Below are 42059 nucleotides of genomic sequence, written 5' to 3' on the forward strand. Positions count from 1 at the left end.
CGGGATCGTCTTCGACGCGAGCAGCGAGGTGACGACGGCGCTGGCCACGGCGCTGCCGACGGACCGGGAGATGGAGTTGATGCCGTTGGCGATGCCGGTCTGGTGGTGCGGGACACCGGCCACGATCAGGGCGGGCATCGCCGCGTAGCCGAAGCTGATGGCCACGCCGACGACCATGCCCGCGAGGATGACGGCGGCGGAGCTGTCGTGCCCGAGGGTCAGCCAGGCGAAGCCCGCGACGCCGAACACGGCGCCCACGGTGAGCGTGTGCCGCGCTCCGATCCGGCTCACCAGCACTCCGCCGAACTGGGCGGCGACGAGCGAGACCAGCGTGGCGGGCAGCAGGTACTCCACGGAGGCGCGGAGCACGGAGGCCCCGAAGCCGTATCCGGTGAGCGTGTCGGGCATCTGTGCGAGGTACGAGACGCCGATGAACTGCGAGAACATCGCGAAGCCCAGCAGCAGTCCGGCGAGGTTGGTGTAGAGGACCGGCCGGTGGACGAACATCTTCATGTCCACCATGGGCTCGCCGACCTTGCGCTCGACCAGGACCCACAGCACGGCGCTCACGACGGAGGCGGCGAAGAGTCCGAGCGTACGGGCGGAGGTCCAGCCCCACTCGTGCCCCTGCGAGATGGGCAGCAGCAGGAGGACGAGCATCGCGGCGAGGGTGGCGGCGCCGAGCCAGTCGGTACGGCCGCCGGTCTTGTGGCGGGACGCCGGTACGACGAGGAGGACGGCCACCAGCGCGAGGACGGCGAGGCCGAAGGCCAGCCAGAACACCCGGTGGTAGTCGGGGTGCGCGCCCTGCGTCAGCAGTCCCGCGCCGACCAGCGCCAGGCCGCTGCCGAACGCCAGCGTGCCGCTGACCAGGGCCATCGCGGTGTGCAGCCGGGCGGGCGGGATCTCCTCGCGGAGCACGGACAGCGCAAGCGGGAAGATCGCGGTGGCCGCGCCCTGCATCACGCGCGCCACGATCAGCCAGAGCAGCGAGTGGGTCGTAGCGGCGAGGACGGAGCCGGCGGCCATCAGGACCAGCACCCCGACCAGGGTCGGCTTCTTGCCGTGCTGGTCGCCGAAGCGGCCGAGCAGGGGGGTGAAGACGGCGGCGGAGAGAAGGGTTGCCGTGGTGACCCAGCTGACGTTGGAGGGGGTGGTCCCGAGGTCGTTCTGGATGATGCCGAGGATCGGCACGACCAGCGTCTGCATCATCGAGACGATCATGGCGGCGAGCCCGAGGACCAGGACGAGTCCGAATCCGCCGGTTCCGGCGGCGGGGCGTGCGGGCGCCTGGTGCGGTGTGGAAGTCACGGGGTTCCCATAGCTGGAGTGGCTGACGTGGCGGAGACCGGTGTGCGAAGCGCTGCGAACGCCTGGCACTCCGGCGCGCGAAGCGCCCGAAGGGCCGGGCACTCGGCGCGCGAAGCCCGGATGCTTGATGGCTTCGACACTTGAGGTCTCACATACTTGAGAACATCAAGCAAGTGGATGCCCCGACCGTAACCCTCGATAATTGAGATAGTCAAGCTTCAAGGAGTACTGTGGCGGCATGCCGCCCGCCGCACCTGACTCCGCACCCGCCCTCGTGCCCCCCACGAAGAGGCAGCTCATCGAGCTGCTCGCGCACACTCTCAGCGCGCACTACGCCGACTTCACGACGGCGGCCACCGCGGCGGGTCTCACCGCCAGCCAGGCCAAGACGCTGAGCGTGCTGCGCCGCTGCCCTGCGTCGATGCGCTCCCTCGCCACCACGCTGGCGTGCGACGCGTCCAACATCACGGGCATCGTGGACCGCCTGGAGAAGCGCGAGCTCGTACGGCGCGAGGTGAGCCCCACCGACCGGCGGGTGAAGAACGTCGTCCTCACCGACGAGGGCGAGCGGGCCATCGACGACATCCGCGAGACGATGCACAGCACGCACAACGCCCTGGACAAGCTCTCCGACGAGGAGCGCACGGAGCTGTTCCGCCTGCTGAGCCTGGTATTCCCCGAGCAATGAGTCCGGGGCCCGTGGGTGCGTGAGGCCGGGAACCCCCGGGGCATGCGTTCCGGGGCTTCCGCGCGCATGAGGCCGGGAACCCCTGGGGCATGAGGCCGGGGCTCCCGGAGCGAGGGGCCGGCACACCACGGGGTCGGTGGGAGCGGCAGCCCACGAGCGGCCGGGCGGCCCTCGGGCCGGACAGGAGAGGTACCGGGCCGGACAGGGCGGACCTCGGACCGGACGGTGCGGTACCGGGCTGGACAGGGGTCCCGCGCGGGACCGGAGCCGTGCTCCTCCTCGTCACGGGAACGCCGAAGGCCCGACAGGCGAACCTGCCGGGCCTTCCGACGGACGATTCCGCGCCGGCCCCCTACCTCGCGGTGCCGAAGTCCTGCGTCCAGTAGTGACCGGGCTCGGCGAGGGAGATGCCGGTCTCCTTGAACGAGCAGTCGAGGATGTTGCGCTTGTGGCCGGCACTGGCCATCCAGGCCTGCACCACGCTGTCCGGCGTGGCGTACCCGTACGCGACGTTCTCGCCGTAGGCGCTCCAGTTGTAGCCGGCCTTCGTGATCCGCTGACCCGGGTCGGACCCGTCGGAACCGGAGTGCGACATGTTCTGGTGGGCCGCCATGTCCTTGCTGTGCGCCTCGGCGGCCTTGGTGAGCTTGTCGTTGATGGTCAGCGCCGAACAACCGGCCTTGCTGCGCTCACTGTTGACGAGCTTCAGAACGGCCTTGGCGGCATCGGAGGCGGAGGCGTCGCTCCCGGAGCCGCTCGGAGAGCCGGCGCCTTCGGGCGCGCTCGGGGCGCCCTGGCCGCCGGAGCCGCCGGGGGCGGTGGGCGCACTCGGGGCGCTCGGGGCGCCGGCGCCACCGGGCGTCGCGGCACCTTCCGGTGCACCGCCACCCGGCGCGGCGGGCATACCCATCGGGGCGCCACCGGGGAGCGAGCCGGGCTGGGACCCTCCACCGGGCAGCTGCATCCCCATCGGCGCACCCGGAGCCGTGAGCTGACCGCCCGGCTGCCCGGGTACGGGCTGGCCTCCCGTACCGCCGCCCGGACCGCCGCAGGCCATGGCCGCTGAGGGCACGGCCACGGCCGCCATGGCAACGGCGGCGACGGTTATCTTCCGGTAGTGGGTCGTCCTGCGGTGCTTGCTCATGCGTGCCCTCGCTTGATGATCAGGAAGCGCCCCGATCCCCCCGACTCCGCGCAGAACTGCGCCTGAGCTGCGGTGACGCCGTACGAGCCGACATTGTTAAAAGCCCGGCAAGGTCGGGGCAACGGCCGCATCTACTACCCGGCGTCGTAGCCCGGGACCCCCCTTGAAACGACCTTGCAGGCGTGCAAAGCGGGCATCCCACCCCACAAAACCCTCTGTCGCTCCGTCAGATCCCCACGCCCGCCTCCCGAACGGCTCTCACCGCCGACCCCACCGCCCACCGCCACACCCGCCGCCAGACAGGACGCCACCAAGATGGACATATGTCGCTATGTCGCCGCGTCGGCATCTACTAGTCGGCGCCCTAAGTACCAAAAGTCCCTGTGTCGGATGTCACGAGACGGCGACGCAACCGTGGAGACGGTGGGGTTGATACGCCCCTGAATGGCTGTTATGTCGGATAAGGCGACGCGAATGCCCCTCCCACCCGCCCGGGGCCGGACCCTTGCGCGGTTCCCTGTGGCCGGAGGCCCTGGATCCAGGAGCCTCCGCTCACGACCCCGCCGATCGGGAATCGTGGTTCACGAGCCCGTCCGACGGTCGGGGCGACGACGTCTGGAGCGACCGACGGGGACGGACCCTGCCCGCTCGACCCACTCGGCCGTTTCTGTATGTCCGCCACCGCCGCAACTCTTTGGGCCCTACAGTTTTCTGTGTGCTGCTCGTCACATCGTGTCGGGCAGCGGGAAAGCAGGGGTGGGAACTTCTTTGCACGCACGGTGCAACGTTGGGGGGCTTTGTGCACGAAATGATCAAGGGGTCGAATGTGACTCTGTCGGCCCTGAGTGAGGACGCCGGTTCGGTGATCGTCGGTCTGAGCTGGGCCAGTCCGAGCGGCGAGGGGGACGCGGATGTGTCCGTCCTCTTGCTGGATGCGAACGGCAAGGTGCGCAGCGACGCCGACTTCTACTTCTACAACCACCCGGTTGCCGCCGACGGCAGCGTGCAACTGCTGGGCAAGACGCCGACGGCGGACGGCAACGAGGACCGGATCAGCTTCGACCTGACCGCGGTCCGGCCCGACGTCGACCGCATAGTTGTGGCCGCCAGTCGGTACGAGGGAGCTCGCTTCGGGGAACTGGACGACGTGAAGTTGTCGTTGGCCGACGGGGCCGGCGAGGAACTCCTGCGCTTCCCGATCGATGACGCCGATTCGGTGAGCGCCATCATCTTCGGGGAGCTCTACCGCCGCGGGGAGGAGTGGAAGTTCCGTGCCGTCGGTCAGGGCTACGACAGCGGTCTGGCGGGTCTGGCAACGGACTTCGGGGTCGACATCGAGGACGACGCCGCCGCCACGGAAGCAGCGCAGGACGGCGCCGAGGACGACGAGCCGACCGGGATGACGGTCCCGGCTCCGGCCGACGGGCCGAACCTGCGGGAGGCGCAGGAGCCACGAGAACCGCTGGGAGCCGTCCCGGCTACCCGGCATTCCGACGACGAGGCCGGGCCGAGGAAGCCGACCACACGTCCCCGCACCGCGAAGAAGAAGATCACCCTGCCCAAGGCGGCCAGGAAGTCCCTGGCGGAGAACGAATCCTGGAGGGAGGCCAGGCTCTTCCCGGTTTCGGCGCTCAAGAGCGACCGGGACCGCGAAATGCGCGCCACCTCGGTATTGCTGTCGGTGATGGCGCAGGTGCCGGAATTCGGCAGGCGACTCACTGCGGGCTTCGGGGCGCCGGCCGGCCGTATGGAGACGTTCACCGAGGTGACCCTGCCGCACGGCGATGCGCCGCGGCGCCCCGACGGCGTGATCCGGGTCGAGCGGGCCGGCAAGTTGTGGACGGCGCTGGTCGAGACGAAGACCAACGGGAACCCCCTCAAGGCCGATCAGGTGCAGGCGTACATGGACATTGCCGCCCGCCGCGGCTACGAGGCCGTGATCACGCTGTCGAACGACGTCGCGTTGGAGGGCAGCCCGCTCGTCGACGTCAAGATCGACGGCCGGCGCAAGCACAAGGTGGCGCTCTGGCACCTCTCCTGGGCCGAGGTCGCCCATCAGGCACAGCTACTGATCCGGCACGAGGGCGTCGGCAACAGGGCGCACGCCTGGCTGCTCCAGGAACTGCTGCACTACCTGCAGAGCGACAACTCCGGCTGCCACGGCTTCCAGAACATGGGCCCGGCATGGGTGCCCGTACGCAACGGAATCGACGACGAGACGCTGTGCCAGGGGGACCCGCGCGCCCTGGAAGTCGTCGAGAGCTGGGAGCGGCTCATCCGGCAGGTCTGCCTGGCACTCGGCGGTGAGCTCGGCCAGAAGGTGCTTCCCGTCCAGCGCGCCAAACGGGGAACGAACCCCGACGCCCGCCGGAGCAGCCTGGCCGACCAGCTCTGTCTCGACGGAAGACTGCAGGCGGAGCTGCGCCTCGAGGGAACACCGGGCGTCCTCGCCATCAGCGCGGACCTGCGGACGGGCAAGCTGCGCACTTCCATCGAGATCCCCGCACCCGAGCAGGGCTACCCCCTGTCCTGGGCAAAACGGCTCGTCCGGCGCCTGGCCGAGGCGCCCGCGGATCTCCACATCGAAACCCTTGTGGACAGTGACACAGGCGGCCCACGGGGAACCCTGGAACGGCTCCGTCCCGAGCCGGGAGACCTGCTCCCCAAGGACAACGGCACCCAGATCACCGGTTTCCGCCTGTCCCTCTTCAAGGGCATGGGCAGCAGCCGCGGCAACGCCGAGTCCGGCTTCATTCGCAGCGTCGACGACGCCGTGCACCGCTTCTACACCACCGTGGTGGTCCGTCTGGACCATCCGGCACCTCGCCGAGCACCGTCCAGGGAACGCACGCCGACGGGATGAGACTCGGGGCGACAGCCGCCCCATGACGCCGGCTCGCCCATGGCGCGACCACTCCTGCGGAGCTCCCGGGCCCATCGTCCGGGTCTCTGCAGGAGTGGCGCCGCCGACCGTCGATCCAACAGGGCGCCGCCGGCCCGGAAGCCGGGCCGGGCTGGTCCGGGCCATGGGTCATTGGGCCGGCGAGAAAAGCGCCTACGACGTACCGAAAATGGCCGGCCCGGGCCGGGTGCGGTCCGCCGATACGGAGCCGACCCGGGCGGCATCCCCAATACCACTCAATACAACGGGACTTGCTGCGGAATCCCTGATCCCGAGGAACGCCGCTTACCTGAGGTCAAGCGCAATCGAGACGGAACTCGGGCTGTCCCTCAACCTGTAGCAGCCACTGTCCCGGGTGGAATCTAGCCCGCCCTGCGTTGAGGCTCTCCCATGCCGGCGACGGAGGCTGCCGCGTCCTCGAACAGGAAGGCCTCGTCCTCCCCGAAGTCCGGGGCCTGGAAGGGGTTTGTCGTCGGAGGCGGCAATGCTGCAGTGGCGCAGCGGGGTGCCCCTTCCACAGCGGAGAACAGCGAGGTCAGATCGATGAGGGGCTCCCATTGATTACAGGCCCCGGAAGGGACCTGGCGTGCCGAGACCGGGCACAGCGGTCCTACAGCTTGCTCATCTTGGCGTAGGGACTCAAGATCCGCTCTTGGGTCGAACCGAAATCCACAAGCGCCGCGATCCCGTCCTCGATGCCGATCACCCGGCCGAGGCCGTACGTGTCGTGTGTGACCTGGTCGCCCACCGCGAAGTGCTTGGGAGGCAACGCGACCGGAGCCTTGAAGGGGCTCGTGGGCAAATGGCGCTTTGGTGCAGCTGGCTTTGTCATTGCCACCAGTATGCCTGCGCGCACCGTTCTCCGCGGCCCCCCGCAGCCAGGAAGTCTTCTCGGGCATCCCCTACCGAGACGCGCCGGGAAGGCCGCGAGCGGTTGGCTGCCCATCTTTTCCTCACGGCGGAGAACACCCGTGTTTCCCTGCCCCGGCAAGATCCACGCGTTGGCGCCGAGACCGGCCTTTCCCCCGACACCGGAGTTCCGGAACACCGGCGCCAGGACCGACACCGCCCGGGGGCCACCCCGTTCCCCGAGGCTCACCTGCGGCGATGCCCAAGATCCCGTCCACGGGCCCGGCATATCGCTTCACGCGACACCCGCCTGCGGATACGCGAAGACCCCGGCGCGGACCGGTGAGGGATGCCACAAACGGGTTCGCCCAGTGGCGCACGAACGTCGAGGGGGCTACCGTCGGCAGGTAGAACGACCGGTCTTCCTACCTCTTGCGGAAGAGCCCTCGGTCTTCCGGGCCGGACTGCCTCCATGCAGAGAACTACTGGTCGGCCCCGGTGCACGTCGAGAAGAGATCAAAAAGTCCTATGAAAGCAAACCGCGCCCCGGCCCGGCCGGGGCACCGCAGAGGGCCACTGTCCCGCGCGGCCCTGCTGGGGTCAGCCATCCGATCGGATGAGCCGGACCGCGTTCAGCAGGGTCTTGTGGGCGGCCGTCGAGTCGTCCAAGTAGCCGGCGGCCATCGCGCCGTCGTACAGCATCAGCAGCGCACCGGCGGCCGACTCCGGGTCGGCGTGGCCGAGCCGGGTGAGCAGATCCTCAAAGAGGGTGCGGATCCAGTCCCGGTGGGACGTCACCAGGCCGCGGACAGGATGCTCGGCGTCCGGGTACTCGGCGGCCGCGTTCATGAACGGCGATCCGCGAAAGCCGCGCTCGCGAGCGTGCTCGGCGATGGCCTCGAAGATCAGGTCGATCGCTTCCGCGGGCGGGTGCCCCGCGGCCAGCGGCTCGGCCACCTCCCGGTAGTAGGCGTCTTTGGTCAGCAGGTAGGCCACGACCAAGTCGTCCTTGGAAGCGAAGTGCCGGTAGAAGGTCGCCTTCGTCACGCCGGCCTCGGCGATCAGCCGCTCCACGCCGATCGCGCGGACGCCCTCGTAATAGAACAGCCGCGACGCCGCCCGGACCAGGCGTTCGCGAGGCGGTAGTTCTCCCTCGATCTTGGTCCCTCGACGCGTGCCGTCGGTGCTCTTCTGCCCAGTGCTGCTCACTTCCCCATTGTGCCCTCGGCCCTGTCCTGTGCGGCCTCCACCCCTTACGGCCCCCACCCAACAGCGCCGCCGTTCATCGAAAGGCTTGAACCCATGAAGCGTCGTCTTGAAGGAACCGTCGCTCTGGTGACCGGAGCCTCCAGCGGTATCGGCCACGCCACCGCGTTGGAGCTTGCCCGCGAGGGCGCCTCCGTGGCCCTGGTCGGCCGGCGAGAGGACCGGCTCACCGACCTCGGTGCCGAAATCTCCGGCGCCGGTGGAAGGGCCTTGGTCGTGCCCGCCGACATCACCACCGCCCAGGCCGCCGCGGAAGCGGTCGAGCGGACCGTCGAGGGCCTGGGCCGCCTGGACACGCTGGTCAACAACGCCGGTCTCATGCTGCTCGGGCCCGCGCCCAGTGCGGACCTGAACGACTGGCGGCGCATGATCGACATCAACCTCATGGGCCTGATGTACACCACCCACGCGGCCGTCCCCCACTTGGTCAAGGCCGCCGCCGAGGAGCCGCGTCAGGTCGCCGACATCGTCAACATCGGCTCGCTCGCCGGCCGCAACGCCTACGCCATGTCCGCCGTGTACAGCGCCACCAAGTTCGGCGTCGGCGCCTTCAGCGAGGCACTGCGTCAGGAACTGGCCCGCCAGCACGTCCGCGTGTCCGTTGTCGAGCCGGGCAGCGTCGACACCGAACTGCGTACGCACAACCCGGCAGCCATCCAGCAGCACATCGTCGCCGCCCTGGGCGACATCGAGCGGCTGCAGAGCCAGGACATCGCCGACACCGTCGGCTACATCGTCACCCGCCCCCGGCACGTGGCCGTCGCCGAGCTGCTCGTACGCCCCACCGAGCAGGCCTGAGCCTGAACACCAGGCCCGTGGCCAACTCCGCGGCAAGCAAGGAGTCGTGATGGCGACAAGACGGATCCTCGCCGTGGTGACCAACCAGGCGACCTACGGGACGAGCCCCCATCGGACCGGACTGTGGATCGGAGAGCTGGTTCACTTCCACGCCGGGGTCCGCCGGGCCGGCTTCGAGGTCGACATTGTCAGTCCGGCAGGGGGACCGGTGCCGCTGGATCCGCGCAGCACCAGATGGGCCGACAAGGCGGTGCGCGAGTACACGAACGATCACGCGTTCATGTCGAGCCTGGACCACACCACCAAGGCGGCCGACATCGACCCGGCCCGGTATGCCGCGATCTTCTACACCGGCGGGCACGGCGTCATGTGGGACTTCCCCTCCAACGCCGCGCTCCAGCAGGTCGCACGGGAGATCTACGAGAACGGCGGCGTGGTCTCGTCGGTCTGCCATGGTGCCTGCGGACTGCTGAACATCACGCTTTCCGACGGCTCCCTGCTTGTCGACGGCCGCACGGTCACCGGGTTCTCCACCGCGGAGGAGCGAGTCGCCTTGGCGAAGAAACGGGTGCCGTTCCTGCTGGAGGACGAACTCCGCAAGCGAGGCGCGCACTATGTCAGGAGCACCATCCCCATGACCCCCTTCGCCACCGCTGACGGCCGGCTCGCGACGGGACAGGACCCCTACTCCACCAAGGCCGTCACTGCAAAGATCATCGAAACGCTGCCCCGCCTCTGACTGGTCAAGGCAGCCGCGGTGCGAGCGACTTGGCGCACGCTCCCCCAGCTCGTGGGCGGCTGCCGTCAAACCCTGCCCTCAACGCAAAGCCGGAGGCCCCGGATCTCTCCGGGGCCTCCGGTCTGTGTGCACTCGGCAGGATTCGAACCTGCAGCCTTCCGATCCGTAGCTCCATGCGGATCGGTCGGTGAGGGCCATACCGGTCGCGCTACGGCCTTGTAGCAATCCGGCATAGGGGCAGGTGTTGCCCGCCCGCGCCGTCTCACCGCCCCAACCGTCGCATCGAGGAGCCCGCTGCGCCGAGTACGAGTGACGAGCGTGGCCGTGTCCGAGGCCCCTGGCGCTCTGTCCAGGGGCTCACCTGCGGAGATGTCTCAAGATCCCGTCCACACCTCGTCCACGGGCCCTGCATACGGCCACTCCGGGCGGCACCCGCCTGCACATACGCGAAGACCCCGGCCTCAGCGTTTCCGCTGGTGACGGGGTCTTTGGGCACCTCATACAGGGTGCCCCCGGCAGGATTCGAACCTGCGCACACGGCTCCGGAGGCCGTTGCTCTATCCCCTGAGCTACGGGGGCGCTGTCGCCTCGCTCGGCGACGGGAAGAACACTACCAGCTCTCGAGGGGTGGCCGTGAACAGGTATTTCCGGGGGGTCGGGGCCGGGCGGGGCGGAAGTGGGGAAACGCCGGACGCGGTGGCCGGTGCGGACCTACTCTCGAGTTGTGCCAGGCGCGTCGGGCCGGGTGCTTGTTGTGGACGACAACAAGGTCATCCGGCAACTGATCAGGGTCAATCTCGAACTTGAGGGCTTCGAGGTCGTGACCGCGGCCGATGGTGCCGAGTGTCTGGACGTCGTCCATCGGGTGCGGCCGGACGTGGTGACCCTCGATGTCGTGATGCCGCGGCTCGACGGGCTGCGGACCGCCGCGCGACTGCGGTCCGACCCGGTGACCCGGGATCTGCCGGTCGTGATCGTGAGCGCCTGTACGCAGTACGAGGTCGAGAGCGGCCTCGACGTCGGCGTGGACGCGTTCGTCCCGAAGCCCTTCGAGCCCGCCGAACTGGTCGGGGTGATCAGGGAGTTGGCCCGGCAGAGCGGGAGCGACGGCCGTACGGCGGTGGAGGCCACCGGGCAAGGGGCCGGGGAGGCCGAGACCGCGGGCCACACCGGCGGGTGAGGGGGACGGGGGCGGCGGTGCCGCCCGGCCCCGCGTCGGCCGTCAGGCCGAGGCGCGCTTGCGGGCAGTGGTCTTCTTCGCCGTCGTTGTCTCCTTCTTCGCCGCCGCCGTCTTCTTCGTCGTCGACTTCCCACTCGTCGATTTCGCGGTCGCCGACTTCGCCGTCGTCGACTTCGCGGTGGTCGACTTCGCAGTCGTCGACTTCGCTGTCGCCGTCTTCTTCGCCGCGCTCTTCTTCGCCGTCGTCGACTTCTTGCCGCCGACCTCCTTCGGGGTCGCACGCGAGGACGCCGGTGTCTTGCGGGACGGGGCCTTGCCGCGGCTGAGCGGGGTCACCTCGGCCTCCTGCGCCGGCTGCTCCTCGCCGCGGGCCGCCTGGGCCGCCCGGACCGAGTTCTCCAGGGCCGACATCAGGTCGATCACCTCGCCGCCGCGCTCCGCCGCCGGAGCCGGAGCCATGGGCTCGCCCGCCGCCTTCGACGTGATCAGCTCCTCGACCGCCTCCCGGTAGTCGTCGTGCAGTTCGTCGAGGTCCACCTCGCCCAGCGTGTTCATCAGCGCGTCCGCCAGGTCCAGCTCCGCGTCCCGCACCGTGACCGGGTTGTCCGGGGCCACACCCACCGGTTCCCGCACCTCGTCCGGCCACAGCAGGCCGTGCATCGCGATCGCGTCGCCGACCACCCGCAGCATGCCCAGCCGTTCCCTGCCCCGGAGCGCGTACTTGGCGATCGCCACCTTGCGGCTGCGCTTCAGCGCCTCGCGGAGCAGGGTGTACGGCTTCGCCGCCGGTGCGCCGCTCGCCGCCAGGTAGTACGCAGCGTCCATCTGGAGCGGGTCGATCCGGTCCGCCGGGACGAACGCCACGATCTCGATCGTCCGTGCCGTCGGGATCGGGAGCGCGGCCAGTTCGTCGTCCGTGATCGGGATGAGCGCTCCGTCGGGCTGCTCGTACGCCTTGCCGATCTCGTCCTGGGTCACCTCGCGGTCCTCCAGCTCGCACACCTTGCGGTAGCGGATCCGTCCGCTGTCCTCCGTGTGGATCTGGCGGAAGGAGATCGAGTGGCTCTCGGTCGCGTTCACGAGCTTGATGGGGATGGTCACCAGACCGAAGGAGATGGCGCCGTTCCAGATGGATCGCACGTTCTGCCCCTGGGTGCTTGAGTACGGGAGTTCGAGGCGTGAGCACGGGAGTACGGAGTACGGGGGTACGGAGGTCCGGGCGGGTCGTGGCCACGCGGCGGCGGCGTGGAGGGTGCCCCGCGCGCCTCCGGTGGGTGGTGCGGGTGACGCCCGCGCCCCTCCGGTGGGTGGTGCGCGTGCTTCAGGTGGGTGTGCGGCCGTTTCGTGGGATTCTCATCGTATGACGCCTCTCACAGAGGTGGAGGGGCGACGGCTGGCGCTCAGCAACCTGGAGAAGGTCATCTACCCCGCCACCGGCTTCACCAAGGGCGAGCTGCTGCACTACTACGCGACCAATTCCGGGCCGCTGCTCGCGCATCTCCACAACCGGCCCGTGTCCTTCCTGCGCTTTCCGGACGGTCCCGACGGCCAGCTCTTCTTCGCCAAGAACCCTCCGCCCGGTACGCCCGACTGGGTGACGCTCGCCGACGTTCCGCATTCCGCCGGGCCCTCGCGGATGGTCGTGATCCAGGACCTGCCGTCGCTGGTGTGGGCGGCCAACCTGGTGACCGAGTTCCACACGCCGCAGTGGCGGGTGGATGCACCGGGGCTCGCCGACCGGCTCGTCCTCGATCTCGACCCGGGGCCACCGGCGGGCGTCGTCGAATGCTGTGCCGTCGCACTCTGGCTGCGGGAGCGGCTGGCCGCCGACGGGATCGAGGCGTACGTCAAGACGTCCGGCTCCAAGGGGCTGCATCTGCTTGCCGCACTGGAGCCCACGCCCTCGAAGAACGTCACCGAGTACGCGAAGCGGCTCGCCGTCGAGGCGTCGCGGGAGATGCCCTCGCGGGTCGTGCATCAGATGACCCGCAGCCTGCGGCCGGGCAAGGTCTTCGTCGACTTCAGCCAGAACGCCGCCGCGAAGACGACCGCCACGCCTTACACCCTGCGCGCGCGGGCCGAGCCGACCGTGTCGGCGCCGGTGACCTGGGACGAGGTCGCCTCGTGCCGGGCTCCGCAGGAGCTGGTGGTGCGGGCGGGGGATGTTGCGGGGCGGCTGGAGCGGTACGGGGATCTTCTGGCGCCCTTGTTCGACGGGGGGCGGGGCGCGGTTCCCTAGCCGCGCCGCCGGGGGGTTGAGGAACGCGGTTCCGTAGCCGCGCCCACGGCTACAGACGCAGCCACGTCCTTCTGTCGCGGGCCATCGCATGGAGGGCCTCCACGTCGGCCGGCTTCAGTACGACGCCCTGCCGGGACAGTGCGTGCACGTCGGAGTCCTCGATGACCCTGACCTCCCTCGGCGGTACCGAGATCTCGACCTGCGACGGGCCCACGAGGGCCAGTACGGGGCGGACCTCGGCCGTCAGTGCGAACGACGCGCGGTGGGCCTCGGCGCGCAGGGCCCGGAGCAGGGGCTCCGCCGTGGCCCTGGCCACGCCGACCAGCGGATCGGCGATCCGGACGCGCTGTTTGCGGGCGTAGAGCGAGCGCACGGCGTACAGGCCGCCGGGGCCGATCACCAGGTGGTGGATGCGGTCCCCGCCGGGGAGCGGAACGGAGTGCAGGGTCAGCCACCCGGCCCCGTCGAGGTCGTCCAGCGCCGCGCCGATCGTCTGTTCGGCGATCAGCGCGCGGCGACGCGCGTCGGGGCGCAGGCGCCTGACGTGGCCGGGCTCCCGGTCCAGGGCGACCTGAAGGGCTTCTCCGGGGCGGTTCGGGGCCAGGTCGTCGTCGGGGTGCAGGGTGAGCCTGGCCAGTTCCGCGGGGGTGGGGACGGGGGGCGGGCCCACGCTCACGGGGCCCGTCAGAAAGGGGCCCAGGACCTGGAGCACCGCCTCTTTGCGCTCGTCGCTCAGCAGGTTCACGCGGGCCGCCTCGCGGTCGTACCAGGCGACGTTCCTGCCGTCCGCGAGGCAAACGTAGAGCCGTTCCTGACCATGGCGCCAGGTCGGTATGACGCGCAGTCCGCTCATGCACCATCACCCCATGACCATGGGAACAGCCCGACTGCCGCAGGGCAAGAACCCGTCCTCCCGGAGACACCGCCTTCCGGTAGGCGGGATGAAAGGGAATTGCAGGTAAATAAGGTGTACCGAGTGACAAAAAGGTGTACGGAGGAAGGAACAGTTCCAGTAGGAGTGCAGTGATCCACAGGAGAGCCCACGGGAGCCGTGGAGCCCATACGAGCCCGAGCCCGCAGGAGCCCAGGAGCCCACACGAGGCCACGGGAGTGCCGTGGCCCGGAGGGGTGCGGTGATCCCGCGGTGATCCGTCGTCGTCCCGCACCCCGCCGCGGGCTTCGTCCGCCGTGGCGTTCCGGTCGGCATTCCGGCCGCGGGCTCTGCCGCCTTCCGAAGCACCTGCCCGGCCGCCGCACCGGCGTTCGCCCCTCCCGCCGCACCGGTCGTCGTCTCGTCGGGGCGGTGCTCGCCGTGCCCGTCGCCCTGCTGCTCGCCGGGTGCGGGGACGACGGCGGGCTGGTGAGTGCCGGTACGACCCCCACGGCGGTGGGACCCGCACGGCTGTGGCCGGAGCTGCCGCCGGCCGCCACACCGGCCCTGGACTACGGCGAGGCCGTCACGGAGACGGTCGAGGGGATCACGGCGCCGGGCGACGACATCCGCAAGGTCGATCCGGTGGCCGTGGTCCGCGCCGAGGTCGCCCAGCACCCGAACACGTACTCGGGGCCGATGGCGCTCACCAAGGAGACCGTGGACGCGCTGCGCGCCTGCGGGAAGAGCGGCGAGAAGCCGCCGATGGACGGCCGGCTCAGCGCCTGCCCGGTGCTGTCGGCGTACTACCGGGATCTGACGGGGGACGGCAGGGACGACATGATCGTGGGCATCAGGCTGCCGCAGCGGCAGCTCGCCCTGCGCGTGTACACGTTCGAGGGCCACAAGCTGGTCCAGGTGATGGGAACCTCCGACGCCGTCTCCAGTGTGGAGATCGCGGGCCGGCAACTGATCGTCAGGTCCCCGTCCACCATCCCCGGGTACGAGTACCGGACCGCCTGGTCCTGGGACCCCCATCAGCACGCCATGCTGCCGGCCCTGGACGAGATCCTGCGGACCGGGAAGACGCCGGCGAGCACCGCGCGCCCACGCGTCCCGACAGCATCGCCGTCGCCCGTGCTCCCGGTGCCCGGCACGCCGTCCTCCGCGGCTCCGGCGCCGCCCGCCCCCTCGTCCGCCGTACCGGCCCCGCCGGCCCCCTCCCCCATGAGCACCCCATGACCCGGCACCCCGAGCGGACACCGCACCCCGACGACGCCCCGCCCCCCGACGGCGGCCCGCGTCAGGACCGCCCTCAGCAGCCCGCCCGGAACCGCCGCCCCACCTGGAGCGCGACGCTGACCTGGAAGGCCGCCGCGTTCATCACCGTGATGTGCTGTGCGCTCGCCGCGCTGCTCGGCATGCTGGTGCACGTCTCGGTGACCGACCAGACCGCCGGGCAGGCCCGCCGTACCGCCCTGGCCCAGCTGGACTACGCCGCCCGCGCGTACCAGGCGGGGGGCAAACAGGCGCCGGGGGCGGGGCTCGACCCGCCGGGGATGCCGCCCGCGTTGCGGGAGCTCGCGCTGAAGGGGAAGCGCGGCACGATGGTCGCCGATCTCGGCGGGCGGCCGACGATGTGGGCGGCGGGGCCCGCCGACGGGGAGCGGACGCTCGCCGTCGCAGTGGACTACTCGCAGGGCGCCCGGACCATCGACGGGCTCGACCGCGCGATCCTGGGCTCGTCGGCGCTGGCGATCGGGGCGACGCTGCTGGTGGGCGCCTTCGCGGTGACACGGGTGACCCGGCGACTGCACGCCACGGCCCAGGTGGCCCGGCGGATCAGCGGCGGCGACCTGGACGCGCGCGTCGACGATCCGCGGGCGAAGGACCCCGCGGGGCCCCGGGACGAGGTCGCTGCGGTGGCGGGCGCGCTGGACTCGATGGCGGAGTCGCTGCAGAGCAAGCTGCTGAGCGAGCAGCGGTTCACGGCGGACGTCGCCCATGAGCTGCGGACCCCGCTCACGGGGCTGCATGCGGCGGCCGAGCTGCTGCCGCCGGGCCGCCCGACCGAGCTCGTACGGGACCGGGTCTCCGCGCTGCGGACGCTGACCGAGGACCTGCTGGAGATCTCGCGGCTGGATGCGCGGAGCGAGCGCGTCGAGCTGGGCGCGGTCCGGCTGGGGGCGCTGGCCGAGCGGGTGGTGCGGGCGTCCGGTGCGGAGACGGAGATCCGGGTGGTGCGCGACGTCTGTGTGGAGACCGACGGGCGGCGCCTGGAGCGGGTGCTCGGCAATCTGGTGGCGAACGCCCACCGGCACGGGCGGCGGCCGGTGGTCCTGACGGTGGACGGGCCCGAGGTGAGCGTGCGCGACCACGGGGACGGCTATCCGGCGTACTTGGTGCGGCACGGGCCGCAGCGGTTCCGGACCGAGGGCGGTGCGAAGGGACACGGCCTCGGGCTGACGATCGCGCGCGGGCAGGCGGCCGTGCTGGGGGCGCGGCTGCGGTTCGCGAACGCCCCGGACGGCGGGGCGGTGGCCACCTTGACACTGCCGTACGAGCCCGAGGCGGACACCGTGGAGGAAGGCCGCACCGCGACGCACCAGGACCCGACATGACGCCGCCCCGACATAACGGGACATTGACCCCGGCGGTTGCTACGTTCCCCGCATGACCGGAACGACGGCGGAAGCGTCCGCGACCGCTGTACGCCTCCCCCGGCGCCGTGGCATCGAGCTGTCCCTGATCGTGCTGGCCGTCCTGCTGTCCACGTACGGCTACTGCGCGGTCGGGCTGGCGAGGAACGGTTCGGTCCCGTCCGGCGCCGCCGGTTACGGCGCCGGGCTCGGTGTGCTCGCGCTGCTCGCGCACGTCGCGGTGCGGCTGCGCGCACCGGACGCCGATCCGCTGCTGCTGCCGATCGCGGTGCTGCTCAACGGCACCGGGCTGGTCCTCATCTACCGCCTCGACCTGGAGACGCCGGGCGACCGGGCGGCGCCCACCCAGCTGGTCTGGTCGACGCTGGGGGTCGGCCTGTTCATCACCGCCGTCGTGCTGCTGCGGGACCACCGGGTGCTCCAGCGGTACGCGTACCTCTCGGTCGTGACCGCCCTGGCCCTGCTGCTCGCGCCGATCCTCTTCCCGGCCGTGAACGGCGCCCGGATCTGGGTCCGGGCCGGTGGATTCTCCATCCAGCCCGGCGAGTTCGCGAAGGTGCTGCTCGCCGTGTTCTTCGCCGCGTACCTGGCGGCCAACAGCAACGCCCTCGCGTACACCGGCCGCCGGATCTGGCGGCTGCAGCTGCCCACCGGGCGGGTGCTGGGGCCGATCGTGGCGATCTGGCTGCTGAGCGTGGGCGTGCTGGTGCTGGAGCGGGACCTGGGCACCTCGCTGCTGTTCTTCGGGCTGTTCGTGATGCTGCTGTACGTGGCGACGGGGCGCACCGGATGGATCGCGGTGGGGCTGGTCCTCGCGGGTGTGGGGGCCTTCGCCGTGGGGTCGCTGGAGCCGCATGTGCACGGGCGGGTGCAGGACTGGCTGCATCCGTTCGCGTCGATCGAGGCGGGGCAGGGGGCCAACCAGGTCGCGCAGTCGCTGTTCGCCTTCGCCGCCGGCGGGTTCTTCGGCAAGGGGCTGGGGCTCGGCCACTCGATCCTCATCGGGTTCGCCGCCAAGTCGGACTTCATTCTGGCTACGGCGGGCGAGGAACTGGGGCTCGCGGGCCTCACCGGCCTGTTCGTGCTCTACGCGCTGCTGGTGGAGCGGGGGTTCAGGACCGGGCTCGGGCTGCGGGACCCCTTCGGGCGGCTGCTGGCGATCGGCCTCGCGTCGATCCTCGCGCTCCAGGTCTTCGTGATCGCGGGCGGGGTGGCCGGGCTGATCCCGCTGACCGGGATGGCGATGCCGTTCCTCGCGCAGGGCGGCTCGTCGGTCGTCACCAACTGGATCATCGTGGCGCTGCTGATCCGCCTCAGCGACTCGGCGCGCGGCCGGTACGACGGGAGTACGCCGACGTGACCCTCCCCCATGACCTCGGCCTGGCCCGGCCGGGGGGAGCCCCGACGATCCGCCGCGCCGCCGTGTTCTGCGCGCTGCTGTTCGTGGCTCTGCTGGTCAACGTGGCCCGGGTGCAGCTCGTGCAGGCCGGATCGCTGGGCGACAACCCGGCCAACCGGCGCCCCGCGATCGCCCGTTACGAGCGGCCGCGCGGGAACATCCTGGTGGGCGGCGCGGCGGTGACCGGCTCGCGGGACAGCGGCGAGCAGCTGCGCTACGAACGCACGTACAAGGACGGGCCGTTGTACGCGCCGGTCACCGGCTTCTCCTCGCAGGTGTACGGGACGTCGTTCCTGGAGGGCACCGAGGACGGCATCCTCTCCGGCACGGATCCGCTGCTGGCTCCGCTGCCGCTGTGGGACGGCGCGTTGCGCAGTCCCGGCGGGGACGTCGTCACCACGATCGACGCCGGTGCGCAACGGGCCGCGTACGAGGGTCTCGGCCGGCGCAAGGGGGCGGTCGCCGCGGTCGAGCCGTCGACGGGGAGGGTGCTGGCGCTGGTGTCGACGCCGTCGTACGACCCGGCGCTGCTGTCGGGCAACAGCAGCACGGTGATGCGGACGTGGCAGCGGCTGAACGACGACCCGGACAGGCCGATGCTGAACCGGGCCATCCGGCAGACGTATCCGCCCGGTTCGACGTTCAAGGTGGTGACGGCAGCGGCGGCGCTGGAGGCGGGGCTCGTGCCGCGCCTGGACGCGCGGACGGACTCCCCGGACCCGTACACGCTGCCCGGCACCCGGGTGGAGCTGACGAACGAGTTCGACGACTGCGAGAACGCCTCGCTGCGCTACGCCTTCGCATGGTCGTGCAACACGGTGTTCGCGAAGCTCGGGGTGGAGGTGGGGCTGAAGCCGATGGCCGACATGGCCGGGAACTTCGGCTTCAACGACGCGGGGCTGCGGATCCCGTACGCGGTCTCCTCCAGTACCTTCGACCGCACGATGGACGCGTCACAGCTCGCCATGTCGTCGATCGGGCAGTTCGACACACGGGCGACGCCGCTGCAGATGGCGCTGGTCGCGGCGGCCGTCGCGAACGGCGGCTCCTTCCGGCCGCCCTATCTGGTGGAGCGGACGACGACGCGCGGCGGGCAGACGGTGCGGAGCGCGGGGGTGCAGGGCGCGCGTCAGGCGATGTCGCCGTCGACGGCGATGCAGCTGCGCGAGCTGATGACGGACGCGGTGGCCGACGGAACCGGCACGAACGGCGCGATCCGGGGGGCCGTCGTGGGCGGCAAGACCGGTACCGCCCAGCACGGAGTCGACAACTCGGGCGTCCCCTACGCCTGGTTCATCGCCTGGGCCCAGAAGGACGGCGCGGTGGAGCCGTCGGTTGCGGTGGCCGTGGTCGTGGAGGACGAGGACGCCGACCGCACCGACATCAGCGGCGGCGGCACGGCGGCTCCGATCGCACGGGAGGTGATGGAGGCGGTGCTCGGGCACTGAGCCCGCAGGGCCCCCGAGGGCGGCCGACCGACCGGCTTCCCGGTCCCGGAACGGAGCTTCGCGGCGGTCCCGGACGCGGTCTTCGGTCCTCGCCGGACAGGTCCTTCCCGCGTTCGTGGTGGCCGTCCGGTCTCAGTCGTCCTCGCCCTCCTCGATGGCCTCCCGGACCTCCGCCACACGTTCGCGCTCCTCGGCCGCGAAGCGCTCGGCGTCGAGCTTCTCGGCGATCTCCTCGTCCTGGGCCATCAGCAGGTCGAGATTGGAGTTGCCCATCTCGAAGACGCCCATGTCGACATAGGCCTCCTGGAGTCGCTTGCCCCACAGGCCGATGTCCTTGACGCAGGGGACGATGCGGCTGAAGAGCAACTGGCGGAACAGGTGCAGGAATTCGGACCGCTCGCTGTACTCCTCGGCCTCGGCCTTGGGGATGCCGAAGTTCTCCAGGACCTCGATGCCGCGCAGCCGGTCGCGCATCAGATAGCAGCCCTCGATGACGAATTCCTCGCGCTCGCGCAGTTCGGCGTCCGTCAGCTGCTGGTAGTAGTCGCGCAGCGCCATCCGCCCGAAGGCCACGTGCCGGGCTTCGTCCTGCATGACGTACGCGAGGATCTGCTTCGGCAGCGGCTTGTCGGTGGTGTCGCGGATCATGCCGAACGCGGCGAGGGCGAGGCCCTCGATGAGGACCTGCATCCCGAGGTACGGCATGTCCCAGCGGGAGTCGCGCAGGGTGTCGCCGAGCAGGGACTGGAGGTTGTCGTTGATCGGGTACAGCATCCCGATCTTCTCGTGCAGGAAGCGGCCGTAGATCTCGGCGTGGCGCGCCTCGTCCATGGTCTGGGTCGCCGAGTAGAACTTGGCGTCCAGGTCCGGGACGGACTCGACGATCCGGGCCGCGCAGATCATGGCGCCCTGCTCGCCGTGCAGGAACTGGCTGAACTGCCAGGAGGCGTAGTGCTTGCGCAGTTCACCCTTGTCGCTGTCCGACATCTTCGCCCAGTGGGGGGTGCCGTAGAGCGTCATCGCCTCGTCGGGGGTGCCCAGCGGGTCGCAGGGATCGACCTCGAGTTCCCAGTCGATCCGCTTGGTGCCGTCCCACTGCTTGTCCTTGCCCTTCTGGTAGAGGGCGAGGAGCCGGTCGCGCCCGTCGTCGTACTCCCAGCTGAAACGCGCCGCGCCGGAGGCCGGTACCTGCCAGAGCGGATCCGAGGGGTTCCTGGTGTAGAGCTCCTGGGTCGACATACTCGCAGGCTCACACGGTGGTAGACGCGGGGTCAACAAGTCGTGCGCAAGGGATTGACGGTCTTGCTGACAAGCAGTCTCATAAGAGATGACCCCCGGTAACGCACACGTTCCGGTGCCCCAGGCCCGTACGACGAGGTGGGAACAGCATGACGACCGTGACGGAAGCCGACGCGCTCGAAGGACTGCGCGACGCGCTCGGGCTGCTCAAGGACCGCGAGCAGGTGGCCGAGCGGCTGCTCGACTCTTCCGCCAAGCACTCCTTCGACCCCGACAAGGAGCTGGACTGGGACGCGCCCTTCGAGGAGGGCAAGTGGTTCTGGCCGCCGGAGCTGGTGTCGCTGTACGACACGCCGCTGTGGAAGCGGATGGGCGAGGAGCAGCGGATCCTGCTCTCGCAGCACGAGGCGGCGGCGCTGGCCTCGCTCGGGATCTGGTTCGAGCTCATCCTGATGCAGCTGCTGGTGCGGCACATCTACGACAAGGCGGCGACAAGCGCGCACGTGCGGTACGCGCTGACCGAGATCGAGGACGAGTGCCGGCACTCGAAGATGTTCGCGCGCCTGATCGCGCGCGGTGAGACGCCGTGGTACCCGGTGAGCCCGCTGCACCGGCACCTGGGACGCCTGTTCAAGACGATCTCGACCACACCGGGGTCGTTCACGGCGACGCTGCTCGGCGAGGAGGTGCTCGACTGGATGCAGCGGCTGACGTTCCCGGACGAGCGCATCCAGCCGCTGATCCGCGGCGTGACGCGCATCCACGTCGTGGAGGAGGCCCGCCATGTGCGGTACGCCCGTGAGGAGCTGCGCCGGCAGATGGTGACGGCCCCGCGCTGGTCGCAGGAGTTCACCCGCGTCACCTCGGGCGAGTTCGCACGCGTGTTCTCGGTCGCCTTCGTCAACCCCGAGGTGTACACCAACGTCGGCCTCGACAAGCGCGAGGCCATGGCCCAGGTGAAGGCCAGCGGGCACCGGCGGGAGGTCATGCAGACGGGCGCCAAGCGGCTGACGGACTTCCTGGACGACATCGGGGTCCTGCGGGGGGTCGGGCGGCGGCTGTGGCGGTCGTCGGGGCTGCTGGCCTAGGGACCACGCCGGGCTCTCGGTAGGGGGCGCTGCCCCGGGTGCCGGCCGCCGGCACGCCGCCGCCGTCCTCGTACCGGGGCACCGGGGACGGCGGCGGCCGAGGTGTCCGGGGGCCGCGGCGGAGCCCCCGATTCAGGAAGGGGCGGGCTCCGGAAAGGACTACGCTGCCGGATATGACCTCGGCCGCCTCCCCCGCCTACCGCCGGCTCAGCGTCGAGGAGCGGCGCCGACAGCTCCTCCAGGCGGCGCTGACGCTCTTCGCGCAGCGCGCGCCCGAGGAGGTCTCGCTGGACGACGTCGCGGAGGCCGCGGGGGTGTCACGGCCGCTGGTCTACCGGTACTTCCCGGGCGGCAAGCAGCAGCTGTACGAGGCGGCCCTGCGCTCCGCGGCCGACGACCTGGAACAGTGCTTCGCCGAGCCCCCCGACGGTCCGCTCACCCAGCGGCTGTCGCGTGCGCTGGACCGCTATCTCGCCTTCGTGGACGAGCACGACGCGGGGTTCAGCGCGCTGCTACAGGGCGGCAGCGTGGTGGAGACCTCGCGCACCACGGCGATCGTGGACGAGGTGCGGCGCGCCGCCGCCGAGCACATCCTCGGTCATATGGAGACCGCCGAGCCGGGGCAGCGGCTGCGGATGACCGTCCGGATGTGGATCACGGCGGTCGAGGCGGCCTCGCTGATCTGGCTGGACGAGGAGAAGCAGCCTCCGCTGGACGAGCTGCGGGACTGGCTCGTGGAGCAGTTCATGGCCGCCCTGACCGCCACCGCGGGCCGCGATCCGCAGACCGCGGACGTGGTGCGGCGGGCGCTGGCGATGGAGAGCGCGGACGGCGCGGTCGGTGCGCTGGCCCGCCGGGTGCTGCCCGTCATCGGCGGCGCGGGCCACCTGCTGTGACGCCGCGGGCGGGGCGCGTGACACTGGTGGGGTGAAGAGCGAGAACACCCCCTTCGTCGGCGGCCCCCTCGACGGCCGGGTACTGCCGGTACTGGTGGGCCCGACCGGGCACCCGCCGAAGATCTACCGCATCCCGGTCCCCGACGCCGCCGGCGGTGAGCCGACCCTGGTCGTCTACCGGCGGGCGCCGCTGACGCCCACGCGGCGCCTCGGGCTGCACCGGGGCTGGCGGTACGAGTACGACCCGGAGGGGCGGGACGCCGAGGGTCCGAGGTGGCCGTGGTCGAAGCCCCGGCAGGGCGCTCGGGGACCGCGGCCGGAGGGGCAGGACCCGGCAGCCGGGAGCCCCCTGGACGAGTGAGCTGAGGGGGCAGCACCGCCCAGCCTCCGCACGGAACGGGCCCACACGGCCGATCCTCACCCTGCGGGACGGAACCTCCGCCCCGGCACCGGAGGTGATGTCGTGTCAGGCAGGCTTGCACGCTGGGTCTGTACGGCGGCGACGGCCGCACTGACGCTGGCGCCGCTCGGAACACCGACGGCGGCACCGGCAGCGGCGGCCCCCCGTCAGAAGTCCGTCGCCGACCTGCTGACGGACCTTCAGCGCCTGTACCGGGAGGCCGAGGCGGCCACCGAGACGTACGACGCGACCGCGGAGAAGCTGAAACAGCGGCGCGACGAGGTCCGGGTGCTGGGCGGAAAGTCCGCCGAAGCGCGCCGCGCGCTGCACCGCAGCCGGGCCGACGCCGGCCGGCTGGCACGACAGCAGTACCAGGGCAGCGGGGACTTCTCGCCGTACGTACGGCTGTTGCTGTCGCACGATCCGCAGCACCTGCTCGAACAGGGGCACATGCTCCAGCGGGTGGCGTCCGAGCGCGCCGGCACGGTGAGCCGGCTGGCCGACGACGAGCGGAAGGCCGACCGCCTCGCGGTGGCGGCGCGCGCCGCACTGGACGACCAGCAGATGCTGGCGCAGCGGCAGAAGAAGCAGCGGGACGACGTGGAGGGGCGGCTGAAACAGGTCGAGCGGCTGCTCGCCACGCTCAGCCCCGACCAGGTCGCCGAACTCGCCCGGCTGGAGTCCAGCGACACGGCCGCGGCCCAGCAGAAGCTGCTCGCGTCCGGGGCGCTCGCCGGTACCCGGGCACCGTCGGAGAACGGCAACGAGGCCGTCCGCTACGCCGTGCGGCAGATCGGGAAGCCGTACGTGTGGGGAGCCCAGGGGCCCGACGCGTACGACTGCTCGGGGCTCACCTCGCAGGCATGGGCGCACGCGGGGCGCGCGATCCCCCGGACCAGCCAGCAACAGTGGGCGACACTGCGGCGGGTGCCGCTGAAGGAACTGCGGCCCGGGGACCTCGTCGTGTACTTCCCCGAGGCCACGCACGTCGCCCTCTACCTCGGGGGCGGGATGGTCGTGCAGGCACCCCGCCCCGGGGCCTCGGTGAAGGTCTCCCCCATCGCGGCGAACCCGGTACTGGGCGCGGTGCGCCCGGACCCCGGAAGGAAGTCCCTGCGGAGCTATGTCCCGCCGGTACTGCCGATGGGGTCCGGGCAGGGCTCGGACCGGGTGTCCTGGCCCCAGGGCACCGGCCCGTGACGCGCCCGCCCCGCAGGACTCCTCAACCGGTCGAGCGAACCGTCAGGCTCCCGACGCCGACGCCAGGTACGCGCCCGTCTTCTCAGGGTCGTAGAAGTAGTTCTCGAAGTCGGCCGGGTCGTTGAAGCCGTTGGCGAAGCGGTTGGCGACCTCGGGGAGCTGGCCGGCGGCGCCGATGAGGTTCAGGACGTGCTCCGGCGGGACGCCGAGCATGGCGTTGGTCCACTTGGTGACGTGCTGGGCGGTGTCCCAGTAGCGGTCGAAGGTGGCCTCCATCCAGTCCTCGTCGAACGGCTTGTCGCCGTGGCCGAGGATCGAGTCGAGGTAGGCCGCGGCGCACTTCGAGGCGGAGTTGGAGCCCTGGCCGGTGATCGGGTCGTTGGCGACGACGACGTCGGCGACACCGAGGACCGCGCCGCCGCCGGGGAGGTGGCCGATCGGGTTGCGGACGGTGGGGGCGTACCGGCCGGAGAGGGTGCCGCCCGCGTCGGTCAGCTCGACCTTCGTGGCCCGCGCGTACTCCCAGGGGGTGTAGCGCTCCATGAGTTCCAGGGTCAGGGCGAGGTGCTCGCCCGGGTCCTTGACGCCCTGGAAGACGTCGAGCGGGCCGCCGGGGATGCCCTCCCAGAAGAGGATGTCGGCGCGGCCGGAGGTCGTCAGGGTCGGCATGACGAAGAGCTCGCCGACGCCGGGGACGAGGTTGCAGCGCACGGCGTCGTAGTCGGGGTGCTCGGGCCGCGGGCCCAGGCCGTGCACGTAGGAGACGGCGAGCGCGCGCTGCGGCTCGGTGTACGGGGAGCGTGCGGCGTCGCGGCCGAACATCGAGACCAGCTCGCCCTTGCCCGCCGACACGAGCACCAGGTCGTACGTACGCGAGAAGTAGTCCAGGTCGGAGACCGCCGCACCGTGGATGACGAGCTGGCCGCCGCGCTGGGCGAAGGTCTCCATCCAGCCGGCCATCTTCACGCGCTGGTCGACGGACTGCGCGTAGCCGTCGAGCCTGCCGACCCAGTCGATGGCCCGCTGCGCCGGTCCGGCGTCGAAGGAGCCGGGTGCGGCGACCGAGACGCCCAGGCCCTCGATCTTCGGGGCCTGCGACTCCCAGAAGTTGATCTTCAGGTCCCGCTCGTGCTGGAGGGCGGTGTCGAACATGCACTGCGTGGACATGACCCGGCCGGACCGGATCTCGTCCGCCGTGCGGTTGGACATCAGGGTGACCTCGTACCCGTGGGACTGGAGTCCGAGGGCGAGCTGGAGACCGGACTGGCCGGCTCCGACGATCAGTATCTTCCGCATGCGGGTGCTACTCCTACGTACGTCTTTATTCGGGGGAGACTTCGAGCGCGTGGCCGACGAGGGCGAGCAGGGTCTCGACCACCGAGATCCGCTGCCGTGCGTCCATGATCAGCACGGGGATGTGGGCGGGCACCGTGAGGGCCTCGCGCACGTCGTCGGGTTCGAACCGCTCGCTGCCGTCGAAGTGGTTGACGGCCACGACGTACGGGAGCCCACAGCTCTCGAAGTAGTCCAGCGCCGGGAAGCAGTCGGACAGCCGGCGTGTGTCGGCGAGGACGACGGCGCCGATGGCGCCGCGCACCAGGTCGTCCCACATGAACCAGAACCGCTGCTGGCCCGGCGTGCCGAACAGGTACAGCACCAGGTCGTCGTCGAGCGTGATCCGGCCGAAGTCCATCGCCACGGTGGTGGTCGTCTTGTCCGGCGTGGAGGTGAGGTCGTCGGTTTCCTCGCTGGCCTGGGTCATCAGCGCCTCCGTCTGGAGGGGCTGGATCTCCGAGACCGCGGTGACCAGCGTGGTCTTGCCGACGCCGAAGCCGCCCGCCACCACGATCTTCGTGGCGATCGGCGCCCGGGTACGGTCCGTCTGCCAGGCCTGCAGCTGCTCCTCCGCCTCGACGGCGGGAACGGTGTCGGACACGTCGGAGACGTCAGAGACGGCGGAGTCCACTGAGCACCCTTTCCAGCAGAGCGCGGTCCGGCTGCCCGGTGCCGTGACCGGTTCCGTACACGCGGATCCTTCCCTGGTCCGCCAGGTCGCTGAGGAGCACGCGGACCACACCGAGTGGCATGCTCAGCAGCGCGGCGATCTCGGCCACCGTGCGCATCCGGCGGCAGAGTTCGACGATGGCCCGCAGCTCGGGCATCACCCGGGTGGTGAGCGAGCCCTTGGGCAGTTCCCTGCGCTCGGCGGGGGCGTCGATGGCGGCGACGAACGTCTCGACGAGCAGCACGTGCCCGAAGCGGGTGCGGCCACCGGTGAGCGAATACGGGCGCACGCGGGCGGGTTTGCGGTCGCCGCCGCGCACCGGCAGTTTGCTCGAACTCACTTGGCCCTCTCCATCGGCTTGTTCTCCATCGACTTGCGCAGCTCGCTGCGGAGTTCGGGAGTGAGGACATGCCCGGCCCGGCCGACGAAGAGCGCCATGTGGTAGGCGACGACGCTCATGTCGCAGTCCGGTGTGGCGTGCACGCCGAGCAGTGAGCCGTCGCTGATGGACATGACGAACAGGCTGCCCTCGTCCATCGCGACCATCGTCTGCTTGACGTTGCCACCGTCCATCAGCTTGGCGGCGCCGATGGTGAGGCTGCCGACGCCCGACACGATGGTGGCCAGGTCGGCGGAGGATCCCTTGGGGCCGCTCGGTGAGTGCGCGGGCCGCTCGGCGTTCCTCCTGGGGTCGGAGGAGAGCAGCAGCAACCCGTCCGACGAGACCACCGCGACCGAATGGAGTCCGGGCACCTCCTCGACGAGGTTCGTCAGCAGCCAGTGCAGATTTCGGGCTTCACTGCTCAGTCCATAGGTGCTGGGCGCAGTCAACTGCTTGCCTCCTCGACTGTGTCCCCCTTGGCTTCTCCGGTACGTTCCGTGGCGTCGGGCGCGGGCGTCCTGCCGTCCGCGATCTCCGCCTCCACGTCGCGCCGCCCCGCGACGGCCCCCTTGTGGAACCCGCCCAGCCGCCGCCGCAGCGCGTCGGCGTCGACTCCGCCGGGCCGCGCCTTCGGTGCGGGCGCGGGCGCGGTCAGCTTGGGGGTGCGCTTGGGGAGGCCCTTGTCGGTCAGACGGGGGCTCTCGGCGGGGTCCTGCGCCGGGTCGGCCGCACCCGCGGGTGCGTCGTCGGGCGCGGGCGACGGTGCGGGGATGGGCGAGACAGGAGCGGACGCCGCGGGGGCGACGGATACAGCCTCGTCACCGGCCCGCTCGTGGGCGCCGTCGTCGTCCGACGGTCGGGCCGGCGCGGCCTCCTCGGGTGCGGGGTCGGCCGCGATGGCTTCCGGCAGTCCGAGTTCCATGGTCGTCTCGGCCTCGGCCACCGCCGACTCGGCCGCCAGGATCAGCGGGTCCGCACCGGAGGCGACCCGCCCCGGCAGCACATTGGAGTTGGCCTCGGCCTCGGACCCGGGCAGATGCACCGCGGGTCCACCGCCGGCCGCCCGGGGCGCGGGGGCCACCACGGCCGCCGGCAGGTCGGCGAGCAGCCCCTTGGGCAGCACCACGACCGCGGCGACCCCGCCCTGCTTCTGCTCGCGCAGCCGCACCCGCACGCCGTGCCGGTGCGCGAGCCGCGCGACGACGTACAGCCCGAGTCCGAGCCCGCCGTCGTCCTCGGTGCCCTCGGACTCGAAGGTGTCGGACTTGCCGTACTCGGCCAGCCGCGTGTTCAGCTCCTGGAGCCGCTCGTCGGTGATACCGATGCCCTCGTCCTGGACGGAGAGCATGACCTCGCCGTTCTCCAGCAGCCATCCGGAGACCTCGACGGAGATGTCCGGCGGCGAGAACGACGTCGCGTTCTCCATGAGCTCGGCGACCAGGTGGCTCAGGTCGTCCGCCGCGAAGCCCGCGATGTGGACGTGCGGCGGCAGCGCCGCGATCCGCACCCGCTCGTAGCGCTCGATCTCGCTGACCGCCGCGCGGACGACGTCGACGAGCGGCACGGCCCCGGGGTGCTGGTGCTTGTGCTCGGCTCCGGCGAGCACCAGCAGGTTCTCGCTGTGGCGCCGCATGACGGTCGCGAAGTGGTCGAGCTTGAAGAGCGTGGCGAGCCGGTCGGGATCCTGCTCGCGCTCCTCCAGGTTCTCGATGACGGCGAGCTGCCGCTCGACCAGTCCGAGGGTGCGCAGCGCCAGGTTGACGAAGGTGCCGTTGATGCTGTGCCGGACGCTCTCCAGGCGTTCGGCGGCCGCGGCGATTTCGGCGCGCAGCGCGTCGCGCTCCCCGACGACCGCCTCGCGCTCGTCGGCCATCTTCTGGCGCTGCCCGACGAGGTGCTTGCGGTCGGCCTCCAGCGTGGTGATCCGCTCGTGGAGGGCGAGCGCATGCGTGTGCAGGGCGTTGACGGAGCGTACGACCTGGGCGAACTCGTCGTTGCGGCCGGTGAACCTGATGGGTTCCTCGGTGGCCGGCTCCGCGGCGAGGCGGGCGGAGCCGAGGCGCAGCACCGCGAGCGGGCGGGTCAGCGTCCGGGCCATGGCCATGGAGACGCCGATGGCGACGAGGACGCAGATGCCGACGAGGGCGATGCGCAGTTCCAGCTCGTCGACGTCGTCGTCGCGCAGCTGGGTGAGGTCCTTGGTGTGCTTCACGCCGAGGGACGCCTCGGCGCCGCGCATCAGGTCGACGCGGGCGGAGAGCGCGGCGTCGAGCTTGTTGCGGTCGTAGCCGCGCTCCCCGGTGGAGAGGGCGGGCTGGTCGGTGAGCTTGGTGAGGTACTTCTCCGCCGCGGTGACGCCGGGCCCGGTGACCGTCGAGTCGTACGCGGAGGCGTCGGCGGCGGGCGCGTTGTCGTGGAAGTCGGCGAGCGCGGCCTGTTCGCGCAGCCGCGCCTGCTGGGCGGCGGCGCTCAGCTCGTTGCGGCGCTTGGTGTCCGCCGGGGACTCGGTGGTGACGGTGCGCGGCAGGCCCGTGGCGGGGTCCACGACGGTCGTGGTGCCGGCGGGGCGGGGCACCGAGAGGGCGGCGAGGAGCAGTCCGCGGGCGGCCGAGGCCTGTTCGACGGCGGTGTCGAGGGAGACGAGGGCGCGGGAGCCGTCGGCGGCGCGCGGCGGCGTCCGCTCGGCCAGGTCCCCGGCGAGCCGGTGGAGTTCGGTGATGACCCTGGCGTACGCGCCGTGGGCCTGGAGCGGTGTGCTCTTGCCGGTGAGCGCGGCGCGGCGGACGGCGGCGATGCCGTCGAGGTCGTGGAGCAGGGAGCCGGGGGCGTCGGTGCGCAGTTCCTCGATCTGGCGGTCGACGCGGGCGCTGCGCTGCTCGGACAGCCCCTTGCCCGCGGGGCGTCCCGCGGCGATGTACGAGGTGACCTCGTCGCGCTCGTCGGCCAGGGAGTGGGCCAGCGTGAGGGCCTGCTGGGTACGCTCGGCCAGCGTCACCAGGTCCTGGGAGTCGTTCAGCTGCCCGGAGGCGGCCAGGATCGCGGGGGCACCCGCGCCGGCGATGGCGGCGGCCACCACGGCCACCGAGGCGACGAGGCGGTTGCGGACACGTGCGGTGCGGCCCGCGGATTCCGGCTGCGGAGGGACCGCGGCGGAGGACGGCGCCGACGGGTTCGCCGAGGGCGCGGCGGGCAGGCCCGTCACGGGCGCGCCGGACGGGTTCGCGCCCGGTGTGCGCCCCGTGACCTCGCCCGAGGCCGTCTGCTTCCCTTTGCGACGAGGCCGCATCTTCGACACCGGTGCTCGCATTCTTGACTCGTCTACACGTGGGCCAGGGTGACGGTCCGTCAGCGGAAACGTCCTCCCGGTCAGGTTCCCGACCCTCCCAGCGCCCCTGAGCAGTGGTCGCGCATCGCCTCACCCGCCACCCGAAGGAGTGAACCTCGGCCAGGAGTTGGCGGCAAGTTCCGGTGGCACGGGATTTCGGCGGCTCCGGGGTGCCGGTTGGACGTCGCCCACAGGCTTTGGCAGGATACGCCGCCACGGTTGCCCGGACTCGATCATTCCGGCCCAAATCCGGCGGCTGACCTGGCAGTACGCTCTTCTCGACCGCAGTTCACCTCGCATTCGGCCACGTTGTGAAGGCCTGGTGCAGACTGGCCGGATGCGCATCGAACTCGCGACGGCCCCCGGCGACCCGGCCCGGCCCAATGAGGACTACGCGGCAGTAGCGGTTCCGGCCTCCGGGCAGGGGGGATCGCTCGTTCTGCTGGACGGGGTGACGCCCCCGGCCGGTGACTACGGGTGTCTGCATTCCGTTCACTGGTTCACGGCGCAACTCGGTGGATCACTGGGTGAACTGTCCGTTTCACGGCGAGATCTGACACTCCGGGAGGTCCTGTCGGAGGCGATCCAGCGGACGGCGGACGCCCACCGGGGCACGTGTGACCTTTCTCACCCGCGCACTCCTCAGGCAACGGTGGTCCTCGTGCGGTGGTCCGCGGAGCGCGTGGAGCATCTGGTCCTCTCGGATTCGGCGCTGCTGCTGGAGCGGGCCGACGGAGTGGTCGTGCCGGTGCTCGACGACCGGCTCGCCCGGGTGCCCCGGGCCTCGCTCGTGTCGGACGCGGTCGCGGACGCCACCGTGCGGAACAGGGAGGGCGGCTTCTTCACCGCGGCGGCGGATCCCGCCGTCGCCGACCGGGCGGTCACCGGGGTGGAGCCGCGGGCCTCGGTGCGGGCCGTCGCCGCGCTGACGGACGGGGCCGGACGGTGGGTGGAGAAGTTCCACGAGGGCGACTGGGCGGAGTGCTTCGCCTTTGTGCGCAAGGCGGGGGCGCAGGGGCTGGTGGACCGGGTGCGGGCGCTGGAGCGGGCCGACGAGACGACCCGGGCGTACCTGGGGCGGAGCAAGACCCATGACGACGCCGCGGTGGTGTACGTCGAGCCGTGAGGCCGCCGCCCGGCCGGGGCACCGACGGCACGCGTCCGTGCCGCGCCTGCCGCGCCGGCGTTCGGCCGTGGGACCCGGCCGTCACGCTCCGGTGCACGGTCCCGGCCCCGGGAGTTCGGCCGCCGCGCCCGGCACACGGCCCTGGGCCCCGGCGTTCAGTCGTGGCGGCAGGCGCGCGGGCCCCGGCCGCGGAGTTCGGCCGTCACCCTCGGCGCACAGTCCCCGGTCGCGGAGTTCAGCTGTCGCTACCGGCGTTCAGCTGGTGGAGCAGACGGGCCAGCTCCGCGAGGTCCTCGCGGTTCCAGTCGGCCAGCTGACGGACGTAGCGGGCCCGGCGTGCGTCGCGGACCGTGCGGAAGCGGGCGCGGCCCTCGTCCGTGAGGTGGACGAGCCAGGCGCGGCCGTCCGCGGGGTCGGGTTCGCGGGCGACGAGCCCGAGGTCTTCGAGAGCGCGCAGCTGGCGGCTCATCGTGGCCTTGCCGACGCCGATGTACGCGGCGAGTTCGGTGGCCCGCTGGCGCCCGCACTCGTCCAGCCGGACGAGCAGTCCGTAGGCGGCGGGTTCGAGGTCCGGGTGGACCTCGCGAGCCATCTCACCGGAGTTGGCCCGGGCACGCCGCAGGAAGACCGTCAACTCGCGTTCGAGTGCGAGGAATTCGCGGTCCACACCACTTTCCGACGCGTCGGATTCCACGACGCGCCTCTCGTCGTTTCCGTTCTCCTGCACGTCAGCACCCATGCCCGGTTTCCCGCTCCTGAAAGTTTTCGCCGATCGGCATCATCGCCGCAGCTCCGCCAGTATTTCGCAGGAGTAGACCAACGACGGCATCCGGCCCCTCTTCCCAGCCGCCGGTCTACGTGCGTAGCTTCATATATGTGACATGACACCGACAAGTCGTGACGGTCCCGTGTCGCTTCCCCCCTCACCGAGCTCCTGGCAGCTCACAAGGCCCCCGGAGGCACGACCATGCCCGTGCACAGATCCTCCCCCGCCGCCTTACTTCTCGCAGCCCTCTGTCTGCTGCTCGCCCTGCCCGCGGCGGCCCACGCCGCCGACCACCCCACCACGGCCGCCGCCCCGACGGACACCCCGCCGCGCGGCTCCGCCACGATGGGCATGGGTGTCATCGCGCACGACGGACAGGGCGGCAGGCCATCCGGCGCCACCGTCACCCAGACGGAGGGCGTGGACGTCAGCAGCCACAACGGCAACGTCGCCTGGTCGACCCTCTGGAACAGCGGAGTCAAGTGGTCCTATGCGAAGGCCACGGAGGGCACGTACTACACGAACCCCTACTTCGCGCAGCAGTACAACGGCTCCTACAACGTCGGCATGATCCGTGGCTCGTACCACTTCGCGACCCCGGACACCACGAGCGGCGCCGCCCAGGCCAACTACTTCGTCGACCACGGCGGCGGCTGGTCCCGCGACGGCAGGACGCTGCCGGGCGCGCTGGACATCGAGTGGAACCCCTACGGCGCGGCCTGCTACGGCAAGTCGGCGAGCGCGATGGTCTCCTGGATCGCCGACTTCATCAACCAGTACAGGGCGCGGACCGGGCGCTACGCGGTGATCTACACGGCGACCAGCTGGTGGCAGCAGTGCACGGGCGGCTACGGCGGCTTCGCCACGAACGACCCGCTGTGGATCGCCCGCTACGACACCACCCCGGGCGAACTCCCGGCCGGCTGGGACTACTACACGATGTGGCAGTACACGTCGTCCGGCCCCACCGTCGGCGACCACAGCAGGTTCAACGGGGCGTTGGACCGGGTGCAGGCTCTGGCGCTGGGCTGAGCTCGGAATCCCCCGGCCGGGGGTCCGGGGGTCGCCCCCGGAAGACACAGCAACGGGGCGTTGGACCGGGTGCAGGCTCTGGCACCGGACTGAGCACGGAACCTCCCGGCCGGGGTTCCGGGGGTCGCCCCCGGAAGACACAGCAACGGGGCGTTGGACCGGGTGCAGGCTCTGGCACCGGACTGAGCACGGAACCTCCCGGCCGGGGGTCCGGGGGTCGCCCCCGGAAGACACAGCAACGGGGCGTTGGACCGGGTGCAGGCTCTGGCACCGGACTGAGCACGGAATCCCCCGGCCGGGGGCCCGGGGGTCGCCCCCGGAAGACACAGCAACGGGGCGTTGGACCGGGTGCAGGCTCTGGCACCGGACTGAGCCCCCGCCTCGTACGGCGCGGTCGTCCTCTACGCCGCGGCCCCCGCCTACGAAACGGCCCTCCCCCTGGGACAGGGGGAGGGCCGTCCGCTTCCGGCGCACGGCCGTCACACCGCGGCCGGAGCCGTTACGCCGCAGCCGTGACCTCCGGCGCCGCGGCCGTGACCTCCGGTACCGCGGTCTCGGCCGCCGGGGCCAGGGCCAGTTCGAGAACCTGGCGGACGTCGGTCACGGCGTGCACGTCGAGCTTGTCGAGCACCTCGGCCGGGACGTCGTCCAGGTCGGGCTCGTTGCGCTTCGGGATCACCACCGTGGTGATCCCGGCCCGGTGGGCGGCGAGCAGCTTCTGCTTGACGCCGCCGATGGGCAGCACCCGCCCGGTCAGTGAGACCTCGCCGGTCATCGCCACGTCCATGCGGACGAGCCGTCCGCTGAGCAGCGATGCGAGGGCGGTCGTCATGGTGACGCCCGCGCTCGGGCCGTCCTTCGGAACCGCGCCCGCCGGGAAGTGGATGTGCGCACCCCGGTCCTTCAGGTCGCCGACCGGGAGCTCCAGCTCCGCCCCGTGCGAGCGCAGGAAGCTCAGCGCGATCTGCGCGGACTCCTTCATGACGTCGCCCAGCTGACCGGTCAGGGTCAGCCCCGCCGCACCGGTCTCCGGGTCGGCGAGCGACGCCTCGACGTAGAGGACGTCGCCGCCCGCTCCGGTGACCGCGAGCCCGGTGGCGACACCGGGGACGGCGGTGCGCCGCTCGGCCGGGTCCTGGGCGGACTCGGGCACATGGTGCGGCCGTCCGATGAGCCCCCGGAGATCGCCGTCCGTGACGGTGAACGGCAGCTCCTGTTCGCCGAGTTCGTGCTGTGCGGCGACCTTGCGGAGCAGCCGGGCGATGGCGCGCTCCAGGTTGCGCACACCGGCCTCGCGCGTGTACTCACCGGCGAGCTTGCGCAGCGCACCCTCGTCGAGTGCGACCTCGCCACCGGCGAGACCGGCCCGCTCCAGCTGACGCGGCAGCAGATGGTCCCGGGCGATGACGACCTTCTCGTCCTCGGTGTACCCGTCGAGCCTGACCAGCTCCATACGGTCGGCCAGCGCCTCCGGGATGGCTTCGAGGACGTTCGCCGTCGCCAGGAAGACGACGTCGCTCAGGTCCAGCTCCACCTCGAGGTAGTGGTCCCGGAAGGTGTGGTTCTGCGCCGGGTCGAGGACTTCGAGCAGGGCCGCGGCCGGGTCGCCCCGGAAGTCGGACCCCACCTTGTCGATCTCGTCGAGCAGGACCACCGGGTTCATGGACCCGGCCTCCTTGATGGCGCGGACGATGCGGCCGGGCAGCGCGCCGACGTACGTACGCCGGTGGCCGCGGATCTCGGCCTCGTCACGGACGCCGCCGAGCGCGACGCGGACGAACTTGCGTCCCATCGCGTGTGCGACGGACTCGCCCAGCGACGTCTTGCCGACACCGGGCGGGCCGACGAGCGCGAGAACGGCACCCCCGCGCCGCCCGCCGACCACGCCCAGCCCCCGGTCGGCGCGCCGTTTGCGCACCGCCAGGTACTCGGTGATCCGTTCCTTCACGTCCTCCAGGCCCGCGTGCTCGGCGTCCAGGACCGCCTTGGCGCCCTGGATGTCGTACTGGTCCTCGGTCCGCTCGTTCCAGGGCAGTTCGAGAACGGTGTCGAGCCAGGTGCGGATCCACGATCCCTCCGGGCTCTGGTCGCTCGACCGTTCCAGCTTCTCGACCTCCTTGAGCGCGGCCTCGCGGACCTTCTCGGGGAGGTCGGCGGCCTCGACACGCGCCCGGTAGTCGTCGGACTCGTCGCTCTCGGACTCGCCGTTGAGCTCGCGCAGCTCCTTGCGCACCGCTTCGAGCTGGCGGCGCAGCAGGAATTCGCGCTGCTGCTTGTCGACGCCCTCCTGGACGTCCTTGGCGATGGACTCGGCGACGTCCTGCTCGGCGAGGTGCTCGCGCAGCTGCTGCGTGGCGAGCTTCAGGCGGGCCACCGGATCCTCGGTCTCCAGCAGCTCCACCTTCTGCGCGGTGGTCAGGTACGGCGAGTAGCCGGAGTTGTCGGCCAGCTGCGACACGTCGTCGATCTGCTGGACGCGGTCCACGACCTGCCACGCGCCGCGCTTGCGCAGCCAGCTGGTGGCCAGGGCCTTGTACTCCTTGACGAGCTCGCCCACGGCGCCGGGAAGCGGGTCGGGAAGGCTCTCGTCGACGCGGGTGCCCTCCACCCAGAGGGCGGCACCGGGCCCGGTCGTACCCGCCCCGATCTTCACACGGGCGCGCCCGCGGATCAGCGCGCCGGGATCGCCGTCCGCAAGCCGGCCCACCTGCTCGACGGTGCCCAGCACGCCGGTACCGGCGTAGGTGCCGTCGATGCGTGGGACCAGCAGCACCTTGGGCTTGCCCGGCAGGGACCGGGCCGCGGCCTGGGCTGCCTCCACGGCGGCGCGTACATCGGTGTCGTTCAGGTCCAGGGGCACCACCATTCCGGGCAGCACGACCTCGTCGTCGAGCGGCAGCACGGGCAGGATGAGCGGTGTGAACGCCGTGGACTCAGCAGCCATGATCTCCCCTTCGGCAGTCAAGTTGAGCTATGTCGACTCAATGCAGGGGAGCTCCGGAATGTTCCCCGGCGGACGTTCGCTCTGAGCGATCGCCCGGCGGGTGCACGGCTACGCACCGTGTCCGGCCCCATGAGGTGCGGGTCGGGTGCTCTGGCCCGTCCCCTTCCACAGGGCTTGTGCAGAAGGGGACGCCGCAGCGACGCCTCGCATTCCCGTCCGCCTGTCCGCCGCCCCCTCCGCCCCTCGTCCGCCCTCCTCCGCGGCGGCGCGACAGCTCGGCGGTGCGGAGGTCGGTGATCCGGGCCACCTGGACGCACGTCCTGGTCATTCCGGCCGACGTGGCCTAGTGCGCGGTTCGTACACGCAGGTCGTGCCGGTACGGACCGTCGCTGCGAGGTGACGCCCCAGCTCCGGGTGGACGGCGGCGATCCGGTCGATGGCCGCCAGGATCCGCGCCGCCACCGCGGTACGGACGCGGTCGGCGGCGGAGCCGGTCCTGCGGGGCCGGTCGCCGATACCGTACGCGGAGGCGAGCCGGCCGATGAGCGCGTCGCGCTCGAGGGCGACCCGGGCCGACCACCCGGAGTCCCCGCTCACCTCCGCCGCCTCCGCCTCGGCCGTCAGCTCCCGCATCCTGCGGCGGTACGCGGCGCGCACGGTCGCGTCCCGTGCCCGGCAGGGGGCTCCGGACCCTTGGAGGGTGCCGGGCCGCGACGCCGTCGCCAGGTCCAGCGCGGGAACGGGCACACCGGGCCGCGAGAGGAGGGCGGCCAGGTCCCGCAGGCCCTCGCCGTCTGGCAGTCGCGCCTCGCGCCCGGCGTGGCGCAGCTGCCAGATGCCGTCGACCAGCCGGAACACACTCTCGGGGTCGGTCTGGATGTCGGCGTCGAGGTCGGCCTGGATCTCGGGGTCGGGCTGGATGTCGGCGTCGGCCGAGCCGGGGCCGTGGCCGTCGGGTCTGTCCGGGCGGTCGGAACCCCCTGGGCCGTCGCGACCGTCGGGATGGTCGAAGCCACCGGCACCGCCCACGGACCCCTCCGTGGCGCGGAGCGGCCGCGTCTCCCGTTCGATGCGTTCCAGCAGCCCTCTCGCCCCCGCCCACAGCGCCGCGGCGCGAGCCGCCTCCGCATGGCGGCGGGCTGCGGTGGCGTCGCCCAGGGATGCCGCGAGCAGCGCCAGGTGCCGGTGGACCGGGCCCCGTACCACCGCTCCCGGGCCCTCCACGACGAACAGGTCCGCGTACGGGGCGAGCAGGGCGTACAGCCGGGGCGCCGTGTTGTGCGCGCCGATGAGCGCGACCGTCTCCGCCGCCTGCGCCAGGGCCGGCAGCCATGCGCCGTCCCGTGGCGCGGTGGCCAGCCGTGGGAGGACCGCGGTGAGCCGGCGCGCCGCCTCGTCCACGTGCCCGAACTGCGCCGCGACCAGCCCGAGCGCGACCTGGGGCCATGCGCCCGGGATGCGGCCCAGCGGCGGCATCCCGGCGAGCATCCGCTCCAGTCCGGTCAGGTCCCCCGACTCGGCGAGCAGGGACCAGCGCTGGGCGGCGATGAGTGGTGCCGCGTCGGCGGAACGGCCGGCGAGGGCCTCCGCCAGGGTCTCCGCCTCCGCGAGGGCGGTGCGGCAGTCCTCGTACCGGCCCTCCATCAGGGCGCGCGCCCCGCGCCACAGGGGCACGAACCAGGCGTCCGAAGGACGGCGCAGGGACCGCACCGCCCCTTCGTACGCATCCGCCTCCGCATGTGCGCCCTCGATGTCCCCGGTCTCCAGCAGGGCGACGAACCGCAGGCGGCGGCCCAGCAGTTCGAGCGCGGGGTCCGGCAGATCCCGCGCCACACCGACGAGCTCCGCGGACCGGGCGAGCCGGCTCGCGCAGCGGTCGGGGCCGGGCCCGACCGTGCAGAGAGCGGCGAGCGCGACGCCGAGCACGGCCGGGTCGCCGCCCGCCCGGGCGTCACCCACGGCTTCCTCGGCGAGGTCGACCCGGTGCTGCACGGGTGCGTCGGGGCCGGCGACGACGGCGAGCCGAGCGGTGACGGCGGCGCGCAGCGTCGCCCTCCCGGCATCGGCCGCCAGCGCCTCCCGCGCCTCCGTCAACAACTCGATCTGCTCCCGGTCCACGGGACCGTCCCCGGTGCCGTCCCCGGTGCCGGTGGGCCCGCCGCCGAGGGCAAGGGCGGACCGGGCGAGCAGGTCGGGGCGGCGCGCGGTCCGTGCGAGCCGGGCCGCGTGCAGACATGCGGCCCTGGCGGCGGCCGGGTCTCCGGCGGCGAACCGCGCCGCGGCGAGGCCGAGCCGGGCCTCGGCATGTTCCGTGGGGTCCGTGGCGTCCGCCATCGCGTTCCTCTCGCCACGACGAGCGTAGGCACGCGGGCCCGAGGGCGGCAGATCCGGTCATGTGCCGGGAGAGCCGGGACCAGGGCGTGTAAGGTGCTCTAACCAGAAGGGACTATTACCTATGACTCAGGGGGCCGTCATGGAGAGCACGAACAGCATCGTCCGCGCGTGGGTCGACGGGTGGGTGGTCTCGCGCGGGGCCTCGTTCCCCGTCGTCGAGGACTGGGGCTACACCATCGACGTGGGGCTGCCGAAGCAGGTGACCCGGTATGTGTTCGCCGGGCTCGGCGCGGACGTGGACACGGCCGCGGTCCGCAAGGTCGCCGCCGCCGTGGCCGCGCCCGGCGTCTGGCTGAAGGTGTTCGCCCCGGAGGAGGACGTCATGCGACTGCTGGGGCCGGGGTGGACGATCGACGAGCCCGGACACCTGATGTCCGTCGCCCTGCGAAGGGTCGGGGCCGCCGTAACCCCGGGGCCCGCCGGAACGGGGCTTCCCGACGGGTACCGACTGCGCAGCTGGACCCGCGGCGGGGTGACGCGTGTCCTCGTCACCGCGCCCGACGGCTCCTTCGCGGCCCGCGGCCAGGTCGCGCCCACCGGCGCGACGGCCGTCGTCGACCAGGTGGAGACCTCGGCGGAGCACCGCCGCAGGAGGCTGGGCAGCCTGGTGATGCGAACGCTCGCCGAGGCGGCCCTGGAGCAGGGGGCCGAGACCGGGGTGCTCGGCGCGACCGACGACGGACGGGCCCTGTACACCTCCCTCGGCTGGCGGGTGCAGGCCCCGCTCACCAGCGTCCACTACGTGCCCGAGGAGCCGACGGACCCGGCGGCCCGTCAGTCCTTGTAGTCGGGCGCGATCCGCTCCACCAGCCGCAGCATCGCCGCCCATGCCAGCTCGTACGCGTCGTCGTCGGTGAGGTCCGCCGTCGCCTCTCCGGCGAGCTGCCGTGCGGTGTACTCGCAGACCTCCGGCGACGGCACCGTGAGCGCGCCGCCGCCGGCCTGCGCGGCGATCTGGATGTCGCAGGCCTTCTCCAGGTAGTACATGCGCAGGAACGCCTGCGCCGCGCTCCCGCCGACGGTGAGCAGGCCGTGGTTGCGCAGGATCAGCGCCGGGTGACCGCCGATGTCGTCGACGAGCCGCTGCTGTTCGTCGAGGTTGAGGGCGACGCCCTCGTAGTCGTGGTAGCCGACCCGGCCGTAGAACTCCATCGACATCTGGTTCAGCGGGAGCAGGCCACCCTCCTGGGCGGCCACCGCGCAGCCCGCCCTGGTGTGCGTGTGGAGCACGCACTGCGCGTCCTCGCGCGCCCGGTGGATCGCACTGTGGATGACGAACCCCGCCGGGTTCACCGGGTACGGCGTCGGCTCGACCGGCCGGCCGTCCAGGTCGATCCTGACCAGGTTCGAGGCGGTGATCTCCTCGAACAGCAGCCCGTAGGGGTTGATCAGGAAGTGGTGGTCGGCGCCGGGCAGCCGCAGCGATATATGGGTGAAGATGAGGTCGGTCATCCGGAAGTGGGCGACCAGCCGGTAGACGGCGGCCAGCTCGCGGCGCAGCTCCGCCTCGGTGGCGGGGGCGGCGGGCGCGGGGGCGGCGGTGACGGCGGCGGTCATGCGGAGGCTCCTTCGGTCGGGTCGATGACGGGCGTGCGGGGACGGCCGGTGCGCTGCCAGGCCAGGACGTTCTCGGCAGGGCCGGTGACGTAGGCACGGCGCGAGGCGTCGGAGAGGAAGGCGCTGTGCGGGGACAGCCGGATGCGCGGGTGGGTGAGCAGCGGGTCGCCCGCGGGCGGCGGCTCGACCGGCAGCACGTCGAGCGCGGCGCCGGCCAGCCGCCCGCCGTCGAGCGCGGCGAGCAGCGCATCGGGGTCGACGAGCTCGCCGCGCGAGACGTTCACCAGATATCCGCCGGGCCGCATCCGCCCCAGCGAGTCGGCGCCGATCAGCCCGCGCGTCTCCTCCGTCAGCGGGACGTGCGGCGACAGCACGTCCGTGACGGCGAGCAGTGCGTCGAGGCTCGCGAGGCGGTCGACACCCTCCGGCCATGCGGTGGCCCGCGGGTCGTACCCGACGACGCGGCCGAAGACGGGTGCGGCGAGCCGCGCCAGCTCACGGGCGATGCGGCCCATGCCGACGAGTCCGAGCGTCAGCTCGCCCGCACGCCGCGGGAGCGCCGTGAATCCGGTGGCCCAGCCGCCGCCGCGCACCGCGGCGTCGGCTTCGGGCAGATGCCTGACGAGCGAAAGCGCCGAGGCGAGGGCGTGCACGGCGACGTCCTCGGTCGCCGCGTCGGGCAGGTTGGCCAGCCACAGGCCGCGGCGCCGCACGGCCTCCGCGTCGACCATGTCGTACCCCGCGGACATGGTGGCGAGGATGCGCAGTTCCGGCAGCCGGGCGAGCAGCGCGTCGTCCACGCACGCGTAGCCGACGATCAGGGCGACCGCGTCGTGCGCGACCGCCGCGATGCCCTCCGGGTCGCGGCCGCGTGCGATCCGGACCTCGAACCCGGCGTCCTCGAGCAGCCGGACACCGGGCCCCGGTTCCAGTTCCTCGGGATCCGTGAACACCACAACCGGCCGCCCCACACCAACCTCCACAGCTGATTCGTCCGCAAGACCTAAAGTAAAGTTACGTTTCGTTCGTTCAGCTGTCTACTGGCGATCGATATATGAGAGGACTCGCACACGTGGACCTGGACCAGACCGACCTCGCCGTCGTGCGCGCGCTACAGGCCGACGGCCGGCTCACCTACGAGACGCTGGCGCAGCGGGTGGGACTGTCCCGGCCCGCAACCCGCGCGCGGGTGCAGCGGCTGCTGTCGTCGGAGGCGGTGCGGGTCGTCGGTGTCGTGCACCCCGCGGTGCGGGGTCTGACCGCGTCGGCCCATCTGTCGATCGACACGCAGGGCCCGGCGGGGCCGGTCGCGCGCGCGATCGCGGCACTGCCGCAGGCGCCGTTCGTGACCCTCACGGCCGGCCGTCGCGCGATCATGGCGGAGCTGCGGACGGCCGGATTCGCGGCACTGGAGCAGGCGATCGAGCAGGTCAGGGCGCTGCCCGGGGTCGCCGACGTCGACCCGTTGCTGGCGACGCGGCAGATCAAGGACCCGTATCTGGTGCCGGACGAACCGGCCCCGCTCGACCTCGACGCCACGGATCTGCGGATCCTGGCGGAGCTGGAGCACGACGGGCGGCTGCCGTTCGCGGAACTCTCCGACCGTGTCGGCCTCTCCCCCGGCGCCACCCGGTCCCGGACCCTGCGGCTGCTGGACGCAGGGGTCGCCCGGGTCGTGGCCCTCGTGCGCCCGGAGGCGCTGGGACTCGGCCACGCGTGCGGCTTCGCGGTGCGTGTGCAGGGCCCGTCCGAGCCGGTCGCCCGACTGCTCGCGGACTGGGAGCGCGTGACCTTCCTGTCGACGTGCGTCGGCCGTGCACAGCTGGTCGGCACGATCACGGCCGAGTCGCTGGACGCGGTCCTCGGGACGCTGGAGCGGATGCGGGCCGTCGAAGCGGTGCGGGGCGTGGAGAGCTGGCTGCACATGGAGCTGGTCAAGGAGCGGTACGACGAACTGGTCAGGCAGGCCGAAGGGCCGGTCGTATAGGCGGGCACGCACGCCTGGCCGGGCACACACGCTTGTCCAGGCCACACGCCCAGGGGATGCCCCATGGAGGATCAGGCACCCTGCGCAGGCATCCCACGCTCGGGCACCCCGCACCCGTCCCGCACCCCACGCTCGGGCACCCCGCACCCGTCCCGCACCCCACGCTCGGGCACCCCGCACCCGTCCCGCACCCCACGCTCGGGCACCCCGCACCCGTCCCGCAC

Annotated in this window: 35 protein-coding genes and 1 tRNA gene (1 of these 36 only partly in view); 18 read left to right on the forward strand and 18 right to left on the reverse strand. The window is 71.8% G+C overall.

Features of this window, described 5'->3' with window-relative positions:
• Window positions 1–1311, reverse strand: the 5' portion of a protein-coding gene (locus ACWCP6_RS12875; RefSeq protein ID WP_450932436.1) for an MFS transporter. Its footprint begins 309 nt before the window's first position; the window shows 1311 of its 1620 coding nt (coding positions 1–1311); the start codon lies at window positions 1309–1311; its stop codon lies off the left edge, out of view.
• A gap of 238 nt (window positions 1312–1549) precedes the next feature.
• Between ACWCP6_RS12875 and ACWCP6_RS12880 the strand changes: the two genes are divergently transcribed.
• Entirely contained in the window at window positions 1550–1999 is a 450-nt protein-coding gene (locus ACWCP6_RS12880) for a MarR family winged helix-turn-helix transcriptional regulator (RefSeq protein WP_450932437.1), read from the forward strand.
• A 352-nt stretch (window positions 2000–2351) separates the two neighbouring features.
• On the opposite strand, the gene ACWCP6_RS12885 is transcribed toward ACWCP6_RS12880, so the two are convergent.
• Window positions 2352–3143 (reverse strand): CAP domain-containing protein, encoded by a 792-nt coding sequence (locus ACWCP6_RS12885; RefSeq protein WP_450932438.1) that lies wholly within the window; start codon window positions 3141–3143, stop codon window positions 2352–2354.
• An 808-nt stretch (window positions 3144–3951) separates the two neighbouring features.
• On the opposite strand from ACWCP6_RS12885, the gene ACWCP6_RS12890 reads away from it, so the two are divergent.
• The gene (locus ACWCP6_RS12890; protein WP_450932439.1) at window positions 3952–6006 is read left to right on the forward strand and encodes a TerD family protein; all 2055 of its coding nucleotides are present in this window, start codon (window positions 3952–3954) and stop codon (window positions 6004–6006) included.
• Between the two features lie 649 nt (window positions 6007–6655).
• On the opposite strand, the gene ACWCP6_RS12895 is transcribed toward ACWCP6_RS12890, so the two are convergent.
• Together ACWCP6_RS12895 and ACWCP6_RS12900 are read right to left on the reverse strand one after the other, a co-directional pair.
• Window positions 6656–6877: a hypothetical protein gene (locus tag ACWCP6_RS12895; RefSeq protein ID WP_450932440.1), complete on the reverse strand. Its 222-nt coding sequence runs from the start codon at window positions 6875–6877 to the stop codon at window positions 6656–6658.
• Between the two features lie 617 nt (window positions 6878–7494).
• Window positions 7495–8103 carry a TetR/AcrR family transcriptional regulator gene (locus ACWCP6_RS12900; protein ID WP_450932441.1) on the reverse strand — a complete coding sequence of 203 codons (609 nt, stop codon included), beginning with the start codon at window positions 8101–8103 and terminating at the stop codon, window positions 7495–7497.
• 93 nt (window positions 8104–8196) lie between these two features.
• Here ACWCP6_RS12900 and ACWCP6_RS12905 point away from each other — a divergent pair, with 93 nt between their 5' ends.
• Both ACWCP6_RS12905 and ACWCP6_RS12910 read left to right on the forward strand, forming a co-directional pair.
• Window positions 8197–8958, forward strand: a complete 762-nt coding sequence (locus ACWCP6_RS12905) for an SDR family NAD(P)-dependent oxidoreductase (RefSeq protein WP_450932442.1) — start codon at window positions 8197–8199, stop codon at window positions 8956–8958.
• A 49-nt stretch (window positions 8959–9007) separates the two neighbouring features.
• Window positions 9008–9697 carry a type 1 glutamine amidotransferase domain-containing protein gene (locus tag ACWCP6_RS12910; protein ID WP_450932443.1) on the forward strand — a complete coding sequence of 230 codons (690 nt, stop codon included), beginning with the start codon at window positions 9008–9010 and terminating at the stop codon, window positions 9695–9697.
• 507 nt (window positions 9698–10204) lie between these two features.
• On the opposite strand, the gene ACWCP6_RS12915 is transcribed toward ACWCP6_RS12910, so the two are convergent.
• Window positions 10205–10276: transfer RNA gene (locus ACWCP6_RS12915), tRNA-Arg, on the reverse strand.
• Between the two features lie 97 nt (window positions 10277–10373).
• On the opposite strand from ACWCP6_RS12915, the gene ACWCP6_RS12920 reads away from it, so the two are divergent.
• Window positions 10374–10877 carry a response regulator gene (locus ACWCP6_RS12920; RefSeq protein ID WP_450932444.1) on the forward strand — a complete coding sequence of 168 codons (504 nt, stop codon included), beginning with the start codon at window positions 10374–10376 and terminating at the stop codon, window positions 10875–10877.
• A gap of 42 nt (window positions 10878–10919) precedes the next feature.
• Here the strand turns inward: ACWCP6_RS12920 and ku are convergent, their stop codons facing one another.
• Complete coding sequence (gene ku, locus ACWCP6_RS12925) at window positions 10920–12017, reverse strand: non-homologous end joining protein Ku (protein WP_450932445.1); 1098 nt, start codon at window positions 12015–12017, stop codon at window positions 10920–10922.
• 220 nt (window positions 12018–12237) lie between these two features.
• Between ku and ligD the strand changes: the two genes are divergently transcribed.
• Window positions 12238–13116: a non-homologous end-joining DNA ligase gene (gene ligD / locus ACWCP6_RS12930; protein ID WP_450932446.1), complete on the forward strand. Its 879-nt coding sequence runs from the start codon at window positions 12238–12240 to the stop codon at window positions 13114–13116.
• Between the two features lie 49 nt (window positions 13117–13165).
• Here ligD and ACWCP6_RS12935 read toward each other — a convergent pair whose 3' ends face one another.
• Window positions 13166–13969, reverse strand: a complete 804-nt coding sequence (locus ACWCP6_RS12935; protein WP_450932447.1) for a nuclease-related domain-containing protein — start codon at window positions 13967–13969, stop codon at window positions 13166–13168.
• A 450-nt stretch (window positions 13970–14419) separates the two neighbouring features.
• Here ACWCP6_RS12935 and ACWCP6_RS12940 point away from each other — a divergent pair, with 450 nt between their 5' ends.
• Genes ACWCP6_RS12940 through ACWCP6_RS12955 form a run of 4 tightly spaced genes read left to right on the forward strand, consistent with a single transcriptional unit; the run spans window position 14420 to window position 19494 of the window.
• Window positions 14420–15229: a hypothetical protein gene (locus tag ACWCP6_RS12940; RefSeq protein WP_450932448.1), complete on the forward strand. Its 810-nt coding sequence runs from the start codon at window positions 14420–14422 to the stop codon at window positions 15227–15229.
• The gene (locus tag ACWCP6_RS12945) at window positions 15226–16608 is read left to right on the forward strand and encodes an ATP-binding protein (protein ID WP_450932449.1); all 1383 of its coding nucleotides are present in this window, start codon (window positions 15226–15228) and stop codon (window positions 16606–16608) included. The genes ACWCP6_RS12940 and ACWCP6_RS12945 overlap by 4 nt, the downstream gene beginning before the upstream one ends.
• A 52-nt stretch (window positions 16609–16660) precedes the next feature.
• Window positions 16661–18007, forward strand: a complete 1347-nt coding sequence (locus ACWCP6_RS12950; protein ID WP_450932450.1) for an FtsW/RodA/SpoVE family cell cycle protein — start codon at window positions 16661–16663, stop codon at window positions 18005–18007.
• Complete coding sequence (locus ACWCP6_RS12955; RefSeq protein ID WP_450932451.1) at window positions 18004–19494, forward strand: penicillin-binding transpeptidase domain-containing protein; 1491 nt, start codon at window positions 18004–18006, stop codon at window positions 19492–19494. The genes ACWCP6_RS12950 and ACWCP6_RS12955 overlap by 4 nt, the downstream gene beginning before the upstream one ends.
• 132 nt (window positions 19495–19626) lie before the next feature.
• On the opposite strand, the gene ACWCP6_RS12960 is transcribed toward ACWCP6_RS12955, so the two are convergent.
• Window positions 19627–20733 carry a ferritin-like domain-containing protein gene (locus ACWCP6_RS12960; protein ID WP_450932452.1) on the reverse strand — a complete coding sequence of 369 codons (1107 nt, stop codon included), beginning with the start codon at window positions 20731–20733 and terminating at the stop codon, window positions 19627–19629.
• Window positions 20734–20882: 149 nt separating this feature from the next.
• Between ACWCP6_RS12960 and ACWCP6_RS12965 the strand changes: the two genes are divergently transcribed.
• The 4 genes from ACWCP6_RS12965 (at window position 20883) to ACWCP6_RS12980 (ending at window position 24317) form a co-directional block, all read left to right on the forward strand.
• Window positions 20883–21821: an AurF N-oxygenase family protein gene (locus ACWCP6_RS12965; protein ID WP_450932453.1), complete on the forward strand. Its 939-nt coding sequence runs from the start codon at window positions 20883–20885 to the stop codon at window positions 21819–21821.
• A gap of 173 nt (window positions 21822–21994) precedes the next feature.
• A complete protein-coding gene (locus ACWCP6_RS12970; RefSeq protein WP_450932454.1) occupies window positions 21995–22717 on the forward strand; it encodes a TetR/AcrR family transcriptional regulator in 723 nt (240 codons plus the stop codon).
• A gap of 31 nt (window positions 22718–22748) precedes the next feature.
• On the forward strand, window positions 22749–23078 hold the full coding sequence (locus ACWCP6_RS12975) for a hypothetical protein (RefSeq protein ID WP_450932455.1): 330 nt from the start codon (window positions 22749–22751) through the stop codon (window positions 23076–23078).
• A gap of 102 nt (window positions 23079–23180) precedes the next feature.
• Window positions 23181–24317 (forward strand): C40 family peptidase, encoded by a 1137-nt coding sequence (locus ACWCP6_RS12980; RefSeq protein WP_450932456.1) that lies wholly within the window; start codon window positions 23181–23183, stop codon window positions 24315–24317.
• A gap of 42 nt (window positions 24318–24359) precedes the next feature.
• Here the strand turns inward: ACWCP6_RS12980 and ACWCP6_RS12985 are convergent, their stop codons facing one another.
• Genes ACWCP6_RS12985 through ACWCP6_RS13005 form a run of 5 tightly spaced genes read right to left on the reverse strand, consistent with a single transcriptional unit; the run spans window position 24360 to window position 29999 of the window.
• A complete protein-coding gene (locus tag ACWCP6_RS12985; protein WP_450932457.1) occupies window positions 24360–25613 on the reverse strand; it encodes a styrene monooxygenase/indole monooxygenase family protein in 1254 nt (417 codons plus the stop codon).
• A gap of 25 nt (window positions 25614–25638) precedes the next feature.
• On the reverse strand, window positions 25639–26283 hold the full coding sequence (locus ACWCP6_RS12990; RefSeq protein ID WP_450932458.1) for a GTP-binding protein: 645 nt from the start codon (window positions 26281–26283) through the stop codon (window positions 25639–25641).
• Complete coding sequence (locus ACWCP6_RS12995) at window positions 26264–26662, reverse strand: DUF742 domain-containing protein (RefSeq protein WP_450932459.1); 399 nt, start codon at window positions 26660–26662, stop codon at window positions 26264–26266. The genes ACWCP6_RS12990 and ACWCP6_RS12995 overlap by 20 nt, the downstream gene beginning before the upstream one ends.
• A complete protein-coding gene (locus tag ACWCP6_RS13000; RefSeq protein WP_450932460.1) occupies window positions 26659–27153 on the reverse strand; it encodes a roadblock/LC7 domain-containing protein in 495 nt (164 codons plus the stop codon). The genes ACWCP6_RS12995 and ACWCP6_RS13000 overlap by 4 nt, the downstream gene beginning before the upstream one ends.
• Window positions 27150–29999: a nitrate- and nitrite sensing domain-containing protein gene (locus tag ACWCP6_RS13005; RefSeq protein WP_450932461.1), complete on the reverse strand. Its 2850-nt coding sequence runs from the start codon at window positions 29997–29999 to the stop codon at window positions 27150–27152. Before ACWCP6_RS13005 ends, ACWCP6_RS13000 begins: the two co-directional genes overlap by 4 nt.
• A 367-nt stretch (window positions 30000–30366) precedes the next feature.
• Between ACWCP6_RS13005 and ACWCP6_RS13010 the strand changes: the two genes are divergently transcribed.
• On the forward strand, window positions 30367–31155 hold the full coding sequence (locus ACWCP6_RS13010) for a protein phosphatase 2C domain-containing protein (protein ID WP_450932462.1): 789 nt from the start codon (window positions 30367–30369) through the stop codon (window positions 31153–31155).
• 235 nt (window positions 31156–31390) lie between these two features.
• Here ACWCP6_RS13010 and ACWCP6_RS13015 read toward each other — a convergent pair whose 3' ends face one another.
• Window positions 31391–31894 carry a MarR family winged helix-turn-helix transcriptional regulator gene (locus ACWCP6_RS13015; protein WP_450932463.1) on the reverse strand — a complete coding sequence of 168 codons (504 nt, stop codon included), beginning with the start codon at window positions 31892–31894 and terminating at the stop codon, window positions 31391–31393.
• Between the two features lie 228 nt (window positions 31895–32122).
• Here ACWCP6_RS13015 and ACWCP6_RS13020 point away from each other — a divergent pair, with 228 nt between their 5' ends.
• Window positions 32123–32953 (forward strand): lysozyme, encoded by an 831-nt coding sequence (locus ACWCP6_RS13020; RefSeq protein WP_450932464.1) that lies wholly within the window; start codon window positions 32123–32125, stop codon window positions 32951–32953.
• Window positions 32954–33452: 499 nt separating this feature from the next.
• Here the strand turns inward: ACWCP6_RS13020 and lon are convergent, their stop codons facing one another.
• Complete coding sequence (gene lon, locus ACWCP6_RS13025) at window positions 33453–35897, reverse strand: endopeptidase La (protein WP_450932465.1); 2445 nt, start codon at window positions 35895–35897, stop codon at window positions 33453–33455.
• Between the two features lie 324 nt (window positions 35898–36221).
• Complete coding sequence (locus ACWCP6_RS13030; RefSeq protein WP_450932466.1) at window positions 36222–38231, reverse strand: hypothetical protein; 2010 nt, start codon at window positions 38229–38231, stop codon at window positions 36222–36224.
• A gap of 139 nt (window positions 38232–38370) precedes the next feature.
• On the opposite strand from ACWCP6_RS13030, the gene ACWCP6_RS13035 reads away from it, so the two are divergent.
• On the forward strand, window positions 38371–39078 hold the full coding sequence (locus tag ACWCP6_RS13035; protein ID WP_450932467.1) for a GNAT family N-acetyltransferase: 708 nt from the start codon (window positions 38371–38373) through the stop codon (window positions 39076–39078).
• Here ACWCP6_RS13035 and ACWCP6_RS13040 read toward each other — a convergent pair.
• Both ACWCP6_RS13040 and ACWCP6_RS13045 read right to left on the reverse strand, forming a co-directional pair.
• Complete coding sequence (locus tag ACWCP6_RS13040) at window positions 39066–39848, reverse strand: class II aldolase/adducin family protein (protein WP_450932468.1); 783 nt, start codon at window positions 39846–39848, stop codon at window positions 39066–39068. The two genes, ACWCP6_RS13035 and ACWCP6_RS13040, sit on opposite strands and share 13 nt — an antisense overlap.
• Entirely contained in the window at window positions 39845–40819 is a 975-nt protein-coding gene (locus ACWCP6_RS13045) for a C-terminal binding protein (RefSeq protein ID WP_450932469.1), read from the reverse strand. Before ACWCP6_RS13045 ends, ACWCP6_RS13040 begins: the two co-directional genes overlap by 4 nt.
• Window positions 40820–40902: 83 nt before the next feature.
• On the opposite strand from ACWCP6_RS13045, the gene ACWCP6_RS13050 reads away from it, so the two are divergent.
• On the forward strand, window positions 40903–41835 hold the full coding sequence (locus tag ACWCP6_RS13050; protein ID WP_450932470.1) for an Lrp/AsnC family transcriptional regulator: 933 nt from the start codon (window positions 40903–40905) through the stop codon (window positions 41833–41835).
• The last annotated feature ends 224 nt before the right edge of the window (window positions 41836–42059 follow it).

It is taken from the genome of Streptomyces sp. NPDC002004, from assembly GCF_053593975.1.

Excerpts from the sequence above, each read along its gene's own strand:
- ACWCP6_RS12910 (WP_450932443.1), top strand. The coding sequence starts at position 9,008 with ATGGCGACAAGACGGATCCTCGCCGTGGTGACCAACCAGGCGACCTAC.
- ACWCP6_RS13015 (WP_450932463.1), bottom strand. The coding sequence starts at position 31,894 with ATGGGTGCTGACGTGCAGGAGAACGGAAACGACGAGAGGCGCGTCGTG.
- ACWCP6_RS12880 (WP_450932437.1), top strand. The coding sequence starts at position 1,550 with ATGCCGCCCGCCGCACCTGACTCCGCACCCGCCCTCGTGCCCCCCACG.
- ACWCP6_RS12985 (WP_450932457.1), bottom strand. The coding sequence starts at position 25,613 with ATGCGGAAGATACTGATCGTCGGAGCCGGCCAGTCCGGTCTCCAGCTC.
- ACWCP6_RS12885 (WP_450932438.1), bottom strand. The coding sequence starts at position 3,143 with ATGAGCAAGCACCGCAGGACGACCCACTACCGGAAGATAACCGTCGCC.
- ACWCP6_RS12950 (WP_450932450.1), top strand. The coding sequence starts at position 16,661 with ATGACCGGAACGACGGCGGAAGCGTCCGCGACCGCTGTACGCCTCCCC.
- ACWCP6_RS12965 (WP_450932453.1), top strand. The coding sequence starts at position 20,883 with ATGACGACCGTGACGGAAGCCGACGCGCTCGAAGGACTGCGCGACGCG.
- lon (WP_450932465.1), bottom strand. The coding sequence starts at position 35,897 with ATGGCTGCTGAGTCCACGGCGTTCACACCGCTCATCCTGCCCGTGCTG.
- ACWCP6_RS13010 (WP_450932462.1), top strand. The coding sequence starts at position 30,367 with ATGCGCATCGAACTCGCGACGGCCCCCGGCGACCCGGCCCGGCCCAAT.
- ACWCP6_RS13020 (WP_450932464.1), top strand. The coding sequence starts at position 32,123 with ATGCCCGTGCACAGATCCTCCCCCGCCGCCTTACTTCTCGCAGCCCTC.
- ACWCP6_RS12905 (WP_450932442.1), top strand. The coding sequence starts at position 8,197 with ATGAAGCGTCGTCTTGAAGGAACCGTCGCTCTGGTGACCGGAGCCTCC.
- ACWCP6_RS13050 (WP_450932470.1), top strand. The coding sequence starts at position 40,903 with ATGAGAGGACTCGCACACGTGGACCTGGACCAGACCGACCTCGCCGTC.
- ACWCP6_RS12895 (WP_450932440.1), bottom strand. The coding sequence starts at position 6,877 with ATGACAAAGCCAGCTGCACCAAAGCGCCATTTGCCCACGAGCCCCTTC.
- ACWCP6_RS13040 (WP_450932468.1), bottom strand. The coding sequence starts at position 39,848 with ATGACCGCCGCCGTCACCGCCGCCCCCGCGCCCGCCGCCCCCGCCACC.
- ACWCP6_RS12935 (WP_450932447.1), bottom strand. The coding sequence starts at position 13,969 with ATGAGCGGACTGCGCGTCATACCGACCTGGCGCCATGGTCAGGAACGG.
- ACWCP6_RS13030 (WP_450932466.1), bottom strand. The coding sequence starts at position 38,231 with ATGGCGGACGCCACGGACCCCACGGAACATGCCGAGGCCCGGCTCGGC.
- ACWCP6_RS12970 (WP_450932454.1), top strand. The coding sequence starts at position 21,995 with ATGACCTCGGCCGCCTCCCCCGCCTACCGCCGGCTCAGCGTCGAGGAG.
- ligD (WP_450932446.1), top strand. The coding sequence starts at position 12,238 with ATGACGCCTCTCACAGAGGTGGAGGGGCGACGGCTGGCGCTCAGCAAC.
- ACWCP6_RS12960 (WP_450932452.1), bottom strand. The coding sequence starts at position 20,733 with ATGTCGACCCAGGAGCTCTACACCAGGAACCCCTCGGATCCGCTCTGG.
- ACWCP6_RS12945 (WP_450932449.1), top strand. The coding sequence starts at position 15,226 with ATGACCCGGCACCCCGAGCGGACACCGCACCCCGACGACGCCCCGCCC.
- ACWCP6_RS12890 (WP_450932439.1), top strand. The coding sequence starts at position 3,952 with ATGATCAAGGGGTCGAATGTGACTCTGTCGGCCCTGAGTGAGGACGCC.
- ACWCP6_RS13035 (WP_450932467.1), top strand. The coding sequence starts at position 38,371 with ATGGAGAGCACGAACAGCATCGTCCGCGCGTGGGTCGACGGGTGGGTG.